Source organism: Vogesella indigofera (genome assembly GCF_003633895.1).
GTDB lineage: Bacteria > Pseudomonadota > Gammaproteobacteria > Burkholderiales > Chromobacteriaceae > Vogesella > Vogesella indigofera.
Genome location: NZ_RBID01000015.1, coordinates 169,124 through 224,253, shown reverse-complemented (window position 1 = coordinate 224,253; position 55,130 = coordinate 169,124). Strand labels below are relative to the sequence as shown.

The 55,130-nt window shown below is 62.7% G+C and carries 53 protein-coding genes, 6 tRNA genes and 1 CRISPR repeat array (1 of these 60 cut by a window edge); of the genes, 45 read left to right on the top strand and 14 right to left on the bottom strand.

Annotation, left to right across the window (positions count from 1 at the left end; genetic code table 11):
- Positions 1-192, bottom strand: the 5' end (the start) of a protein-coding gene (locus C8E02_RS11090) for a response regulator (protein ID WP_120810817.1). Its footprint begins 528 nt before the window's first position; the window shows 192 of its 720 coding nt (coding positions 1-192); the start codon lies at positions 190-192; the stop codon falls past the left edge of the window.
- A gap of 38 nt (positions 193-230) precedes the next feature.
- Positions 231-713, bottom strand: a complete 483-nt coding sequence (locus C8E02_RS11085; protein WP_170152144.1) for a hypothetical protein — start codon at positions 711-713, stop codon at positions 231-233.
- 234 nt (positions 714-947) lie between these two features.
- Here C8E02_RS11085 and C8E02_RS11080 point away from each other — a divergent pair, with 234 nt between their 5' ends.
- From C8E02_RS11080 to C8E02_RS11055, 7 genes are all read left to right on the top strand, one after another.
- Complete coding sequence (locus tag C8E02_RS11080; RefSeq protein ID WP_120810815.1) at positions 948-1,517, top strand: isochorismatase family protein; 570 nt, start codon at positions 948-950, stop codon at positions 1,515-1,517.
- Positions 1,510-1,743 carry a DUF1272 domain-containing protein gene (locus C8E02_RS11075; protein ID WP_120810814.1) on the top strand — a complete coding sequence of 78 codons (234 nt, stop codon included), beginning with the start codon at positions 1,510-1,512 and terminating at the stop codon, positions 1,741-1,743. The genes C8E02_RS11080 and C8E02_RS11075 overlap by 8 nt, the downstream gene beginning before the upstream one ends.
- A gap of 120 nt (positions 1,744-1,863) precedes the next feature.
- On the top strand, positions 1,864-2,757 hold the full coding sequence (locus C8E02_RS11070; protein WP_120810813.1) for an EamA family transporter: 894 nt from the start codon (positions 1,864-1,866) through the stop codon (positions 2,755-2,757).
- A gap of 10 nt (positions 2,758-2,767) precedes the next feature.
- The gene (locus tag C8E02_RS11065) at positions 2,768-3,229 is read left to right on the top strand and encodes a GNAT family N-acetyltransferase (protein ID WP_120810812.1); all 462 of its coding nucleotides are present in this window, start codon (positions 2,768-2,770) and stop codon (positions 3,227-3,229) included.
- 18 nt (positions 3,230-3,247) lie between these two features.
- Positions 3,248-3,445: a DUF1737 domain-containing protein gene (locus C8E02_RS11060; RefSeq protein WP_047965661.1), complete on the top strand. Its 198-nt coding sequence runs from the start codon at positions 3,248-3,250 to the stop codon at positions 3,443-3,445.
- A 26-nt stretch (positions 3,446-3,471) separates the two neighbouring features.
- A complete protein-coding gene (locus C8E02_RS17250; protein WP_147424487.1) occupies positions 3,472-4,125 on the top strand; it encodes a hypothetical protein in 654 nt (217 codons plus the stop codon).
- 8 nt (positions 4,126-4,133) lie between these two features.
- Positions 4,134-5,066, top strand: coding sequence for a GlxA family transcriptional regulator (locus C8E02_RS11055; protein ID WP_211329224.1), 933 nt, complete (start codon positions 4,134-4,136; stop codon positions 5,064-5,066).
- 18 nt (positions 5,067-5,084) lie between these two features.
- Here the strand turns inward: C8E02_RS11055 and C8E02_RS11050 are convergent, their stop codons facing one another.
- A complete protein-coding gene (locus C8E02_RS11050) occupies positions 5,085-5,528 on the bottom strand; it encodes a carboxypeptidase regulatory-like domain-containing protein (protein ID WP_120810810.1) in 444 nt (147 codons plus the stop codon).
- Positions 5,529-5,889: 361 nt separating this feature from the next.
- On the opposite strand from C8E02_RS11050, the gene rlmF reads away from it, so the two are divergent.
- Positions 5,890-6,846: a 23S rRNA (adenine(1618)-N(6))-methyltransferase RlmF gene (gene rlmF, locus C8E02_RS11045; protein WP_245961128.1), complete on the top strand. Its 957-nt coding sequence runs from the start codon at positions 5,890-5,892 to the stop codon at positions 6,844-6,846.
- Between the two features lie 82 nt (positions 6,847-6,928).
- Here rlmF and C8E02_RS11040 read toward each other — a convergent pair whose 3' ends face one another.
- Positions 6,929-8,182, bottom strand: a complete 1,254-nt coding sequence (locus tag C8E02_RS11040; RefSeq protein ID WP_120810809.1) for a DEAD/DEAH box helicase — start codon at positions 8,180-8,182, stop codon at positions 6,929-6,931.
- A 205-nt stretch (positions 8,183-8,387) separates the two neighbouring features.
- Between C8E02_RS11040 and C8E02_RS11035 the strand changes: the two genes are divergently transcribed.
- The 4 genes from C8E02_RS11035 to C8E02_RS11020 all read left to right on the top strand — a co-directional run bounded on the left by C8E02_RS11035 (position 8,388) and on the right by C8E02_RS11020 (position 12,899).
- The gene (locus C8E02_RS11035) at positions 8,388-9,311 is read left to right on the top strand and encodes an alpha/beta hydrolase family protein (protein ID WP_120810935.1); all 924 of its coding nucleotides are present in this window, start codon (positions 8,388-8,390) and stop codon (positions 9,309-9,311) included.
- A gap of 143 nt (positions 9,312-9,454) precedes the next feature.
- Complete coding sequence (locus tag C8E02_RS11030; RefSeq protein WP_120810808.1) at positions 9,455-10,084, top strand: 2OG-Fe(II) oxygenase; 630 nt, start codon at positions 9,455-9,457, stop codon at positions 10,082-10,084.
- Positions 10,085-10,338: 254 nt separating this feature from the next.
- Entirely contained in the window at positions 10,339-11,439 is a 1,101-nt protein-coding gene (gene aroC, locus C8E02_RS11025) for a chorismate synthase (RefSeq protein ID WP_120810807.1), read from the top strand.
- 62 nt (positions 11,440-11,501) lie between these two features.
- On the top strand, positions 11,502-12,899 hold the full coding sequence (locus tag C8E02_RS11020; protein WP_047965654.1) for an EAL and HDOD domain-containing protein: 1,398 nt from the start codon (positions 11,502-11,504) through the stop codon (positions 12,897-12,899).
- A gap of 90 nt (positions 12,900-12,989) precedes the next feature.
- Here C8E02_RS11020 and guaB read toward each other — a convergent pair whose 3' ends face one another.
- Positions 12,990-14,453: an IMP dehydrogenase gene (gene guaB, locus C8E02_RS11015; RefSeq protein WP_120810934.1), complete on the bottom strand. Its 1,464-nt coding sequence runs from the start codon at positions 14,451-14,453 to the stop codon at positions 12,990-12,992.
- Between the two features lie 171 nt (positions 14,454-14,624).
- Here guaB and C8E02_RS11010 point away from each other — a divergent pair, with 171 nt between their 5' ends.
- The 9 genes from C8E02_RS11010 to C8E02_RS10970 all read left to right on the top strand — a co-directional run bounded on the left by C8E02_RS11010 (position 14,625) and on the right by C8E02_RS10970 (position 18,841).
- The gene (locus C8E02_RS11010) at positions 14,625-15,047 is read left to right on the top strand and encodes a DUF4124 domain-containing protein (RefSeq protein ID WP_120810806.1); all 423 of its coding nucleotides are present in this window, start codon (positions 14,625-14,627) and stop codon (positions 15,045-15,047) included.
- Positions 15,037-16,845: an excinuclease ABC subunit UvrC gene (uvrC, locus tag C8E02_RS11005; RefSeq protein ID WP_120810805.1), complete on the top strand. Its 1,809-nt coding sequence runs from the start codon at positions 15,037-15,039 to the stop codon at positions 16,843-16,845. The genes C8E02_RS11010 and uvrC overlap by 11 nt, the downstream gene beginning before the upstream one ends.
- Positions 16,846-16,862: 17 nt before the next feature.
- Positions 16,863-17,444 carry a CDP-diacylglycerol--glycerol-3-phosphate 3-phosphatidyltransferase gene (pgsA, locus tag C8E02_RS11000; protein WP_047965652.1) on the top strand — a complete coding sequence of 194 codons (582 nt, stop codon included), beginning with the start codon at positions 16,863-16,865 and terminating at the stop codon, positions 17,442-17,444.
- 78 nt (positions 17,445-17,522) lie between these two features.
- A tRNA-Gly gene (locus C8E02_RS10995) sits at positions 17,523-17,598 on the top strand.
- Positions 17,599-17,634: 36 nt separating this feature from the next.
- Positions 17,635-17,710 (top strand) — tRNA-Gly (locus tag C8E02_RS10990).
- Between the two features lie 35 nt (positions 17,711-17,745).
- Positions 17,746-17,821: transfer RNA gene (locus C8E02_RS10985), tRNA-Gly, on the top strand.
- A 29-nt stretch (positions 17,822-17,850) separates the two neighbouring features.
- A tRNA-Gly gene (locus C8E02_RS10980) sits at positions 17,851-17,926 on the top strand.
- Positions 17,927-17,965: 39 nt separating this feature from the next.
- Positions 17,966-18,039: transfer RNA gene (locus C8E02_RS10975), tRNA-Cys, on the top strand.
- 157 nt (positions 18,040-18,196) lie between these two features.
- Entirely contained in the window at positions 18,197-18,841 is a 645-nt protein-coding gene (locus C8E02_RS10970; protein WP_120810804.1) for a HugZ family pyridoxamine 5'-phosphate oxidase, read from the top strand.
- Positions 18,842-19,348: 507 nt separating this feature from the next.
- Here the strand turns inward: C8E02_RS10970 and C8E02_RS17245 are convergent.
- Positions 19,349-19,657: a hypothetical protein gene (locus C8E02_RS17245; protein ID WP_147424486.1), complete on the bottom strand. Its 309-nt coding sequence runs from the start codon at positions 19,655-19,657 to the stop codon at positions 19,349-19,351.
- Positions 19,658-19,805: 148 nt separating this feature from the next.
- Between C8E02_RS17245 and bcaP the strand changes: the two genes are divergently transcribed.
- From bcaP to C8E02_RS10945, 4 genes are all read left to right on the top strand, one after another.
- Complete coding sequence (gene bcaP, locus C8E02_RS10960) at positions 19,806-21,194, top strand: branched-chain amino acid transporter BcaP (RefSeq protein WP_281268915.1); 1,389 nt, start codon at positions 19,806-19,808, stop codon at positions 21,192-21,194.
- Between the two features lie 192 nt (positions 21,195-21,386).
- Positions 21,387-22,670, top strand: coding sequence for an acetyl-CoA C-acetyltransferase (locus C8E02_RS10955; protein WP_120810801.1), 1,284 nt, complete (start codon positions 21,387-21,389; stop codon positions 22,668-22,670).
- A 71-nt stretch (positions 22,671-22,741) separates the two neighbouring features.
- Positions 22,742-22,826 (top strand) — tRNA-Leu (locus C8E02_RS10950).
- 554 nt (positions 22,827-23,380) lie between these two features.
- Positions 23,381-24,511, top strand: a complete 1,131-nt coding sequence (locus tag C8E02_RS10945; protein WP_245961127.1) for a tyrosine-type recombinase/integrase — start codon at positions 23,381-23,383, stop codon at positions 24,509-24,511.
- A 1,034-nt stretch (positions 24,512-25,545) separates the two neighbouring features.
- Here the strand turns inward: C8E02_RS10945 and C8E02_RS10935 are convergent.
- Complete coding sequence (locus tag C8E02_RS10935; RefSeq protein ID WP_120810799.1) at positions 25,546-26,265, bottom strand: hypothetical protein; 720 nt, start codon at positions 26,263-26,265, stop codon at positions 25,546-25,548.
- Positions 26,266-26,779: 514 nt separating this feature from the next.
- On the opposite strand from C8E02_RS10935, the gene C8E02_RS17450 reads away from it, so the two are divergent.
- The 12 genes from C8E02_RS17450 (at position 26,780) to cas2e (ending at position 40,845) form a co-directional block, all read left to right on the top strand.
- Positions 26,780-27,220 carry a hypothetical protein gene (locus C8E02_RS17450; protein WP_170152143.1) on the top strand — a complete coding sequence of 147 codons (441 nt, stop codon included), beginning with the start codon at positions 26,780-26,782 and terminating at the stop codon, positions 27,218-27,220.
- A 752-nt stretch (positions 27,221-27,972) separates the two neighbouring features.
- Positions 27,973-28,344: a hypothetical protein gene (locus C8E02_RS10930; protein ID WP_120810798.1), complete on the top strand. Its 372-nt coding sequence runs from the start codon at positions 27,973-27,975 to the stop codon at positions 28,342-28,344.
- Between the two features lie 417 nt (positions 28,345-28,761).
- Positions 28,762-30,207: a DUF262 domain-containing protein gene (locus C8E02_RS10925; RefSeq protein WP_120810797.1), complete on the top strand. Its 1,446-nt coding sequence runs from the start codon at positions 28,762-28,764 to the stop codon at positions 30,205-30,207.
- Entirely contained in the window at positions 30,200-32,245 is a 2,046-nt protein-coding gene (locus C8E02_RS10920) for a DUF262 domain-containing protein (protein WP_120810796.1), read from the top strand. The genes C8E02_RS10925 and C8E02_RS10920 overlap by 8 nt, the downstream gene beginning before the upstream one ends.
- A gap of 471 nt (positions 32,246-32,716) precedes the next feature.
- Positions 32,717-35,278 carry a CRISPR-associated helicase Cas3' gene (cas3, locus tag C8E02_RS10915; RefSeq protein WP_211329222.1) on the top strand — a complete coding sequence of 854 codons (2,562 nt, stop codon included), beginning with the start codon at positions 32,717-32,719 and terminating at the stop codon, positions 35,276-35,278.
- A gap of 2 nt (positions 35,279-35,280) precedes the next feature.
- The gene (gene casA, locus C8E02_RS10910) at positions 35,281-36,780 is read left to right on the top strand and encodes a type I-E CRISPR-associated protein Cse1/CasA (RefSeq protein WP_120810794.1); all 1,500 of its coding nucleotides are present in this window, start codon (positions 35,281-35,283) and stop codon (positions 36,778-36,780) included.
- Positions 36,777-37,304 (top strand): type I-E CRISPR-associated protein Cse2/CasB, encoded by a 528-nt coding sequence (casB, locus tag C8E02_RS10905; protein ID WP_047965633.1) that lies wholly within the window; start codon positions 36,777-36,779, stop codon positions 37,302-37,304. Before casA ends, casB begins: the two co-directional genes overlap by 4 nt.
- Positions 37,301-37,939, top strand: coding sequence for a type I-E CRISPR-associated protein Cas6/Cse3/CasE (gene cas6e / locus C8E02_RS10900; protein ID WP_120810793.1), 639 nt, complete (start codon positions 37,301-37,303; stop codon positions 37,937-37,939). The genes casB and cas6e overlap by 4 nt, the downstream gene beginning before the upstream one ends.
- 23 nt (positions 37,940-37,962) lie before the next feature.
- On the top strand, positions 37,963-38,982 hold the full coding sequence (cas7e, locus tag C8E02_RS10895; RefSeq protein WP_120810792.1) for a type I-E CRISPR-associated protein Cas7/Cse4/CasC: 1,020 nt from the start codon (positions 37,963-37,965) through the stop codon (positions 38,980-38,982).
- Positions 38,983-38,989: 7 nt separating this feature from the next.
- A complete protein-coding gene (cas5e, locus tag C8E02_RS10890; RefSeq protein ID WP_120810791.1) occupies positions 38,990-39,709 on the top strand; it encodes a type I-E CRISPR-associated protein Cas5/CasD in 720 nt (239 codons plus the stop codon).
- Positions 39,702-40,580, top strand: a complete 879-nt coding sequence (cas1e, locus tag C8E02_RS10885; protein WP_047965629.1) for a type I-E CRISPR-associated endonuclease Cas1e — start codon at positions 39,702-39,704, stop codon at positions 40,578-40,580. The genes cas5e and cas1e overlap by 8 nt, the downstream gene beginning before the upstream one ends.
- Positions 40,558-40,845: a type I-E CRISPR-associated endoribonuclease Cas2e gene (cas2e, locus tag C8E02_RS10880; RefSeq protein WP_082133614.1), complete on the top strand. Its 288-nt coding sequence runs from the start codon at positions 40,558-40,560 to the stop codon at positions 40,843-40,845. The genes cas1e and cas2e overlap by 23 nt, the downstream gene beginning before the upstream one ends.
- A gap of 47 nt (positions 40,846-40,892) precedes the next feature.
- Positions 40,893-42,567: direct repeats of the CRISPR family, unit length 28 nt; unit sequence GTCTTCCCCACGCCCGTGGGGGTGTTTC.
- Between the two features lie 193 nt (positions 42,568-42,760).
- Here the strand turns inward: cas2e and C8E02_RS10875 are convergent.
- The gene (locus tag C8E02_RS10875; protein WP_120810790.1) at positions 42,761-43,660 is read right to left on the bottom strand and encodes a DMT family transporter; all 900 of its coding nucleotides are present in this window, start codon (positions 43,658-43,660) and stop codon (positions 42,761-42,763) included.
- Positions 43,661-43,756: 96 nt separating this feature from the next.
- Here C8E02_RS10875 and C8E02_RS10870 point away from each other — a divergent pair, with 96 nt between their 5' ends.
- Together C8E02_RS10870 and C8E02_RS10865 are read left to right on the top strand one after the other, a co-directional pair.
- Positions 43,757-44,545 carry an AraC family transcriptional regulator gene (locus tag C8E02_RS10870; RefSeq protein ID WP_120810789.1) on the top strand — a complete coding sequence of 263 codons (789 nt, stop codon included), beginning with the start codon at positions 43,757-43,759 and terminating at the stop codon, positions 44,543-44,545.
- 144 nt (positions 44,546-44,689) lie between these two features.
- Entirely contained in the window at positions 44,690-45,688 is a 999-nt protein-coding gene (locus tag C8E02_RS10865) for a hypothetical protein (protein WP_120810788.1), read from the top strand.
- Positions 45,689-45,759: 71 nt separating this feature from the next.
- Here C8E02_RS10865 and dut read toward each other — a convergent pair whose 3' ends face one another.
- Together dut and coaBC are read right to left on the bottom strand one after the other, a co-directional pair.
- On the bottom strand, positions 45,760-46,212 hold the full coding sequence (gene dut, locus C8E02_RS10860; RefSeq protein WP_047965624.1) for a dUTP diphosphatase: 453 nt from the start codon (positions 46,210-46,212) through the stop codon (positions 45,760-45,762).
- 72 nt (positions 46,213-46,284) lie between these two features.
- Positions 46,285-47,457: a bifunctional phosphopantothenoylcysteine decarboxylase/phosphopantothenate--cysteine ligase CoaBC gene (coaBC, locus tag C8E02_RS10855; RefSeq protein WP_120810787.1), complete on the bottom strand. Its 1,173-nt coding sequence runs from the start codon at positions 47,455-47,457 to the stop codon at positions 46,285-46,287.
- 152 nt (positions 47,458-47,609) lie between these two features.
- Between coaBC and radC the strand changes: the two genes are divergently transcribed.
- From radC to C8E02_RS10835, 4 genes are all read left to right on the top strand, one after another.
- Positions 47,610-48,284 carry a RadC family protein gene (gene radC, locus C8E02_RS10850; protein ID WP_047965622.1) on the top strand — a complete coding sequence of 225 codons (675 nt, stop codon included), beginning with the start codon at positions 47,610-47,612 and terminating at the stop codon, positions 48,282-48,284.
- A 102-nt stretch (positions 48,285-48,386) separates the two neighbouring features.
- Positions 48,387-48,638, top strand: coding sequence for a hypothetical protein (locus C8E02_RS10845; RefSeq protein WP_047965788.1), 252 nt, complete (start codon positions 48,387-48,389; stop codon positions 48,636-48,638).
- Between the two features lie 170 nt (positions 48,639-48,808).
- Positions 48,809-49,714, top strand: coding sequence for a ribokinase (rbsK, locus tag C8E02_RS10840; protein WP_120810786.1), 906 nt, complete (start codon positions 48,809-48,811; stop codon positions 49,712-49,714).
- Positions 49,715-49,803: 89 nt separating this feature from the next.
- A complete protein-coding gene (locus tag C8E02_RS10835) occupies positions 49,804-50,178 on the top strand; it encodes an oxidoreductase (protein WP_047965620.1) in 375 nt (124 codons plus the stop codon).
- Between the two features lie 67 nt (positions 50,179-50,245).
- Here C8E02_RS10835 and C8E02_RS10830 read toward each other — a convergent pair whose 3' ends face one another.
- Both C8E02_RS10830 and C8E02_RS10825 read right to left on the bottom strand, forming a co-directional pair.
- On the bottom strand, positions 50,246-50,602 hold the full coding sequence (locus C8E02_RS10830) for a 5-carboxymethyl-2-hydroxymuconate Delta-isomerase (RefSeq protein WP_120810785.1): 357 nt from the start codon (positions 50,600-50,602) through the stop codon (positions 50,246-50,248).
- Positions 50,603-50,638: 36 nt separating this feature from the next.
- Positions 50,639-51,415 carry a class II glutamine amidotransferase gene (locus C8E02_RS10825; protein ID WP_120810784.1) on the bottom strand — a complete coding sequence of 259 codons (777 nt, stop codon included), beginning with the start codon at positions 51,413-51,415 and terminating at the stop codon, positions 50,639-50,641.
- Positions 51,416-51,567: 152 nt separating this feature from the next.
- On the opposite strand from C8E02_RS10825, the gene C8E02_RS10820 reads away from it, so the two are divergent.
- Together C8E02_RS10820 and hslO are read left to right on the top strand one after the other, a co-directional pair.
- Positions 51,568-52,152, top strand: coding sequence for an Ntn hydrolase family protein (locus tag C8E02_RS10820; protein WP_120810933.1), 585 nt, complete (start codon positions 51,568-51,570; stop codon positions 52,150-52,152).
- Complete coding sequence (hslO, locus tag C8E02_RS10815; RefSeq protein WP_047965617.1) at positions 52,149-53,021, top strand: Hsp33 family molecular chaperone HslO; 873 nt, start codon at positions 52,149-52,151, stop codon at positions 53,019-53,021. Before C8E02_RS10820 ends, hslO begins: the two co-directional genes overlap by 4 nt.
- 76 nt (positions 53,022-53,097) lie before the next feature.
- Here hslO and C8E02_RS10810 read toward each other — a convergent pair whose 3' ends face one another.
- Complete coding sequence (locus C8E02_RS10810) at positions 53,098-53,952, bottom strand: HDOD domain-containing protein (protein WP_047965616.1); 855 nt, start codon at positions 53,950-53,952, stop codon at positions 53,098-53,100.
- A gap of 60 nt (positions 53,953-54,012) precedes the next feature.
- Positions 54,013-55,098, bottom strand: a complete 1,086-nt coding sequence (locus C8E02_RS10805) for an aminotransferase class I/II-fold pyridoxal phosphate-dependent enzyme (RefSeq protein ID WP_120810783.1) — start codon at positions 55,096-55,098, stop codon at positions 54,013-54,015.
- Between the last annotated feature and the right edge of the window lie 32 nt (positions 55,099-55,130).

The window sequence follows — 55,130 nt, the reverse complement described above, 5'->3', positions numbered from 1 at the left end:
GCCGTCCTCGCCGGGCAGCATCAGGTCCAGGATCACCAGATCGAAGCGCTGTTCGGCCAGCGCCGCGCGCATCGCCACGCCGTCGCCGACGCAGGTGCAGTGCATGGCGTAGGCCTGCAGGTACTGGCCGAGCAGGCTGCGGATCTCCGGATCATCGTCAACAATCAACAGGCGGGTGGCGGGGCTGGTCATGCGGGCTTCCGTTTCGGTTCGGTGGTGAGCAGCCGTGATTATGGCTGATCCTGCGGCGCCGCCGGCGCGGCAAGTTCGCTGTTCATGTGCGCCAGCAGGCATTGCCGCACCAGACTGGCCTGTTGCGGGTCGAGACTGTCGAGGAAGGCGAGCCACGCCGCGGGCAGGTTGGCCGCGCTGTCGCTGGCCGCCACGCTGGCGCGCAGCGCCGCCGACAGGCTGCTGCTGCCGTTTTCCAGCTGCCGGCGCAGGGTCAGCTGCGCCTGTTGCCGCGCCTGGCGGCGGGTGGCCTGCTCGCTGAGTTCGGCGATGTCGGCCTTCAGCCACAGCGCCTGCTGTCTGGCGTCCAGTTGCAGATAGGGCAGCAGCGGCTCCAGCTGGCCGCCGAGGCCCGGTCGCGGGTGATGGGCGCCGCTCTGGTGGGGCGGCGGAGCGGCCGGCGGCAGCTGCGCCAGCGCGCCGTGCAGCACGGTCAGGCAGAGCAGGGTGGCGAGCAGGCGCGGCAGGGCAGGGCGTTGCATCATGGCTTCCTTGGCAAGTGACGGGGACAGGTGACGGGGGCATCCCCACAGCCTGCAGTGTCCGCCGCCGCCGTGTCGGTGCGTTGTCGGCTTTGTATCGGGGCTGACACAGTCGCGCCGCCGTAACAAGCTGATGGCGCAATCGGTCCGCAGCCGGTCGGCTTTACGCCTCGCGGCCAACGTTGGCCGCAGCCACAATGGCGTTGTTCCCCTGCCACTACCAAGGAAGCTGCCATGTCCCGTTCCGCCCTGCTTGTGATTGATGTCCAGGATTCCTTCCTGCAACGCCCGTACTGGGATGCCGCTGCCTTGCCCGCGTTTCGCGACAAGCTGCTGGCGCTGATCGCCGGCGCCCGTGCGCGCGGTCTGCCGGTGGTGCATGTGCTGCACGAGGAGGGTGACGGCCCGTTCGGTGCCGCCTCCGGCCTGGTGCGGCCGATGGCGTGGCTGCCGGACGGCGCCGATGTCACCTTTACCAAGCACGTGCACAACGCGTTTACCGATACCGGCCTGCAGGCGTGGCTGGCGGCGCGCGGCATCGACCGCTTGATCGTCAGCGGCATCCGCAGCGAGCAGTGCTGCGAAACCACCACCCGCGTCGGCAGCGATCTCGGCTTTGCCGTCGATTACGTGTCGGAGGCGACGCTGACCTTTGCCATGACCCATCCCGTCAGCGGCCGCGTCTACAGCCCGGAGGACATCATCGCCCGCACCGAGCTGGTGCTGGCCGGCCGCTTTGCCGAGATCCACAGCGTCGACAGCGTGCTGGCACGGCTGGACGCGGAGGAGGTGTGCCATGCTTGAACTGCGCCCCGGTTGCGAGGCCTGCGATACCGACTTGCCCGGCGACAGCGAGCGGGCGCTGATCTGCAGTTTCGAGTGCACCTTCTGCCACGACTGCGCGGCAAAGCTGCACCAGCTGTGTCCCAATTGCGGCGGCGAGCTGCGGCCGCGGCCGCGGCGGGTGGGCGCGAAACTGGCGGCCAACCCGGCCAGCAGCCAGCGCGTGGTCAAGCCGCGCCAGCTGTAGCCGTGCAATCGTGAACACACTGTTGCTGTTGCCACTGGCATCGGTGGCGTAAGGTAACAGACCGGGTTCACCCGCCCGGCCGCCGCGGTGGCCGGGCACAACTTCGCAGGAGCAAAGGCCATGAACTGGCAAGACCGACTGATCGCCCTCGCCATCGTCGCGGTGTGGGGCTTCAATTTCGTGGTGATCAAGTGGGGCGTGGCCGGCGTGCCGCCGTTCCTGCTCGGCGCGCTGCGCTTTGCCGCGGCGGCGGGCATCGGCCTGTTGTTCGTGCGCCGCCCCAACATCCCGTGGCGCTGGCTGGCGTTGTATGGCCTGACCATGGGGCTGGGGCAGTTTGCCTGCCTGTTTTCGGCGATGAAACTGGGCATGCCGGCCGGCCTCGCTTCCATCGTGCTGCAGTCGTCCGCCTTCTTCACCCTGCTGATCGGCATGGCCTGGCTGCGTGAGCGCTTCAGCGGCTGGCAGCTGGGCGGGCTGGTGGTCGGCGGCTGCGGCCTGTACCTGATCGGCGGCCTCGGCGCCGCCGGCCTGCCGCTGGCCGGCTTTGTGCTGACCCTGTGCGCCGCCGCCTGCTGGGCGTTTTCCAATGTGGTGGTGCGCCGCATCGTCGGCGCCGGTTACCAGCCGGACATGCTGGGGCTGGTGGTGTGGGGTAGCCTGGCACCGATCGTGCCGTTCTTCGCGCTGTCGGCCATGTTCGAGTCGGCCAGTATCGACTGGGCGCAGGTGCTCAGCGGCAAGAGCCTGTTCGCCATCGGCTATCTGGCGCTGATCGCCACCCTGTTCGGCTACGGCCAGTGGAGCAAGCTGCTGTCGCGCCATGCGGCCAACGTGGTGGCGCCGTATTCGCTGTTGGTGCCGCTGGTGGGGGTGTTGTCCTCGGCGCTGGTGCTGGGCGAGCGCCTCAGCTTCTGGCAGCTGGCCGGCGGCGTGGTGCTGGTGTCCGGACTGGCCATCAATATGTTCGGTCCGCGGCTGCTGGCCTTGCTGCGCAAACCGCAGCCGGCGTAAGGTTGGCCGCATGGCAAACGACCTCACCCTGCGTCCGCCCGGTGCGGACGATTTTGCCGCCTGGCTACCGCTATGGGACGGCTATAACGCCTTTTACGGCCGCCACGGCGCCAGCGCGCTGCCGCCCGCCATCAGCCGGCTCACCTGGCAGCGCTTTCTCGATCCGGCCGAGCCGGTCCATGCGCTACTGGCCTGGCAGGGCGGGCAACTGCTGGGTCTGGCGCACTATCTCTTTCACCGCAATACGCTGATGCCGCACCACGCCTGCTACCTGCAAGACCTATTTACCGTGCCCGAGGCACGGGGCAGGGGCGTGGCCCGCCAGCTGATTGCCGCCGTGGCCGACGCGGCGCGCCAGGCCGGCAGCCCCAGCCTGTACTGGCATACGCACCACGGCAACCATGCCGCGCGCCAGTTGTATGACCGCGTGGCGCGCGATACCGGCTTTGTGGTGTATCGCCAGACTTTTTAACTCCCGAAGGACGCGATTATGAAACTGTACCGACTGCTGACCGGCCCCGACGACGCCGCCTTCTGCCACCGCGTCAGCGAGGCGCTCAACCGCGGCTGGCACCTGCACGGCAACCCGGCGCTGACCTTCAACGGCGAACGGGTGATCGCGGCGCAGGCGATCGTAAAAGAGGTCGATGGCGAGTATGCGCCGGAGATCCGGCTGGGGGAGTTGTAAGCTGAAATATTGCTAGGGATTATTTTGTGATAAAGAAAAAGAGCGATTTCTGTGTTTTGTGTGGAAAATTACCGCCGTATGGTAAGAAAGGTGATCATATTCCTCCAATCAGCATTTATTCGGTGGCCGAGCGAACCTCTGCGCGATATAGATTTAATGCAGTTCCTGCATGTGAATCCTGTAATGCAGAGGGGAAAGTAAGTGATGAAGTTTTGAAATTATTTATTGGACTTTCGACTGGAGAGTATAGAGATTTCCAAGATGAATTAATTGAGTCATTTGGGAAGACTTTGCAAAAAAATTCAAGAATTTCAAATGAATTTTTTGAAAGTATTTCCGAGTGGTTTCCTGATGGTGGAGCTGTTTCTGGTCGGAAATTTGGTGCTGTATTTGATCGTAATCTTTGTGAAAAATCATTGGGGCGAATATGTCGTGGAATGTATTGGTTTATGACGGAAAATATTTATCCCAATGATGGTTTGATAGAAATTTTCTTTCCGTGCGATCAATTCTACCAGTCAGTTTCTAATAATGTTGCAGATATTAATGTTAAGCGATCTGAAGAGGTTAATGGCGGCACTTTTAGATGTAATGTTTTTGATTTTTCTGGTTTTGAAATAATGGAAATGGTGTTTTTTGGAAAGTTAACTATTTTTGCAAATTTAAATTCTGATAAATAGGGGTTTTGGTGAAGAACGTCTATTTCCTGCTTACCCCGCGCTATCTGGCGCTGGATTTCGTCGGCCCGGCCGAGGCGCTGCGCATGGCGATCGACGAGGGTGCGCCGTTTCGCCTGCACGTTGCCGGACCAGAGCCGGAGTGCGTCAGCTCGCTGGGGCTCACGTCGCTGATCGCGCCGCTGCCGCAGGCACTGGCCGATGGCAGCCTGGTGATCCTGTGCGGCACGGTGGACGAGGATGCCGACTACGCCACGCCGGCGGCGCAGCGGCTGATCGACTGGCTGCAGCAGCACATCACGCCGCAGGTGAGCCTGGCGACGGTGTGCTCCGGTGCGCTGTTGGCCGGCATGGCCGGGCTGCTCGACGGCCGCGCCTGCACCACCCACCACAGCCTTACCGCCAAGCTGGCGGCGCTGGCGCCGAAGGCGCGGGTGCTGGACAACCGCGTGTTTGTCGAGGACGGCCACATCGCCACCTCGGCCGGCATCACCACCGGCATGGATCTGGCGCTGGCGCTGATCGAGCGCCACGCCGGTGCCGACATCGCCGCCCGCGTGGCGCGACGCATGGTGCTGTACAGCCGCCGCGCCGGCGACGATCCGCAGCTGTCGCCGTGGCTGGCGTTCCGCAATCACCTGCACCCGGCGGTGCACCGCGCGCAGGACCTGATCGCGCGCGATCCGGCGCTGCGCTGGCCGGTGGAGGCGTTGGCCGAGCGCGTCCATCTCAGCCCGCGCCATCTGACGCGGCTGTTCCGCGAGCAGGCCGGCGTCGGCATCGTCGAATACCAGCAGCGGCTGCGGGTGGCGGTGGTGCGCCAGCTGTTGCAGCAGGGCGTGGCGGTGGAACGCGCCGCCGAAGGCGCCGGTTTTGCCTCGGCGCGCGACATGCGGCGGGTGTGGCACAAGTTCGAGAGCGTCAATCCCGGTCAGCTGGCCTGAGTGCGGGGCTGGCTGGCGCTAGCGCCAGTTGAAGTTCAGGCTGCGCGTGCCGTGGTTGCCCAGCTGCACGTTGCGCTGCTGGCGCATGCCCATATAGCTGGCGTCCACCCGATAGCTGCCGGCCGGCAGGTCGGCATACAGCAGTGGCCCGACCTGTTGCAGCGACAGCACCGGCTGTCCCTTGCTGGTGCGGATGTCGACATCGACGCCGACCACATACTGGCCGGCTCCTTCGGAGAAGGTCAGGTGCAGGCTGTAGCCGGCACTCTGTTTGATGGCCTGCGATTCGTCCTGGCCGACGCCGCCACTGAGATAGGCGATGCCGTTTTGCTGCTGTATTTGCAGATTCGCGGCCTGCAGCGTGGCAGGCATGGTGTCTTCTGCGTGCAGCGCCAGCGGGGCCAGCCCGAGCAGCAAGCCCAGCATCAGCGCTGAATACTGTTGTGAGTGGATGGTGTTCATGATCAAGACTCCTTGCGGGCAGGGCGCCCGCTCTTGTCGCCGCCGCGCGGCGCTGGCGTTGCCAGCCGCTTACCTGCTTGTGCAGGCAGCTAGCGGTAGCGATGGGGTGTGCGGCCAGCGCCAACTCGGAGAGGGGCGCGTTCAGGCTCGCAATTGAGTACAAGAGTGCGACACGCGGGGTGTCATGTCGGTGCGGTGGCGCACATGTATTGTGGCGTCTGGCCGCATCCGCCCCTTGGGCGGCCAAGGTTGGCCGCAATGGTCGTCAACCTGCCGAGGTTGACGCTGGTGTGGTGCCGGCAATCCTGCAGCCGGCACGATAACCCCGTACAATCCGGCCATTGTTTTTGCGGTATACCTCATGATAGCCACACCCAAACCAACCGGCAAAGCCGGTCTGCACCCGCGCAATGCGCATCGCCAACGCTATGATTTCGCGGCGCTGATCGCCAGCCTGCCGGAGCTGGCCGCTTTTGTGCGTCCCAACGACTATGGCGACGACAGTGTCGACTTTGCCGATCCGGCCGCGGTCAAGGCGCTGAACCGCGCGCTGCTGGCGCACTATTACGGCATCGGCTTCTGGGATCTGCCGCCGGGCTACCTGTGCCCGCCGATCCCGGGCCGTGCCGACTACATCCATCATCTTGCCGACCTGCTCGCCGCCTGCAATGGCGGCACCGTGCCGCCGCGCGTCAACGTACTCGACGTCGGCGTCGGCGCCAACTGCGTGTACCCGATCATCGGCCGCAGCGTGTACGGCTGGCGCTTTGTCGGCAGCGACATCGATCCGGTGTCGCTGAAAGCGGCGAAGGCGATTGCCGATTTCAACCCGGTGCTGTCCGGCGCGCTGACGCTGCGCTTGCAGCCGGAGGCGAACAAGGTGTTTGCCGGCGTCATCCAGCGCAAGGACCGTTTCGACGTCACTCTGTGCAACCCGCCGTTCCATGCCTCGGCGGAAGAAGCCGAGGCGGTGTCGCGGCGCAAGGTCACCAACCTCACCGGCGAGGTGCCGGACAAGCCGGTGCTGAACTTCGGCGGCCAGCATGCCGAGCTGTGGTGCGACGGCGGCGAAGTCACCTTCCTGCGCACCATGGCGCAGGAGAGCCGCGAGTTTGCCGAACAGTGCTGCTGGTTCACCTCGCTGGTGTCGCGCGAGGCGCATCTGCACGAGCTGTACCGCCAGCTGCGCAAGCTGGGCGCCAAACAGGTCAAGACCGTCAACATGGCACAGGGGCAGAAGATCAGCCGTTTCGTGGCGTGGACCTTCCTCGACAACGCGGCGATGGCCGAGTGGCGCGAGGAGCGCTGGCAGGGCTGAAGCCTGGCCGCGGTCAGCGCTACATGAAAAACCCCGCCGGCGCTGCCGGGCGGGGTTTTTTGTTGCCGGTGCGCAGCCCAGCTCAGTCCGGCTTGGCGGCCTGTTGCGCGGCGGCTTCTGCGGCGGCGGCGCGCAGCTTGTCCTTCTTGCTCGGGCGCTTGCCCTTGATGCCGCCGTTGTCGTCGGCTGCGGCCAACCTTGGCGAGGGTTCGTCAACCGGCACGAAGCCGGCCAGCTGCTCGCGCGGCAGTTTCAGCTGCAGCCGCTTCTCGATCAGGCGGAAGTGGGCGCGGCTGTCGGCGTCGATCAGGCTGATGGCGAGGCCGCTTTCGCCGGCGCGGCCGGTACGGCCGATGCGGTGGGTGTAGTCCTGCGGCGAGCGCGGCAGGTCGTAGTTGATCACCACCGGCAGAGCCGGGATGTCGATGCCGCGCGCGGCGAGGTCGGTGGCGACGATCACCTGCAGCGTGCCGTCCTTCAGGTTCTCCAGCACCCGTTCGCGGCGGCCTTGCGCCAGCTCGCCGAACAGCGCGGCGGCGCGGATGCCCTCGCGCTGCAGCGTCTGCGCCAGTTCGCTGGCGCCCTGCTTGCTGGCGACGAAGACCAGCATGCGCGCGCCCTCCTGCTCGGCGATCAGCCGGCACAGCAGCGCGGTACGCTGACGGCTATCGACCTCGATCGCGCGCTGGCGGATGTCCGGCGCCTGTTCCGCGATGTGGATGCGCTGCGCGTCGGTGAGCAGCTTTGTCGCCAGCTGCTGCACGTTGGCCGCAAAGGTGGCGGAGAACAGCAGCGTCTGGCGCTGTAGCGGCAGCGTGGCCAGCACCTGTTCCAGCTCGTCGGCAAAGCCCTGTTCCAGCAGGCGGTCGGCCTCGTCCAGCACCAGGGTGCGCACCTGATTCAGGCGCAGCGCGTTGTTGGCCAGCAGCTCCAGCAGCCGGCCGGGGGTGGCGACGATGATGTCGGCGCCGCCGCGCAGCGCCATCAGCTGCGGATTGAGCGACACGCCACCGTAGACGGTGACGATCTTCGGCGGCGGCAGGTGGCGGGCCAGCTGCTGCAGCACGCTGCCGACCTGTTGCGCCAGCTCGCGCGTCGGCAGCAGCACCAGCAGCGTCGGTTGCTTGCCGTCATGGCGACCGTGCTGCCAGCGCTGCAACAGCGGCAGGCAGTAGGCGGCGGTCTTGCCGGAGCCGGTGCGGGCGGTGGCCAGCAGGTCGCGGCCGTGCAGGATCGCCGGGATCGCCTCGCGCTGGATGGCGGTGGCGGTGTGGAAGCCCTGTTCGTCCAGCGCGTGCAGCAGCGCCGGGTCAAGGCCGAGGGTGGAAAAGGGCATGGGCGGGCGCGGGGCGTGAATTCGTGAAGGCGGCAGTCTACGGCTTTTGGGCGCGCGGCACTATGGCGATGCACGCCGGGGCCGCTGCGTGGCGGGGGGGAGACGGGGGGCGGGCAGCCGATTGACGCCAGCGTCATTCCCTTGGATGATTCAATCGCTTGTTTTAATGATGGCGCAGACCATCATCCGCGACACACGAGGAATCATGACAAACCGCGAACACGATCTGTGGGTGCCGGTCACCGCCACCGACACGCTGTACCTGAAGCGCATCCGCCATCCGGAAAAGGACGGCGCGCCGGTGCTGCTGCTGCACGGGGTGATGGCCAACGGCCGCATCTTCTATTCCGACAATGGCAAGGGGCTGGCGCACTATCTGGCGCGCCACGGCTACGACGTGTTCGTCGCCGACCTGCGCGGTCGCGGCCGCAGCACGCCGCGCATCGGCCGCGGCGCGCGTCACGGCCAGACCGAAACCATCACCGAAGACCTGCCGGCGCTGCAGGCGGCGATCCGCCGGCTGAAGGGCGAGGTGGCGGTGCACTGGATGGCGCACTCCTGGGGTGGCGTGCACATGAGCAGCTGCCTGCTGCGCCAGCCGCAGCTGATCGCGCAGGTGGCCAGCCTGGTCTACTTCGGCAGCAAGCGCAGCGTGCAGGTGCGCAATCTCAACAAGCTCCTGGAAGTCGACCTGCTGTGGAACATCGTCGGCCGCCTGCTGTGCCGCAGCGTCGGCTACCTGCCGGCGCGCCGCCTCGGCCTCGGCGCCGACGACGAAACCGACAAGAGCCACCGCCAGAGCAAGCTCTGGGCACAGAATCGGCCGTGGCTGGACAGCGACGACCGCTTCGACTACCGCCAGGCGGCGCAGACGCTGCAACTGCCGCCGGCGCTGTACTTCGCCGCGCAGAACGATCCCTGTCGCGGCCACCCGGCCGACGTGAAGCGCTTTCGCGACGAAAGCGGTGCGCACCTGTCGCGGCTGCGGCTGCTGGCGCGCCACAGCGGCCATCGCCACGACTACAACCACGTCAGCCTGCTGACCCACCCCGACGCGGTGCGCGACCATTTCCCGCTGGTGCTGGAATGGCTGGCCGGCCGCTACGGCATGGTGCAGGAAAACTACTGAGCACGGCTTGCGGCCAACGTTGGCCGCAAGCCGGCGTTGATGCCAGGCGGGAAACTGCGACGGGCTTGACCTGGCGCATTCGCCGCCGGCGGCCGGCTGTGGTAGAAAGCGGGCTGTGTTTATCCTTGCGACCGTTTCCGGCCATGTCCCAGCTGCAATTCGACCTCGACCACGTCATCGACACCCTCGCCAGCGAGGGCTGGGTGGTGATCCCGCACGCGCTGTCCGCTGCCATTACCGCCAACCTGCGCACCGCCTGCCTTGAGGTGTGGCAGCAGGGCCTGTTCCACGAGGCCGCCACCGGCCGCGCCGACGGCCAGGCACGCCGCGCCGAGATCCGTTCCGATTCGGTGCTGTGGCTGGACCAGGTGGCGGCGCTGCCGGCGGTGCAGGCCTACAACGCGGCGATGGACGACATCATGCAGGCGGTCAATCGTGGCCTGTACCTCGGCCTCGTCGAGCTGGAGTCGCACTTCGCGGTGTATCCGGAAGGCGCGTTCTACAAGAAGCATCTCGACCGCTTCCAGGATGACGACGCGCGCACGCTGACCACGGTGTTCTATCTGAACGAAGCCTGGCCGCAGGACGCCGGCGGCCAGATCCGCCTGTATCTGGATGCCGACTGCCGCGAGTTCATCGACGTCGAGCCGGAAGCCTGCACGCTGGTACTGTTCCTGTCCGACCGCTTCTGGCACGAGGTGCTGCCGGCACGGCAGCAGCGGCTGTCGGTCACCGGCTGGTACCGCCGCCGCGGCGGCAACATGCCGTGGTGAGCGGCCGCTTCGCCACAAGCACAGCGCCCTGCGGGGCGCTTTTTTTGCGGCCAACGTTGGCCGCCATGTTGTCGACCGGCACGTCCGGGCCGCCGGCACGATAATGACGCCGTTTTAACGGGTGGCGCGCGCCCGGCGACGCGGCCCGGCGGCGGTGCGGTTTGGTGAATTGTGACGCTGTGCAAGCGCCGGCAGCGTTGCCGGTCCGTGCTAGAATCAGCAGCGATCACCAAAAAATAGGCAAGGATAAAGCGATGTCTGGCAATAGCATGGGCCTGCTGTTTACTGTTACTTCATTCGGCGAAAGCCACGGGCCGGGAATCGGCTGCATTGTTGACGGCTGCCCTCCGGGCATGACCCTGTCCGAAGCCGACATCCAGGCCGAGCTGGACCGCCGCAAGCCCGGCACCAGCCGCCACGTTACCCAGCGCCGCGAGCCGGACACCGTCGAGATCCTGTCCGGCGTGTACGAGGGCAAGACCACCGGCACGCCGATCGCGCTGCTGATCCGCAACACCGACCAGCGCAGCAAGGACTACGGCAATATCGCCGACACCTTCCGCCCCGGCCACGCCGACTACACCTACTGGCACAAGTACGGCATCCGCGACCCGCGCGGTGGCGGCCGTTCCTCGGCGCGCGAGACCGCGGTGCGCGTCGCCGCCGGCGCTATCGCCAAGAAATGGCTGCATGAACAATACGGCATCGTGATCCGCGGCCACATGACGCAGATCGGCGACATCGAGATCCCGTTCCAGAGCTGGGACGAGGTCGGCAACAACCCGTTCTTCGCCGCCGACGCCAGCAAGGTCGACGCGCTGGAAGCGTACATGGACAGCATCCGCAAGAGCCTGGATTCGGTCGGCGCGCGCCTGCGCGTGGTGGCCGACAATGTGCCGGTGGGCTGGGGCGAGCCGGTGTACGACCGCCTCGACGCCGACATCGCCTACGCGATGATGAACATCAACGCGGTGAAGGGCGTCGAGATCGGTGCCGGCTTCGGCTGCGTCACCCAGCGCGGTAGCGAGCACGGTGACGAGCTGACGCCGCAGGGTTTTGCCAGCAATCACGCCGGCGGCATCCTCGGCGGCATTTCCACCGGCCAGCAGATCGAAGTGTCGATGGCGATCAAGCCGACGTCGTCGATCGCGCAGCCGCGCCGCTCTATCAACAAGGCCGGCGAGGCGATCATGGTCGAGACCCACGGCCGCCATGATCCTTGTGTCGGCATCCGTGCCACGCCGATCGCCGAGGCGATGCTGGCACTGGTGCTGATCGACCACGCGCTGCGCCACCGCGCGCAGTGCGGCGATGTGCGGGTCGATACCCCGCGCATTCCCGGCCGCATCGGCTAAGCGCTCTTCCATCCAAGAGGCAGCGTCAGGCTGCCCGTCGTTCGCACACAATAGGGTTTGCCATGTTCAAAAGTCTGTTTGGCAGCTTGACCGGCAAGGGACAAGCACAGGAAGCCAAGGAAAGCCGCGAGGTGAAAACCGCCGCCGCCAGCACGCCGGCCGCGGAGAGTGGCGACAATATCGTGTTGCCGCACACGCTGGGCTTTGTCACCCATCAGCCGCTGCACGACCTGCAGCAGCGGGTGGTGGCCTACGAGTTCATGGTGCGCGATACCGTCAAGCGCCGCGAGTCGTCGGCCGGGCAGTGGCTGCAGTTCGACCGGCTGATGATCAGCACCCTGATCAACATGGACGTGTTCCGGCTGCTGAATTCGCGCCGTGCGCTGGTGCACGTGTCGACGCTGTCGCTGCAGGACGCGTCGCTGGAGGCTTTCCCCAGCGACCGCGTCTATTTCGTGCTCAACCCGGCGATCGACGATCCGGTCAGCAACAGCACCATCGCGCTGATCGACCAGCATCGCGCGCAGGGCCGCCGCTTTGCGCTGGAGCCGTCGCTGTTCGACCGCCGCGTGCTGCCGGAGGCGCTGCAGGACGAGCTGTTCTCCCGCATCGACCTGCTGATCCTCGACTTCAGCGGCGCCGCCGACGAGGTGCTGGCACCGTTCATGGACCAGATGCTGGCGCGTTATCCCGCCGCGCGCTGGTATGCGCGCAATATCAGCTCCAGCGAGGATTTCGATGTCTGTGTCAAGACACCGGGCGCCGCCAAGCGCTTCGTGCTGTTCCAGGGCGCGTTCCTGACCGCGGTACGCTCGCAGTCCGCCGGCAAGGCCGACGCCAGCCAGATGCGGGTGCTGGAAATCATGCGCCTGCTGCGCGCCGGGGCGGAAACGCAGGAGATCGACGCCCAGTTCAAGCTGGATTCGGTGCTGCTGTTCAAGCTGCTGCGCTTCATCAACTCGCCGGCCAACGGCCTGTCGCGCAAGGTGATGTCGATCGAGGAGTCGCTGCTGCTGCTGGGACGCGAATCGCTGTTCAAGTGGCTGACGCTGCTGCTGTTCACCTCGCGCAAGGACGATGGCCGCTCGGTGGCGCTGCTGGAGCGCTCGCTGTTCCGCGCCCGCTTCATGGAGACGCTGGGCAAGCTGGGCGGCAACAACCGCCTGGAGTGCGAGCACCTGTTCCTGTCCGGCATGTTCTCGCTGCTGGACGCGCTGATGCATGTGGAGATGGCCAGCGCGCTGTCGCCGCTGGACCTGCCGCCGACGGTGGCCGATGCACTGCTCAACCAGCGCGGCATGTTCGCGCCGTATCTGGCGCTGGCCATTTCTGCGGAGCAGGACAACGCCGACCGCATCGTGGCGCTGGCCGAGCTGCTGAAGCTGGAGCCAGCCGACGTCAACAAGGCGCACATCGACGCCATGGTGTGGGCGCAGGAAATCCTGGTGCAGTCGGAATAAGCCGGCTGCCGCTGCCGTCAGGTGCCGGCAGTCAACAAAAAAACCCCCTGTTTCGCAACAGGGGGTTTTTTGCGGCCAACGTTGGGGGGCTTAACCGCCGACGTTGTAGTTCGGTGCTTCCTTGGTGATCTGTACGTCGTGCACGTGCGACTCGCGCATGCCGGCGGAAGTGATCTCCACAAAGCCGGCCTTGTCGTGCATTTCGTCGATGGTCTTGCAACCCAGGTAGCCCATCGAGGAGCGCAGGCCGCCTACCAGCTGGTGGATCACCTGGGCGATCGGGCCCTTGTAGGCGACACGGCCTTCGATGCCTTCCGGCACGAACTTGTCGGCGTTGCTGTTGCCGTCCTGGAAGTAGCGGTCGGCGGAACCCTGGCTCATTGCGCCCAGGCTGCCCATGCCACGGTAGGACTTGTAGGAACGGCCCTGGTACAGCTCGACTTCGCCCGGGGCTTCTTCGGTGCCGGCGAACATGCCGCCCAGCATCACGGCGTTGCCGCCGGCGGCCAGCGCCTTGGAGATGTCACCGGAGAAGCGGATGCCGCCGTCGGCGATCATCGGCACGCCGGTGCCTTTCAGCGCTTCGGACACGTTGTGGATGGCGGTCAGCTGCGGTACGCCGACACCGGCCACGATACGGGTAGTGCAGATCGAGCCTGGGCCGATGCCCACTTTCACGCCGTCGGCGCCGGCAGCCACCAGGGCGCGGGCAGCGTCGGCGGTGGCGATGTTGCCACCGATCACGTCCACCTGCGGGAAGGTGTCCTTCACCCACTTCACGCGGTCCAGTACGCCCTGGCTGTGACCGTGGGCGGTATCGACCACGATCACGTCGACGCCGGCAGCTACCAGTGCTGCCACGCGGTCGGCGGTGTCGCCACCGGTGCCGACTGCCGCGCCGACGCGCAGGCGACCCTGGCTGTCCTTGTTGGCGTTCGGGTGTTCGCTGGTCTTGACGATGTCCTTGACGGTAATCAGACCCTTCAGCTCGAAGGCGTCGTTGATCACCAGTACCCGCTCCAGGCGATGCTTGTGCATCAGCTCGCGCGCTTCATCGATGCTGCCACCTTCCTTCACCGTCACCAGACGCTCGCGCGGGGTCATGATGGAGGCCACCGGCTGGTCGAGACGGGTCTCGAAACGCAGGTCACGGTTGGTGACGATACCCACTACCTTGCCATCCTGAACCACGGGCAGACCGGAGATCTTGTGCTGACGGGTCAGCAACACCAGGTCGCGTACCAGCATGTCCGGGGCGATGGTGATCGGGTCCTTGACCACGCCGCTTTCGTAACGCTTCACCTTGGACACTTCCAGCGCTTGCTGCTCGGCGGTCATATTCTTGTGAATGATGCCGATGCCGCCTTCCTGGGCCATCGCAATCGCCAGACGCGATTCGGTGACGGTATCCATTGCAGCGGAGACCAGGGGCAGATTCAGGCTGATGTTACGGGTGAGGCGAGTGGACAGGGCAACGTCACGTGGCAGAACGGCGGAGTGGGCCGGCACGAGGAGAACGTCGTCGAAAGTGTAGGCCTTCTCGATGATGCGCATCTTGCTTTCCTTTAGCGGCAAAAACGCATTATACCGATCCCGCGCACGCAGTGCAAAAGGCAGTGGTGAATGAGGTGCGCGCCGCTGGCGGGCATGGTCGCAACAAAGCTGTCTGCCATGGCGGGCGCACGCTAGAATGGCGGTTCATGGTAAGGCGGGAGGCGAGAGGTGATGAAGGCTGTTTACGGGGTGTTTCTGGGGGCACTGCTGCTGGTAACGGCGGCGCAGGCACAGGTCTATCGCTGGGTGGACGGCAATGGCCGCACCGTGTTTTCCGACCAGCCGCCACCGCAGGGCCGCAAGTCGGAAACGGTGAAGCTGCGCCCGCTGCCGGCCGCGGCGGCCAGCCCAGCCTCGGCACCGGCCAGCGACGGCGGCCTGCCGCAGCAGGTGAAGCAGCTCAACGACCGCATCGACGAGCACAACCGCAAGATCAAGCAGGAAAACTGCAGCACTGCGCGTACCCATCTGGCCAAACTGGAAAGCCTGAACCAGCCCAAGGCGACCACCAAGGCCGCGCCGCAGTCGGAGGCGACGCTGGGCGCCGCCATCGCCGCCGCGCGCGATCACGTCAGGACCTGGTGTGGCAACTAAACCACCGGCCTTCGACGCCAAGGCCTTCCTGGCCAATTTGCCGAGCCTGCCGGGGGTGTACCGCATGCTCGATGCCGCCGGCAACGTGCTGTACGTCGGCAAGGCCATCGACCTGAAGAAGCGCGTCAGCTCCTACTTCCAGAAGAGCGACCACAGCCCGCGCATCCAGCTGATGGTGCGCCAGATTGCCGCCATCGACACCACCGTGGTGCGCAGCGAGGCCGAAGCGCTGATCCTGGAAAACAACCTGATCAAGGCGCTGACCCCCAAGTACAACATCCTGTTCCGCGACGACAAGTCCTATCCCTACCTGATGGTGTCCGGGCACGCCTTCCCGCAGCTGGCTTATTTCCGCGGTGAGCCGAAAAAGCCGCACCAGTACTTCGGCCCCTATCCCAACGGCTACGCGGTGCGCGAAAGCATCCAGGTGCTGCAGAAGGTGTTCCGCCTGCGCACCTGCGAGGACAGTGTGTTCGCCAACCGCTCGCGCCCCTGTCTGCTGTTCCAGATCAAGCGCTGCTCGGCGCCGTGCACCGGCGAGATCAGCAGCGAAGCCTACCGTGCCGACGTGCAGAGCGCGGTCACCTTCCTGCAGGGCAAGCACAACGAGCTGATCGACCTGCTTACCGCGCGCATGTTGGCCGCATCGGATGCGATGCATTTCGAGCAGGCGGCCGAATTGCGCGACCAGATCCAGGCGCTGGCGCGGGTGCAGGAGAAGCAGTTCATTTCCAGCAATACCAGCCAGCTCGATGCCGACGTAATCGCCATCGCCAGCGAAGGCGGCGTAGTCTGCGTCAACCTGGTGATGATCCGTGGTGGCCGTCACCTCGGCGACAAGAGCCTGTTCCCGCTCAACGCCGCCGACAGCCTTGCGGCCAACCTTGAGGCCTTCCTCGCCCAGCATTACCTCGGCGCACCGCTGCCGGCGGCCATCATCCACAACGAAACGGTGGCGCCGGAGCTGCAGCAGCTGCTGGTCGAGCAAGCGCAGAAGCGGCTGGTCTTCATCAGCAACCCGATCGGCGAACGCCGCGTGTGGCTGGAGATGGCACAGAAGAACGCGCAGCTGGCGATCAGCCAGCGCCTGGCCAGTGCCGCCAGCCAGAACGCCCGCCTCGCAGCGTTGGCGCAGCTGATGGAAGTGGAGGAGGTGGCGCGGCTGGAGTGCTTCGACATCAGCCACACCATGGGCGAGGCCACCGTGGCGTCGTGCGTGGTGTACGACCGTGGCGGCATGCAGCCGTCGGAATACCGGCGCTTCAATATCGAGACCGCTGCCGCCGGTGACGACTACGGCGCCATGCGCGAGGCGCTGACCCGGCGCTACAGCAAACTGGCGGCCGGCGAGGGCAGGCTGCCCGACGTGCTGCTGATCGACGGCGGCAAGGGCCAGGTCGGCGTGGCGCTGGAAGTGCTGGCCGAGGTCGGCGTCGACGTGCCGATTGTCGGTGTCGCCAAGGGTGAAAGCCGCAAACCGGGGCTGGAAACGTTGATCGTTCCCCATCTGCAAAAGACGCTACAATTGCCGCGCGATCACGCCGCGCTGCACCTGATCCAGACCGTGCGCGACGAGGCGCACCGTTTCGCCATCACCGGCCACCGCGCGCGCCGCGCCAAGGCGCGCACCAGTTCGACGCTGGAGGACATCGCCGGCGTCGGCCCGACACGGCGCCAGCGGCTGCTGACCCGTTTCGGCGGCCTGCGCGGCGTGGTGGCGGCAAGCATCGACGATCTGGCGCAAGTAGACGGCATCAGCCGCGCGCTGGCAGAAAAAATTTACCAAGCCCTGCACTGAATAAAGACACCCGGATAATGCCCTTCAACCTGCCGATTTTCCTGACCTGGCTGCGCGTCGCCCTGATCCCCGTCTGCGTGGCCGTGTTCTTTCTCCCCGACAGCGTGCTGCTGTCCCACCATCGCAATAGCCTCGGCGCCTTCATCTTTGCACTGGCTGCGGCCACCGACTGGCTGGACGGCTACCTGGCGCGTCGCCTGGGGCAGACCTCGGCCTTTGGCGCCTTTCTGGACCCGGTGGCCGACAAGCTGATCGTGGCGGCGGCGCTGATCCTGCTGGTGGAGCTGGGGCGCACCGAGGGCTGGATGGCGATGATCATCATCGGGCGCGAGATCGCGATTTCGGCCTTGCGCGAGTGGATGGCGGCGCAGGGCAGCCGCGGTAGTGTGGCGGTGGCCTATATCGGCAAGCTGAAAACGGCGGCGCAGATGATCGCCATTCTGTTGTTGTTGTACGCCGGCCCGGTATTGCCGGCCATCGACACCCTGATCCTCGGAAATATTTTCATGGTGGTCGCCATTATTTTGACTTTGTGGTCAATGGTTTACTACCTGAAGATGGCCGCCACGCAGTTTTCCGGCAAAAAAATCGAGCTGTGAGAGGTTGACAATAATTTTTTGGTCATTATAATTCGCAGCTCTCGACAACGCAGTAACACAGCGACGACGAGAAGTGATGCGGGAATAGCTCAGTTGGTAGAGCGCAACCTTGCCAAGGTTGAGGTCGCGAGTTCGAGCCTCGTTTCCCGCTCCACACCGGTTTTACAGATGTACAGCAGTACCATGCGACGCGGGAATAGCTCAGTTGGTAGAGCGCAACCTTGCCAAGGTTGAGGTCGCGAGTTCGAGCCTCGTTTCCCGCTCCACCCGGTTTTACAGATGTACAGCAGTATCATGCGACGCGGGAATAGCTCAGTTGGTAGAGCGCAACCTTGCCAAGGTTGAGGTCGCGAGTTCGAGCCTCGTTTCCCGCTCCATACAATTTACGGCATCAGGCAGTACCCCTGCGGGAATAGCTCAGTTGGTAGAGCGCAACCTTGCCAAGGTTGAGGTCGCGAGTTCGAGCCTCGTTTCCCGCTCCAGATTCAGATGATTCGCCACAGCGAGCATCACATGCTTACGGCGCGATAGCAAAGCGGTTATGCCCCGGATTGCAAATCCGGTCAGTCCAGTTCGACTCTGGATCGCGCCTCCAGACAAACCCCCAGCAAACCCAGTTTGCTGGGGGTTTTGTTTTGTTCGTCTTGTCTGTTGCGATACCCGTCCCGCAGAACTGCCTGCCGGCGCCGATTGCCGTGCCCGGCGATGTTGCCTAAGCTGGGAACATCTCCCTGTTGCGGCCAACCTTTGCCATGAACATTCCCGTTACCGATTGTCTGTCCCTGCTGCACCGCTGCAGCTCGCTGGCGCTGGCGACGCAGTCGCAGGCGCTGCCGGGCTACCCGTTTGTCACCGTGTTGCCGTTTGCGCTGGATGCAGCGCACCGGCCGTGGCTGCTGATGAGCGAGCTGGCCGAACACTGCCGCAATGTGCGCGCCGATGGCCGCGTCAGCGTGCTGTTGCAACAGGGCGGTGCCGACGTGCTGCAAGGCGAGCGCATGACGCTGGTGGGCGATCTGCTGGCGATGTCGCCGGACGCGGACACCTTGGCGCGGCTGCTGCGCTATTGCCCGGCGTTCGCCGATTACCTGGCGCTGGGCGATTTCCATTTTTTCTGCCTGCAGCCCAAGCGCCTGCGCTTTATCGGCGGCTTCGGCCGCATGGGCTGGGTCGATGCCAGCGACTGGGCCGCGTTGCCGCAACTGGCCGCGGCGCAGGAACAGGCACTGCTGGCGGCATTGCCGCCGGCGGACGCCACGCTGCAGCTGCTGGGGCTGGATGTCTGCGGGCTGGATGTGCTGCGCGACGGCGTGCGGCAGCGACTGGACTTCGCCGCGCCGGCAAACGAGGCGACACTGCTGACGACGGCACAGGCGCGGCTGGCCTCGGCTGCTTAGGCTGGCCCCGCCTGCAGGCTGTGCTGGCGGGCAAGGCCCTGCGCAAAGGCCACCGCGGTGGCGTCTTGCTGCCGCCGTTCGACTACAGCGTAATGCCGGCGCCTGCTCCGGCCTCGTTTGTTGTCTCGGGCAGGAGATAGCGCACAGGCAGCTGTGCCAGCAGACAAGCCCCCTGTGTTCAACGGTGAGCGGCCAGCTGCATGGCCGCGACAGCTTGCAAAGCGAGCGGCGCTGACGCCACTCTGACCGGATCTCCCTTCCTATCCTGCCTGCCCAGTCTGGCAACGGTCGCGCACCGAGCGCCGGCCGCATCTCCACACCCCATCACGGCGCAGATCGGGCTGCGGCCAACCTTCGGTTGGCCCTGCGCGCCAGACTGTGCGCCGTACCAGCCCGCGTACCCGTCCAAGGGCAAGATCCAGCTCCAGCACCGCAGCTGGCAAGGTTGTTTACCGGCCTTGTCGCGCTCATGCGGCAGCGTGTCGCCGGCCGTGGCGGGATGGCAATTCAGTCCGAAATGCTGCCGTTTGGCCGAGGGTGGAACAGTTTTTGTGGTGAGCTGTGCCAAAAATCGAATGTTTTTGATCGATTGTATGCAAATTTATGTTTGTCGTCACAGCTATGCCAAAAGCGTGCATGGCTGAATTTGTGGCTGCCATTGACCGCCTTGGGCAACATTATTTGCCGAAATGAATAATCGGAGACGTTTTCTGCAGTGGCGCCGCTGGTGTCGGGCAAGCGGCGTAAAGACAGGCGCCGATCGGCGTATTTGCCGGCTCCGGTGCTTGCGGTAACATCCCGCCCCTTGTTTGTCACGGTACTGTGCTCGCCCCCGGCAGCGGGCGACAGCAGCGCTGGCAAACCCTGGACAAATCAGACGATCTGCCGCCAGCCGGATTGCCGCCTTGAATAACGACAGGCAGCCGCTGCGGCCAACATTAGGGACAAGGAATACATGGGCTTGATGCGCAAGAAAAGCGTTCAGGGCATGCTGGCGTTCGCGCAGACCTCTCAAGGATTGCGCAAGGAACTGACGGCGTTTGACCTGACCATGCTGGGGATTGGTGCCATTATCGGCACCGGGATTTTCGTGCTGACCGGCACCGGTGCCACCGTGGCCGGGCCGGGGCTGGTGCTGTCGTTCGTGATCGGCGCGCTGGCCTGCGGTTTTGCCGCGCTGTGCTACGCGGAATTTGCGGCGATGCTGCCGATTTCCGGTTCGACCTATACCTACGCCTACGCCACGCTGGGTGAGCTGGTGGCGTGGATCATCGGCTGGGACCTGATGCTGGAGTACCTGCTGGCGTCGTCGGCGGTGTCGGTGGGCTGGTCCGGCTATTTCCAGAGCCTGCTGGCCGGCTTCGGCATCACCCTGCCAGAGGCGCTGACGGCGGCCGCCGGCGCGGTGCCGGGCAAGGACACGCTGTTCAACCTGCCGGCGTTCTGCATCGCGATGATCATCACCGGCTTGCTGGCGTTCGGGATCAAGGAATCCAAGCGCATCAACAATATCGTGGTGATGATCAAGGTCGCCGTGGTGGTGCTGTTCATCGTCATCGGCATGTGGCACGTGAAGCCGGTGAACTGGTCGCCGGCGCTGCCATACGGCTTTGACGGCGTGTTCCACGGTGCGGCCATCGTGTTCTTCAGCTTCCTCGGCTTCGATGCGGTGACCTGCGCGGCGGAAGAGGTGAAGGACCCGGCACGCGACATTCCGCGCGGGGTGATCTGGTCGCTGGCGATCTGCTCGCTGCTGTACGTGATCGTGTCCGCGATCATGACCGGCATCGTGCCGTACGCGCAGTTTGCCGGCATCGACCATCCGGTGTCGCTGGCGCTGCAGGTGGCGAAGCTGGACTGGTTTGCCGGTTTTGTCGATCTGGGCGCCATCCTCGGCATGATGACGGTGATCCTGGTGATGACCTACGGCCAGACCCGTATCCTGCTGGCGATGTCGCGCGACGGCCTGCTGCCTAAGGTGTTCTCCGACATCAATCCGAAATACGGTACCCCGTACAAGGCGACGTGGATGGTCGGCACGGTGATCGCGCTGATCGCCGGTTTCGTGCCGCTGCACACGCTGGCGGAGCTGGTCAACATCGGCACCCTGGCCGCGTTCTCGCTGATCGCGCTGGCGGTGATCGTGCTGCGCAAGCGCGAGCCGGACCTGCCGCGCAAGTTCTACTGCCCGGCGGTGCCGTATGTGCCGGCGCTGGCGATCCTGTTCTGCGTGTTCCTGATGACGCAGCTGTCGGCGCTGACCTGGGTGTTCTTTGTCGGCTGGCTGCTGATCGGCCTCGGCGTGTACTTCGGCTATTCGCGACGCAATTCGCTGCTGCACAAGCCACGCTGATCCGCTGTCAGCGGTGCTAAATGGATGCGGCCAACCTTGGGTTCAAGGTTGGCCGCATTGCTTTGTGCTGGGTGGCCGTGCCGGCGGCACACATTGCCGCGGTGTTTGAAACGGGTGTTTAATAGTTGACCGCCGCGCCCGGTGCGCGGCCACACCATAACAACACACCATCACCGCACACGAGGATTCCCCATGCTTCACGGCCAGCCCCGCAAGGTCGCCATCGTCGGCGCCAACCGCATTCCCTTTGCCCGCTCCGGCACCGCCTACGCCCAGCTCTCCAACCACACCATGCTCACCGATACCCTGCGCGGGCTGGTGGACAAATACGGCCTGCACGGCAAGGTGCTGGGCGAAGTGGTCGGCGGCGCGGTGATGAAGCACGCCCGCGACTGGAACCTGGTGCGCGAGTGCGTGCTGTCGTCCGGCCTGCACCCGGCCACTCCGGCTTACGACGTGCAGCAGGCCTGCGGCACCGGGCTGGAAGCGGCCATCCTGGTCGCCAACAAGATTGCGCTCGGCCAGATCGACGTCGGCATTGCCTGCGGCAGCGACACCACCTCGGACGCGCCGGTGGCGGTGCACCGCGGCCTGCAGCGCGCGCTGATGGACCTCAACGCCGCCAAGGGCAGCGGCGCCAAGCTCCGGCACCTGCTGCGCGTACTGAAGCCGGCGCACCTGCTGCCGGAGTTGCCGGCCAACGCCGAGCCGCGCACCGGCAAATCCATGGGTCAGCACGCCGAGATCACCGCCCAGCGCTACGGCATCAGCCGCCAGGCGCAGGACGAGCTGGCGCTGGCCAGCCACCAAAGGTTGGCCGCCGCCTACCAGCGCGGTTTTTTCGACGATCTGGTGATGCCGTACCACGGCCTGCAGCGCGACAACAACCTGCGCCCGGACAGTACGCTGCAGAAAATGGCGACACTGGCGCCAGCCTTCGAGCGCAGCAATGGCAGCATCACCGCCGCCAACGCCTCGCCGCTCACCGATGGCGCCTCGGCCGTGCTGCTGGCCAGCGAGGCGTGGGCGGCGGCCAACAATCTGCCGGTACTGGCCTGGCTCGACGCCGGCGAAGTCGCGGCGGTGGACTTTGTCGACGAGCGCGAAGGGCTGCTGATGGCGCCGGCGTATGCCATTCCGCGCCTGCTGCAAAAGCATGGCCTCAGCCTGCAGGACTTTGATTTCTACGAAATCCACGAAGCCTTCGCCGCGGTGGTGCTGTGCACGCTGGCCGCATGGGAATCGGACGACTTCTGCCGCGACCGCCTCGGCCTGCCGGCGGCGCTGGGCAGCATCGACCGCAGCAAGCTCAACGTCAACGGCAGCTCCATCGCCGCCGGCCACCCGTTTGCCGCCACCGGCGGCCGCGTGGTGGCGACGCTGGCCAAGCTGCTGGCGGAAAAGGGCAGCGGCCGCGGCCTGATCTCGATCTGCGCCGCCGGCGGCCAGGGCGTCACCGCCATCCTGTCACGCTGAGCAAGGCGGCCAGGCTTGGCCGCAGATTGCCGCCGGCAGCGCTTATGCGCTAGAATCAGCGCCCTGTCTGTGCCCCTGTGGTGAAATTGGTAGACACAAGGGACTTAAAATCCCTCGGCGCAAGCTGTACCGGTTCGATTCCGGTCGGGGGCACCACGCTGACTTCCAAGGAAGTCCAAGACAGAACAGAAACCCGCTAGCTACAAGGCTTTGCGGGTTTTTTGTTGTCCGGTAGCGTGCGGCAACGTCCAGTAACATCCGGCTTTTTTGTGTACCTTTTTGTGTACCTTTTTTGCGGCGCCGGAAAAAGGTACACACCTGCCTGTCATCAATGTGTGTGTGTCCTGCCATGCCGGGCGGCACCTTGTCGGAGATGGGCGTGTGTTGTTCTGCTTTTGCCGACCCCTCTAAAAATGCGTAGTGACGGTAGTGACATAGTGACAGCATTGTTTTTAAAGGATTTTTTGAAAGTTTGTCGTAGTGACATTTCGGGGTGTCACTATGATGACACGATAAATTGCGCCAATCGGGGGCCTCAAAGCCCTGCAAGCCGGCCTTGAGTCCGGCAAAGCCGGGCGCGGCGGGTGCCCATGCACCAGCCTGACGGGCGAAAAGAGTACACCGCAAAAGGTACACAAGCATGGCGTTGATTGATCTGGCCATAAAGCAGGTCAAGCCCCAAGACAAACCGTATCAGCTGACCGATGGTGATGCCCTGTACCTGGGGCGGTAAACGCTGGCTGTACCGCTATCGCCATCTTGGCAAGCCGTGCAAGCTGGCTTTGGGTACGTATCCGGCTGTCTCGCTGGCCGAGGCGCGTGAGAAGACCGCAGAGGCACGCAAGCAGCTGGCGGAAGGGGTGAACCCGGGCGATGCCAAGAAAGCGGCCAAGATCGCCGCCAAAGAGGCCAGCGCCAATGCCTTCGCCTTGTTGGCGCATGAATGGTATGAAAAGCAGCTGCCGCGCTGGACGCCGGACCACGCTCGCCGCGTGTTGGAGTCACTGCAGAATGACGCCTTCCCCGATCTGGGCAACATCGCCATCACCGATCTGTCAGCCCCTCAAATCCTCGCCACCGTCCGCAAGGTGGAAAAGCGCGGCGCCATCGAGACAGTAAGGCGCGTGTTGCAGCGTATCAGCGCCGTGCTGCGCTACGGCGTGCAGACGGGGCGATTGGCCATCAACCCGGCCCTTGCCCTGTCCGGCGTGCTGACCGCCGCCAAAGTGGAGCACCGTCCCGCGATGCCGCGTGGCGAGCTGCCCGAGTTTTACCGTCGGCTGGCTGCGGCCAAGCTTTACGAACCAACCCGCATCGCCATGCACCTGCTGGTGCTGACTTTTGTGCGACCTGGTGAATTGCGCGCGGCCCGCTGGGAGGAATTCGACATCGAGTGGGCGGAATGGCGTATCCCGGCCGAGCGCATGAAAATGCGCGTGCGGCACATCGTGCCCCTGTCACAGCAAGCCCTTGCCCTGCTGGCCAGCCTGCGGCCCCTGAGCGGGCGCGGTGCGCTACTGTTCCCGGCCATGACCGACCACGACCGGCCGATGAGTGAAAACACCCTGAGCTATGCCATGGGGCGCATGGGCTACAAGGGCGTGGCCACCCCGCACGGCTTCCGTGCGCTGGCATCCACTACGCTGAATGAAGAGGGTTTCGATCCGGACATCATCGAACGCCAGCTGGCCCACGCCGAACGCAACAAGGTGCGGGCGGCGTATCACCGCGCCGAATATCTGGACGAACGGCGCAAGCTGATGCAGTGGTGGGCGAACTTCTTGGACGCACAACAGGGTGTGAACGTGCGGCCGGTGGACTTCAAGCGGAGTAGGGGATAGGGCAGAGTTCTGTTGGCCGCTTGTCGGCCTTAGCGGCCACTGGGATGTACCCTGTGCAACGTCAGCAATCAGTCAGCTAGCGGCACGTGGCGACAACCCCAGTCTGAATGACTGCTTTCCTCAGCAGTTTAGGCTCGATCTCGACCCGAAGCCGTCACTCGAAATTCTGAGAAGCGGACGTCCAAGCAATAGCAGAGTGCAGCTGTGCTAGTCGATGAGCGGCTGCCACACGCCGCTTGGGGCGTTTGCGTCGCAGGTTCATTGTTCCATTTCCGACAATGCGCCAGGCAACAAAACAACCATCAATAACATAACAATGTTATCCACAATTCACTTGGCATTTTTCAACAGTCTAGAAATTGCATTCCACACCTGAGGGGACAAATACTCGGACATGGCAAAGGGTGAAGACACAACAATGGCACCCGTTGCACTCCACATATTTTGTGCTTTCTGCACTATACGGATCTCGCCCTCGCGTTGCATTTCCTTGCTCATCATACAAGCCGCTGAGCTCCCCCCCCCAATCATGTCATGCGTTCCGGCAAAGGATTCGATTAACTTGTCTTGCCAACTACCCATGTGAAGCGACCTTTTCCTCCAGCATTCTTCCCTTAACACCCCTCAGTTATGAGGCTAACCTTACTTTCCGCCGCAGATGGCATCTCCTCTAAATGCAGGCTCATCGCACCGTTCATAACGGTAGCCCTTGTCAATCAGGCAGCGATACATTTCTGTCCTGAGCCTTTTGTACGCTTTATTGTCATCTTCGCCAGGAAACATTTTCTTAGATTGCAGTGTGAAATTACCATCACCATATCCACCACATGATACCCAGTCATTTAATCGTATATTTGAAGAAACTGCTGGTTTATGCCACAGCTCGACGAATGGTTTAGGATGCAGGAGTTTATCGTAAGCTTCTTTATCACAATAAAAAATAGGGGTTTGAGGTCCACATATGTGACCGTTGCCAATAGTACAGGCAGACAGAGATACTAATAAAAACAATATAAAAAGCCGCCTCAAGCTAATCACCTCGCCGATTTAAGTAGAATAGAAATGGCACTCCACACTTGCGGGGGCAAATACTCTGCCATGGCGAAGGGTGAAGACACAACAATGGCACCCGTTGCACTCCATGTGTCTTGCGCATTCTGCACTACCGAATCCCGTTCTCGCTTTGCATTTCCTTGCTCATCGTATAAAGCACTGAGCTTCCCCCCAATCATGTCATGCGTTCCGGCAAAGGATTCGATCAACTTGTCTTGCCAGCTGCCTGCTTCATAAGGGGTACCAAATAGCGTACCCTTCACCCCTTGAATTCCTCCTGTTGCCCCTGCCAGCTTTTTACCTTCCTCTGTCTGCAGGAATTTATCAAGGCTGTCTACCCCTGCAGCCTTCTGGTTAAATTGCACACGACCTTGTTCATCCAAAACAAGTTTTCCATCTTTAGTTAAACAACGACTATTATCCACCCCACACAACCCATCCAGATCCCAACGGGTTCCTCCAAGCTTTTTACCATCCCCACGCACCCCAACGCTGTCTGCAGACAGATTGTCATAGCTTGTCTTGCCATCCGTCACTCCGGCAAATTTTGCCGAATCCTCCAGCATCAACTGGCGCATCTGATCCGCCGCAACTGACAACCCCTCCTTGGTGATAGCCGTTCCACCTTGCCCTGTTACGGCACCAATCAGAATATTGATGGCGGCCCTGTGCAGCTGGAAGTGATGACCGGCGCACGCCATATGCCGCACCGGGAGCAGGAGACGTGGGTCGTCGAGCGGATTGGCCGCTTCCTTTCCTTACCAGAGGGCGACTGAAAAACTGGTCTGAAGCATTCCGTACTTTGCGTATCTGGTCTGTCGGCTCCAGCCGATGTCCCGCAGACTCTCCCGCACGATTGACGGGAGGTCGGCCAAAGCAGACGTTGATGCTCCTGTGCTAAAATGGCTGCCACCTGCTAGGAACTGACCGTTGGGCTGTTCCTGCGACGGATGCTCTCGGCAGACAGGGAGTAGTCCAATACCTCCAGTTGTTTTAGTTAAACGTGATGCTGAAGCTTCTACGAATTTGAGTGTGGAGGGTGACTAGCAATTCATTAGCCAGATGATTAACGATATTATTTCATATCTCAATTTATTCCAGACGACTGTGACAGATTGAATCAGTTGATTTTTCAGTATGCCAAAACTGCGATGGGGCCTGTATGGCAGAAGTTACTTGTGAGCCGCGTTTCCATCATTTATCCAAGAGCCATCAATGAAAAATGTTGTTAATCAAAAGGTAAGCTCACTGAAGGGGTATTTGGCAAAAGCCACTCAGGGCTCAGTTTTCATAATGCTTTGGCCAATTGCTTGGTATGTATCCAGGGCTGTTGATCCAAAAAGACTCCATCATCTATTAATGGGGTTGTATATCCCTATTTTTGGATATTTTTTAAATAATTACAACTTTGAAATTGGAAATTATTTGTGCGTAAAGTCAGGTTGGTTGTTTTGCAATAACAATCCGCCTACTCGACCAGAGCTAGTAGTGTGGCGTAACATGTATGGAGTGCCCGTTTTTATAGGTTTTTCATTGATTTTAATTAATAAATGCATGCGATATATAATAAAGGCAAATCGGAGATTAAAATTTATTAGCCAACCCAAACTGCAGAGTATGGTGGGTTCTTGGAGGTGCCGCTTCTGGTGGTTGTGATGGCACTTGTTGTAAAGATAAAGTGTACCTCCTTGTGCGATAATAATGCTCGGTCGATTTCAGGGAATATTGTGCCGATCTGATTATTTTGAGGTGCTTGATAATTCATTCAATGCCATGGGCCGAACTGGATGATGGTTTTTTGTATTTTGCAATAACAAAGCCATTTCGATGGGGGTGATATGGGACTTTGGTGGTTTATTTCAAATAAGATAGGATGGTTTAAATTTTTTCTGGATATTATTAGGCTATGGCTGATTGTGTTTGTAATTTTGATCGTTGCTTATTTTTTGTTGTTTGTGCTTAGTTATTTCACTGGGCGAATAGGTGTCATGGGGTGGAGGGGAGTTGTTGGTGCATCAATCTGCGGGTGAGTTGTTGATGTAATATATTTGCTGTGTTGTTGGCGGTTTTATGAATCATCGAAAAGCAGTAAATAATTAAGAGATACTCATTCCTGACTTTGATTGGTAGACGTGTTTTTGGGGTTTTTCGGTTTGCCTACATTTTTGCTGGGTAAAACTCTGGCTATTACATGCCTCACGCTTCGTAGTTGTGCCCATGACAGGCTCCTTTTCAGTGGGAAGGAGTCTGATTATTTGCGGTGCAGCACTATGGCGAGGAGGAAGTTACGGTCCAGCTCAAGCAACCTGTCATGCCTATGCGCTAGCATGACAGCTGACGGCCAGAAGCAGCCATTTGGTGCATGTCGTGATTAGCAGGCATTCACAGTATGTAGAGATAATAATTCAATGAAGTACAAGCACATTAATGCCATGCTTCACAACTTTGGCCACTTCTTCATAAGCTCCATGAATTACGTCGATGACGAATACATCATTGACGTGTTGACCGAGCTGGCCTTTCAAGTTCCTGGGCATGAACTCGAAATTAATTTCTCTACGGGTCACATTTCACCGTCTGGTGAATATCCGGTAAGGCTCTACAAGTCTATTGGTTACTGGAAAGAATGGTTACCCAAGCACATGGAGCATCACAGAATCAATCCCTCTGCATTGTCAGAGGTGCATCTCAGATTTCGCCTGGTAAGAGATGGTCGCGAAGTTATCGTTGCCACTTCTGATGACAGGGGCAAGAACCACAAGGTGTTTGTACATGGCTAACGCCTAGATCATTTTGAATTCAGTTGTTAGTGGTCTGCTTTCCTTGTAGGCAAACGTCTGCTCAGGGTCGAGAGCGGCCCCAAGCGGAAGAGAAAAGCAGTCATTCAGACAGGGAGTACCGCCACGGGCAGCTAGCAGACTGATTGCTGACGTTTCGCATGGCACATCCCAGTGGCCGCTAAAGCCGAGCAGCTGACAACTCGGTAGCGCAGCCGACAGCAGTTTAGGCCACCCCGCTCATACAGCTGCAGTAGTGCGCAAGCTGACTGCGTAGTCTCCCAAGTGCGCAGTAATTACATTGAGAGTTTAGCTTTTATGTCATCACCCCATCACCCCTCAAATGAGGCTCTACGTTCAGAAGTGGATCGACTACACCCGGAAGTCCCTCCGCGGCCTACCGCTACCCAAGGAGGCGTGATGGAAAGCATCAACAATCAGGTGCTGTCAGTGAGCCAATTGCTGGCCATCAAGCAGCTGGCCATCCCCGACTATCAGCGCCCCTACCGCTGGGGTGCCAAAAATATCTCGGATCTCTTTACCGATCTGGCAACCCATCAGGACAAGAGCGCCTACCGGTTGGGTTCTGTGGTGTTCCACCAGCATGCTGATATAGACGAAACGCTCGATATCGTCGATGGTCAGCAACGCACCCTGACCTTGATGTTGACCGTCAAGGCGCTGATTGAGGTACTGGATGAAGAGCGCCGCAGTGGCAAGGAGCGGGCAACTCGATTCCAACGCCAGGACCTGCGGCAACAGCTGGAGGCATTAAAGGCACCCATCCACGACTTTATGGCACGCGAGCACTTCCCCAGTCGGGACTCGGAGCTGAACCTCAGGCGCAACTATTTGGAGCTGCGCAGGCTGGTGGCCCGACCGGAGTTTGACGAGCAGCAGATTGACTTTCTGCTCAACCGCTGTCAGGTGGTTTGCTTTGTGCTGCAGGATATATCGGAGGCGTTCCAGTTCTTCGATTCACAAAACGCCCGGGGGCGCGATCTGGCACCCCACGATTTGCTCAAGGCATTTCACCTGCGCGAGTTTGCTGAGCATGAAGCCAGCCTCAAGGCCGAGGCAGTTGCCCATTGGGAGCGCCTGCCAAGCGACGAGCTGGCCAACCTGTTCGCCCTCTATCTCTATCGGGTGCGTCAGTGGGCCGAGGGCAAGTCGGCTCGCTACTTTGGCAAGGGGGAGGTGGATCTCTTCAAGGGAGTCAATCTCGACCGGGTAGGGCACTTTCCTTATGTGGAGTCGCTTCGCATCACCCACCACTTCGTCGATGAGTACAACAGCCAATATCAGCGCAAGATAGACGGCCAGCGTATGGTATTCCCGTTTCATCTCGACCAGATGATCATCAATGGCAGGCGCTTTTTCGAGATGGCCGAGTACTACCAGAAGCGGGTGGCTGCCATCGTGGCCAAGGAGTCTGGCCCTGTACAGGGGCAATCGGTCACGCTGCTGGGTGAAGCGCTGACCCCGATGGCATGCAAGGTACTTTCTACCTTGAGCAGTTATGAACGGCGTCATCGCACCGGCGATCGCTATGTACGGGCCATGTTCGACTGCGCCCTGATCTTCTATATCGACAAGTTCGGCAGCCAAGGGCTGTCACTGGCCATCGAGAAGTGCTTTATCTGGGCCTATCGCTGCCGCATTCGCCAGCAGGTGGTGCAATTGGCCACCATGGATAACTACGTGCTGGAACACAATCTGATCCGCGCCATTCGTGATGCACGTCTGCCGGGTGATCTGCACGGTTTCCCTTTGCCGAGCATGAGCAGACAAGAGAACAAGAACAATCGCAACGGCTCCGAAGATGAGCTGGTCGGGCTGTTTCGGGAGATGAAATATTATGAATGACGCAGGCGTTCGCCCCTTTTCCATTCGTGCGCTACTGGAAGATAGCGCACGTTATCTGGTGCCCATGTACCAGCGCAACTATGCCTGGGGCGAGGGAGAGATCACCCAGTTGCTGCAGGATGTGCTCGACTATCAGCACAAATCGGTCAGTGATAAGGGGCCGCAAACCTACTATATTGGCACGCTGGTGGTGTTTGCCCGAGGTGATGGCAGCTTTGAGGTGATCGACGGCCAGCAGCGTTTTACCACCCTTTCGCTGCTGGCCAATTGGCTCAAGCATCAGGGGAAAATGGCGGTAGACATGAGCTGGTATCGCGCTATTAACCTCTCCTTCGAAAGCCGTCCGGTCTCGAGTCACACCTTCGAGCGCTTATGGCAGGGCGTTGCTCCCCACGATTTGCGTAGTAGTGCCTTCAACGAAGGGTTGGTGAACGGTTTTGAACTGATCGGCAAAGCATTGGCTGAGCTTGGCCTGGTTGGTGCCAGATTGACAGCCTTTTGTGACTACCTCTTCAAACATGTGCAGATCTCTCGCATCGAGGTGCCCAAGGATACCGATCTCAATCACTTCTTCGAGGCGATGAACAATCGCGGCGAGCAGCTGGAAAAGCACGAGGTGGTCAAGGCGCGGCTGATGGAAACGCTGAACCGGATCCCCGAGGAGGAGACTCGTCGCCAGAGCATCCATGTGCTGACCCGGGTATGGGATGCCTGTGCCAATATGGAGCGCTATATCCAGTACGGCTTTACACCGGATGAGCGTCACCGCCTGTTCGGCCAGAAAGACTGGGGACAGTTTGTGCCCCGGGATTTTGCCCACCTGCTCGATCTGCTGGCACCCTCTTGTAGCGCCAACTCGGCTGATAACACCGGTGATGGTGTGACTGCCAGCAGCCAGGGACGCACGCTGTTGGCCATTTTGCAGGATGACAGGCTCGATGTAGAGAAGAAGGTGGAGGAGGAGAGTGCGGGCTCGGAGCGCTTTAACAGCGTCATCAACTTCTCCAACTTTCTGCTCCATGTGCTGCGACTCGTCAGCCGTGACCCCGCTAGCACGGAAGGGGTGCCGCTTGATGACAAACAGCTGGTCGATCAGTTTGAGCTGCGGGTGATAAGGCAGCCGGATCCGGTAGCGGTAGTCCAGCGCTTTATCTATGGCCTGTTAAAGAGCAAGTACCTGTTTGATCAGTTCATCATCAAGCGCGAGTTTGCCGATGGCAAAGATGGCTGGAGTCTGAAACGGCTGCACTGGTATTCAAAAGAGAGCGTCAGCTACATCAATACCTTTGATGAGAACGAGGACGGGTTTGATGGAGTGAATCGGCGGATCCTGATGTTGCTGTCTGCGTTTCATGTATCGACCCCAACCTTGGTTTACAAGCACTGGCTTAACGGCGCTCTGCGCTATCTGTTCGACAACTGTCACCCTGAGCAACCGGTGGGGGCGGGGGCTTATCTTACCTATCTGGAGAGTCAGGCTCGCTGCTTTGTCTTCCAGCGCTTTTTGGCACCGGGTGAAGGGGCTACCTATTACCAGATGCTCTACTGTAATCACTCCCTGCTGCCCGGTATCGAAGTCGATGAAAGCTGGTATGAGGTGATTAAATCCAAACTGCGTTTTGGCCATATCGAGAACAACTTTGTCTTTAACTTCCTCGACTATCTGCTGTGGGTGAAAGACCGGTATAGCGATAAAGTGGCTGGCCCCTTTGAGTTCACCTTCCGCAGCTCTGTGGAGCACTTCTCACCCCAGCATCCCATGGATGGTTACGATCCGATCGACACCAACGCGCTCCATTCCTTTGGCAATCTTTGCCTGATCAGTCATAGCAAGAACTCGCGCCTGAGCAACTTTCAGCCCCAACAGAAGCGGGAACACTTCGAAGCGAGTCTTGCCAATAACCAGATCGATAGCCTCAAACTACTCTCGATGATTCGGTTGATGAAGAAGGAAGGCTGCTGGCGAGAACCCGAGATTGCAGCGCATCAGGTCGAAATGCTGGAGGTGCTGGCAGCTGAGGCAGCAAAGATGGAGTGATCCCTGGTTTCCTAGATACTGAATCGCTACGAGTCTTGTGGCCAGCCCTGGCCTAGAAAAATGACAATGGCCGGTCTGTACCCAGAACCGGCAATTTTTCATGGAGACGATACTGGCCGCGTTGGCCGATGATCTGCCGCTGTCGATGGCGGCCAGAGCGCAGGTCTTTGTCCGGTCTGGTGAATTGCGCGTCGCCCGCGGGGATGATTCGACATCGAGCGGGCGGAATAGCAGATCCCAGCCGAGCGCATGAAAATGTGCGCGATGCACATCGTACCGCTATCACAGCAAGCCCTTGCTCTGCTGGCCACCCATCTTGAAGCCTTCGCAGGCCGTGGTTACTTTCATAGCGAGGGCTGATTCACCTCTATCAATTCAATTTGCATCATTCTTGTATATGATGGTGGTCTTGATGAGAGTGAGCTTATGCTAAGACGGCCAGCAAAAACGGCAGCCATGCCAGAAGTCGCAGTGAAATTCGCCCTTTGCCCGGCAAAAACCTGGCAAAACTCGCAAGACCAGACTTTGCCGGGACGCGATGTGTTCAGTCATTGCCGCATCGTCGGTGAAGTCGCCCGTGAAATATTGCAACGTTGGCCGCAAGCGCTGCACCAGGCGCTATTTCCGGCTAATGCCCACTTGGTAGCCGCCAGCCACGATATCGGCAAGGTTAGCCCGACTTTCTATCTCAAAATCCGCAAGCACTGCGCCGCTGGCAGCCTGCCGCCGCTGGATAACCCCGAGCACGACCCCGAAAAGGAAAAGCAATGGGGCGGCCATGCCGGGGTCAGCCAGCTGGCTGCGCTGGCCATGGGCGTGCCGACGCTGTTGGCTGAAGTGCTGGGGCAGCATCATGGTTTTCGTCCGCCCGTTGGCATTTATCAGGCCAATGGTGAGGTCTTCGGTGGCCCAGCCTGGCAGGCCGAGCGTGTGGCACTGGTAGATGCCTTGAAAGAGGCACTGCAAGCGGACTGGCCGGCGCAAGTCACCCCGTCGCAGGCGCGCATGCTGGCAGGTCTCACCAGCGTGGCGGACTGGATTGGTTCCGGCCCGCATTTTGAAAACCCTGCCGATGACTGGCGGCCACGCATTACTCAAGCACTGGACGAAGCGGGTTTTGTGCCGCCGCGCATCCGTCCTGGCTTGAGTTTCCCAGATATGTTCGGCTTTTCGCCGCGCGGCATTCAGCAAAGTCTGGTGGAAAGCATCACCGGTCCCGGTGTCTATATTCTCGAAGCGCCGATGGGGCAGGGCAAGACCGAAGCCGCGCTGTACGCGGCTTATCGCATGCTGGCCGCAGGGCAGGCCACCGGCATTTATTTCGCGCTGCCGACCCAGCTCACCTCCAACAAACTCTACGAGCGTTTTGAACCCTTCCTGCAAGCCATATTGCAGCCTGACTGCATCCACCGGCAGGGCTTGCTTTTGCATGGCATGGCTTGGCTGATGCGAACGCAAATGGGCGAGGAAGGCCGCCCCGGTGGCGAGTGGTTCCAGCAGGCCAAGCGCGGGCTGTTGGCACCCTTTGCCGTCGGTACGGTTGATCAGGCGCTCATGGCGGTGATGAACGTGCGCCATGGCTTTGTGCGCGCCTTTGGTCTGGCCGGCAAAGTGGTGATTCTGGACGAAGTCCACAGCTACGACCTCTACACTGGCACCATCCTGCAACAGCTGGTCAGCCAGCTGCGTGACTGGGGTTGCACGGTCATCATCCTGAGTGCAACGCTTACGCAAGCACGGCGCGAACAACTGCTGCAGGTCAACGTGGCGCGGCAGGATTATCCGCTGATCAGCGCCTTGCCGCTCGATGCGTCAGCCGTCAACGAAATCCCCGCGCCTCCACCTCCCGCACGGCAATACGCGATCCAGCGGATGAACGACAACCGCGCGGCGCTCGACGAAGCCCTGCTCCGCGCCGAAGCCGGCCAGCAAGTGTTGTGGGTGGAAAACACCGTGGCCGAGGCACAAGCCATATACCAGACGTTGGCCGCCCGTGCGGCGGGTATGGGCGTGGCATGCGGCCTCTTGCATTCACGCTTCATCCACAGTCAGCGCCAGCATAACGAAGACCGCTGGGTTGGCCTGTTCGGCAAGCAAGGTTGGCCGCAACGCGCAGCACAAGGCCGCATTCTGGTGGGCACCCAGGTACTGGAACAGTCGCTCGATATCGATGCCGATTTCCTCGTCAGCCGCTTTGCTCCGACAGACTTGCTGCTGCAACGTCTGGGCCGCCTGTGGCGGCACCCCGATACCCCGCGTGTGGGCAACGCTAGCGCCGAGGTCTGGCTGCTGGCACCGGATGTGGCCAGCGCCATTGCCGACCCCTACACCGCATTTGGCCCGAGTGCCGCCGTCTACAGCCCTTATGTGCTGTGCCGCAGCCTGCAAAGCTGGCAAGCCATAACCAGCCTGACCTTGCCTGACGACATCCGCCGCTTGCTGGAACACAGCTATGCCGAGCAGGCAGAAGAGGGCGACATGGCGCGCTGGCAATACGAATTGCTCAACGGAGAAACCCGCCAGCCCTACCGCCGCAAGGGGACGCAAGCGCTGCAACGTCTTGCGCTGGCCACGCTGGCAACAGTCGGCAGCACAGAATCTGACGTCAACCCGTCCACCCGCTACAGCGAGCAGGACACGCAAGACGTGCTGCTGTTGCGCGGCATCCGGCTGCGGGATGACGGCAGCAGCGAGCTGACCCTGCTCGATGGTCGTGTCTGCCACCTGCCAGTGTCGCGCCATTGCTTGTCGCCACGCGAGTGGCGCGAGCTGAGCATCACCCTGCAAGCCGAGCTGCTCAAGCTGCGCCCGGCCGGTGCACCGCCGGCCAGTTTGCGTAAAAGGTTGGCCGCATTCGGCCTGGGCAATGTGTTTTACCTTGGTTCGCCCGAAGTCGAACACGCACCACTGCGAGTGGCGCTGGTCGATGGGCAAGACCGCGTCATGACACTGGATTGTCAGCCCGTGTCGGACAAACACGAATATCGCTACCGCGACGATCTGGGTTACCAGCGCGTCACCCGCAAGGACTAAGCATGGAAAACCGTTTCAACCTGATCGACGAGCCGTGGATACCGATTGCCGACGTTGGCCGCGTGAGCCTGGCGCAGCTGTTCGGCAATCCGCAATACCGTGCCTTGGGTGGCAACCCGGTACAGAAAATCGCGCTGATGAAGCTGCTATTGGCCATCGCCCAAGACGCCACCACGCCGGACGACGAGGCCGGCTGGCAAGCCTTGAGCGAGTCAGATCTTGCTGGCAGCTGCCTTGCTTATCTCGAGCAATGGCATCACCGCTTTTATCTGTATGGCGAAGAGCCTTTTCTGCAGATGCCGGCGATAGCGCGTGCCGAAATCAAAAGCTACGGCACGGTGATGGCAGAAATCTCCACCGGTAACACCACTGTATTAAGCCAGGGTCAGCAGGAAAGAGTGCTTGATGACGCTGACAAGGCTTTGCTCTTGCTTGTACAGATGGGCTTTGCGCTTGGCGGTACAAAAACAGACAGAAGTGTGAGGATCAGACGAAGCAACAAGGCCGAAGTGGAGGTGTTCAAAGGAAAAGGTAAACCATCAAAGCCTGGCCCTTCTGTCGGGTTCATGGGGTTCCTGCACAACTTTGTTCTTGGTGAAACACTTCACCAAACTTTACGACTTAACTTGCTGACGCAGGCAAACATCAGCGCAAGTGCACTGTATCCAGGAGGGCTTGGGACTCCGCCTTGGGATTCGGTACCTCAAGGTGAAGAATGCGACATTGCTAGGCACTACAAGACAACGCTGCAAGGTCGTTTACTGCCGCTGTCACGCTTTTGTTTCCTGACCAGCGAAGGCCTGCACTATGGGGAGGGCTTGCTACATCCCGATTATGCGGATGGCGGCATAGACCCGAGCATTGCCATTAAACATGGAGGGAGCAAACCCAAAGTTCTTTGGGTTAATCCGGGCAGGCGACCTTGGCGCGAACTAACCGGACTTCTGGCCTTTTTGGCGGGAAAAGAGGCGTTTGAATGCTTGCAGCTCCGCGTAGCAGAGTCCCGCTTGAGAGACCATGACGGGATGTTTGCTATCTGGTCTGGTGGCTTGAGCGTTAGCGACAAAATGGGCGAGCAGGGTATTAAGGCTGAAGATGATTACGTTGAGTCTATTGTCTGGTTAGAGGCAAAAGTTTTGGCGGGTGACTTCTGGTACACCAACCTCAGTACCGAAATGACCTCACTCGATGCACTGGCCCGGCAGCTCTACGCCTGCGTCCTCGGCTATTACAAGGCGCAACTTGTGGATGGCAAACCATTGGCCGAGCAAGCTACCGCCTTGTTCTGGCAACTGTGCGAGCGCCACGCGCAAAGCCTGTTTGACCTCTGCGACAGCGGCGAAGAAAACCGTATCGCCCGCCACGAGCTGCGCAAAACCTTTGCGGCCAACCTTCATGCGGCCTTCGACCGGCTGTGCCCAAATCAGACCGCCCGGCAGCTGGATGCCTGGGCGCAAAACCGCCCCAATCTCAGCAAATACCTGCAACAGGAGGCCCCATGACCGAAGTAAAACCCGACAAGGCAGCCAGCTTTGTTGGCCATGTCCTGTCACGCTGTCAGGACGACAAGGGCTTTGCTGCCCGTCTGCGTCGCGCCGACAACCCCGCTACCGAATACCAGAGCTGGGACGTGCTTGCCAGTTTCGGCATTGGGCTGGAATACGACCACCCGCGTCTGGCTTACCAGACCGTGGCCGCCAGCATCGCGCGTGCCAAAGACACGGCCAATGGCAGCCTGACGCTGGGCCGCGCGATAGCCGCCTGCTACGAGGATGGCAATAACAGTGATCAGGCCAAGGCCCGCCTGCGCCGCCTGCTGGCTTGCGATGACGTGGCCGAGCTGTGCCGCATCCTGCGCGGCCAACTGTCGCTGATCGACAGCAAGGCCGGACAGGCACTGGATTATCAGCGCCTGCTCAAGCAATTGCTGGCTTTCCACTTTGATGCGCAGCGCGTCAAGGCACAGTGGGCGCAAGAGTTTTACGGTAAGGCTGACGACAAACCAGACAGTGAGGATGCAGCATGAGCAACACCCTCTTTGCCAGTGTGCTGCATCTGTCGCGGCAAGACTGCCAGGCATTGCGGCTGACCGACCCGTACTCGCTGCATCGCGTGGTCTACAGTCTGTTTCCCGATCAGCGCAGCGAAGCCGACAAACAGGCCAGCGAAGCCAGCGGCATCCAGTTTGCCGATCTCGGCGGCGATGGGCGCGGCCGCAAGGTGATGCTGCTGTCCGACCGCCCGCCTGCGGCCAACGTTGACGGCCAGTACGGCGAGGTGAACAGCCGGGCGCTGCCGGCCGGTTTTCTGGATCACCGGCTTTACCGCTTCCGCATCGTCATCAACCCCACTCGTCGCGACAACGCCAGCAAAAAACTGCTGCCGGTCAAAGGGCGCGAGGCGATAGCCGACTGGTTCATGGCGCGCGCTGAGGCGAGCTGGGGGTTTGTGGTCGACCCTGCCGCGCTGCAGGTCGAGCGCGTCGAAGTCTTGCGCTTCAGGGAAAAAGCCCAGCGCGATGTCACGCTGGCGCAAGCCCACATTACCGGCGTACTGCGCGTGGCTGACGCCGACACCTTCCGCCAGAGCGTTGCGCGCGGTATCGGCCGTGGCCGCGCCTTTGGCTGCGGGCTGCTGCAAATTGTCCCGATGACCGAATGAGTCTTAAAAATCAAGGAACTGCCATGCAAAACAAACTGCGTATCGAATATCACATCCTGCAATCCTTCCCCGTGACCTGCCTGAACCGTGACGACGTGGGCGCCCCCAAATCTGCTGTGGTCGGCGGCACCACCCGCGCACGTGTCAGCTCGCAATGCTGGAAGCGCCAGGTACGGCTGTCGATGCAGGATTTCGGCATCAAGCTGGGGGTGCGCACCAAAAAAGTCAGCGAATTGCTGACGGCTGCCATGCAGCGTGCCGGTGCCGAAGAGGCTGCGGCCAACCTTTGCGCCGAAAAAATTGCCGCAGTACTCAGTGATGACACTCTGCTGTTCATCAGCGCGACTGAAGCCGATGCCTTTGCCGCCTACGCCAAAGAGCTGGGCTTTGACGCGGCAGCCATCAAGGAAAAAGAACTGGGCAAGGTCGGCAAAAAGGCACTGAACCCGGGCATTGACGCGCTGGACATTGCGCTGTTTGGCCGCATGGTCGCCAAGGCACCGGACATGAACGTCGAAGCCGCCGCCAGCTTCGCCCACGCTATCTCCACCCATAAAGTCACCAACGAGGTCGAGTTCTTCACCGCGCTGGACGATCTGCAAGACGAACCCGGCTCCGCCCATATGGGCAGCCTGGAATTCAACGCCGCCACCTACTACCGCTACATCAGCCTCGATCTTGGCCAACTGGCACAGACGCTGGGGCCGGATGCCGACCTGAAAGCCGCCATCGTGGCCTTCACCAAGGCGCTGTTCGTTGCCGTGCCGTCCGCTCGCCAGACCACGCAATCCGGTGCTTCGCCGTGGGAATTCGCCAAGGTGCTGGTGCGTCGCGGCCAACGTCTGCAAGTGCCGTTCGAGACCGCCGTCAAGGCACAAGGCGGCTATCTGCAACCAAGCATTAGTGAGTTGAAAACCTACCTGGGCAAGAAAGAAAAACTGGCTGGCAGCCTGTTTGGCAAAGTGGGCGACTACGAGTGGGGCGAAGACGAGAATTTCAGCATCGACGCGCTGATTGCCCGCCTGCAATCCCATGTCGAGTGAGGCAGCCATGAACCACCCTTATCTGCTGCTGTGGCTGGAGGGGCCGCTGCAAGCCTGGGGGCACGACTCGCGTTTTGGCCGCCGCGACACGCTGGACTTCCCCACCAAATCCGGCGTATTGGGCTTGCTGTGCTGCGCGCTGGGCGCTGGTGGCGAACAGCGCGAATGGCTGGCGCGCCTGGCCGACCTCGACTTGCAACTGCTGGCCTATACGCCGGCCGACAAGCTGGGCAAAGCCACGCCGCGCCTGCCGCTACTGCGCGACTTTCACATGGTGGGCAGTGGCTACGACGATGCCGACCCCTGGCAAAGCCTGCTGACTCCCAAAACCAGCGAAGGTAAAAAGGCGGTCGGGGGCGGTACCAAGATGACCTACCGCTACTACCTGCAAGACATGGCCTTTGCCGTGGCGCTGCAAGTGCCGGCAGACGAAGCCGACCGCTTGGCCGCCGCCCTGCAAAACCCGGTATGGGACATATACCTGGGGCGCAAGACGTGCGTGCCGACCGAGCTGGTCTATCAGGGCGTTTTCGCCACGGCAGGCGATGCGCTGGCGGCTGCGGCCAACCTTGCTGCGCAAAAGGGCAGGGCGCCCAGCTTTGCCGTGCGCCAGGGCGAGCACGATGGTGAGGTGATCACGCTTAATGACGTGCCGCTGCAATTTGGGCAGCACAAGCGTTATCGCGACCACCGCGTAACCGTGCTACCGGTAGATGCTGATGGCTGACGGCCAGCGCCTCTTGGTGAAAGTCACCCGTGAATCCCTGCCGCAGATTCGGGACAAATACCCATTTCTGTACCTGGAGCGCGGGCGGCTGGAGGTGGACGACAGCAGCGTGAAATGGTTGGATGCCGATGGGCAGGTCATTCCCCTGCCCATCGCCACTATCAATACACTCTTGCTCGGCCCCGGCACCAGCATTACCCATGAGGCTGTCAAAACCATAGTGGCGGCCAACTGCGCGGTCAGCTGGGTGGGCGAGGACAGCCTGCTGTTTTACGCCGCAGGCTTTTTGCCCACCGCCGACACCCGCAACCTCAAGCAGCAGATAAGGTTGGCCGCAGACGACGACAAGGTGTTGGAGGTGGCACGGCAGATGTACGCCCGCCGCTTTCCCGATGCCGAACTGGCTGGCAAAAGCCTCGCCGCCATGATGGGGATGGAAGGTCAGCGTGTGCGCATCCTTTACCAGCAGAAAGCCGAGCATTATCAGGTGGGCTGGAAAGGGCGACAGTATGTGCCGGGCAAGATGGAGCTATCCGACATCACCAATCAGGTACTCACCAGTTGCAATGCCGCCTTGTACGGCATCCTGTGTTCGGTGATTCACAGTCTGGGCTACTCGCCGCACATCGGGTTTATCCACTCGGGAAGCCCGCTGCCCTTTGTGTACGATATGGCCGACCTGTACAAGGAACACCTGTGTATTGACCTGGCCTTTTCGCTCACCAAAGAACTGGCGGGACGTTACAACAAACAGGTGGTCTCCGGCCGGTTTCGCGAACGGGCCCTGCAGATGGACCTGCTGACGCAGGCCGTGGACGATGTGCAAACCTTGATGGGAGGAGGTAAGCGTGGTCGTCGTGCTCGCCAATGAACTGCCGCCAGCAGTACGCGGGCGCATGAAACTGTGGTTTGTCGAACCGCGCGCCAACGTGTTTGTTTCTGGCATCAAGGATTCTGTTGCGCAAACCGTCGTGGACTATTTGCTGAGTCATTGTCCGGCAGAGTCGGGCGTGATGATTTTCATGAGCCAGCCACAGGCACCGGGTTACCGGCTGTACACCATCGGCCCACCGCGCAAACCGCAAATCGAAATCAGCGGCCTGCAACTCATCGTCGAAACCCTGAATTCGAAATAAACGCATCATCTGGTATCGTTCGCCGCGATCCGCTACCGGATCTTGGTGTCTTCCCCACGCCCGTGGGGGTGTTTCCCCGACCAAGCTGCAGACATTCTGGAACAACGTGTCTTCCCCACGCCCGTGGGGGTGTTTCCGTCAGCACAGCCGACCAGGCCGGCCGGCAGAAGTCTTCCCCACGCCCGTGGGGGTGTTTCCGGACCTGGTGGCGCAAATCCGCGAGGAAGCCAGTCTTCCCCACGCCCGTGGGGGTGTTTCTCCTTCGGCCAAGGCTCTGTATTCGTCGCAGCTGTCTTCCCCACGCCCGTGGGGGTGTTTCCTGCAGGTCGTTTTCGTGCTGGTCGATGTGCTCGTCTTCCCCACGCCCGTGGGGGTGTTTCCAGCTTGAGGCAAGACTTGCCAAGGTGCGCGAGGTCTTCCCCACGCCCGTGGGGGTGTTTCCTCTTCTCCTTCCTCTTCTCCTCTTCTTCCTCTGTCTTCCCCACGCCCGTGGGGGTGTTTCACAACATCAAGCTGCAAGGCCCGGGCAAGTACAGTCTTCCCCACGCCCGTGGGGGTGTTTCCTTCAAGGTCAGCCGCGCCGGCTTTATGGTGAAGTCTTCCCCACGCCCGTGGGGGTGTTTCCTCCTCCAGGTGGTGCTGCACCACCCGGTAGAGGTCTTCCCCACGCCCGTGGGGGTGTTTCTGCCCCGATCGGGGCACTGAGAGGAGGTTTAGAGTCTTCCCCACGCCCGTGGGGGTGTTTCCTTCGTGTCTGCCGGCTGGGTGATGTCGCCGCGGTCTTCCCCACGCCCGTGGGGGTGTTTCTACCGACGGTCCATAGCTGCAGGCCGTTTTTGAGTCTTCCCCACGCCCGTGGGGGTGTTTCCGGCACAGCCTCATTGCCAGCGAGGCGGAAGTAGTCTTCCCCACGCCCGTGGGGGTGTTTCCCGGCATCGAGCGCAGGCTGGTGGCGGAGTTGGGTCTTCCCCACGCCCGTGGGGGTGTTTCCCAGCCTTCATCCGTCTCGCTGTCGATGTTGACGTCTTCCCCACGCCCGTGGGGGTGTTTCTCCCCCGATCACCCCTGATCGGATTTGCTTCAAGTCTTCCCCACGCCCGTGGGGGTGTTTCCGCGCAGACGGCGTACACCGACAAGGACATCCGGTCTTCCCCACGCCCGTGGGGGTGTTTCTGACGCATCCCACGTCCGACCCTCGCGGATAGCGTCTTCCCCACGCCCGTGGGGGTGTTTCGCCGTCGGAGCGACATGTCTCCCCGGCAACCGGGTCTTCCCCACGCCCGTGGGGGTGTTTCTATCGAAGATGCGCTCAACACGCGCGATGCGAAGTCTTCCCCACGCCCGTGGGGGTGTTTCCTCAATCGGTGCCGCCTCGTTGCGGCTGGCGTAGTCTTCCCCACGCCCGTGGGGGTGTTTCCGCCTTGCACCACATGGCGCAGGCTTCGATGTAGTCTTCCCCACGCCCGTGGGGGTGTTTCTCTGACCCGGCTGACCCGGCGCACCGCCGTACAGTCTTCCCCACGCCCGTGGGGGTGTTTCCCACAACTATCATCCGAGTGCCGGTCAGATCAGGTCTTCCCCACGCCTGTGGGGGTGTTTCCTTGTACCTGGACGAGTATTTCTGGATCCCGCGGTCTTCCCCACGCCCGTGGGGGTATTTCTTCGTTGTGACGGCCGCGCACGGTGATCTCGACGTCTTCCCCACGCTCGTGGGGGTGTTTCCCATCCAGAAGGGTCAGTTCAAGGGATAAAGTGTGTACCTTTCTGTTTTTTTACGATGCAATAATCATTATCTGGCAAGGCTTTCAGGCCATAGTTCGGTAGAAGTCAGTACCATATTGACTTCCAGGGAAGTCCAAGACAGAGCAGAAACCCGCTAGCCACAAGGCTTTGCGGGTTTTTTGTCGTCCAGGCTTTACGCGGATTGCGTCGCCGGCCGCCAGCGCCGCCACAGCGGGGCGAGGGCGCCCTGGGTCAGGCTGACGCCGAGCAGGATCAGGCCGCCGCCCAGCCAGTGATAGGCGTGGATGGTTTCGCCAAGCAGCAGGCTGGCGATCAGCGCGGTAAACAGCGGCAGCAGGTTCATGAAGATGGCGGTGCGTTCGCTGCCCAGCTGCTGCAGGCCGCGCATCCAGAAGTAGGCGGCGAGGATGGAGGAGGCGATGCCGGCGAACAGCACCAGCGGGATGCCGGCGGCGGGAATGGCCAGGCTGTCTGCGCTGGCGGCCAGCGGTGTCAGCATCGCCACCGCCAGCAGCACTTGGCTGTACAGGTTCAGCCACTGCCCGAACGGCGGCGCCCAGCGCTTGTAGAGGATGCCGTACAGCGCGTATGACGCCGAGCCGATCAGCATCAGCGCGTCGCCACGGTTGATGCCGCCAGCCAGCAGGCTGGCCGGATCGCCATGGCCGAGCAGGTACAGCACGCCGGCCAGCGACAGCGCCACGCCCAGCATGGCCGCCGGCGCGATGCGCTGGCGGAACACCACGCCGTTCAGCAGCAGCCCCAGCAGCGGGATCAGCGCGCAGATCACGCCCATATTGGTGGCGCTGGTGCTGTGTGCGGCGTAGTAGGCCAGACACTGGTACATCACCATGCCCAATAGCGACAGCACGGCAAGCTGCGGCAGGTGCGGGCGCAGCTCGGCGCGGCGGCGCCACAGCGGGCGTGCCAGCAGCGGCGTGAGCACCACGGCGGCGACCAGCCAGCGGTAGAAGGAAATGGCGGCCGGGTCGAACACGCCAGCGGCAGCCTTGGAAACAACGGTGTTGGCGGCCCAGATCAGCACCGCCAGCAGGGGAAACAGTACGGCCATGACAACGCTCCTGCGGCAAGATGGCGCCAGTGTAAGCCTGTCTGTTTTGTTGCTTATAATGCAAAACAGACAAACTCATGCGCCAAATCCGACAACATGCTGCCGCCTTACTCCGCCATCGACCTGCAGCTGCCACCACCGGCACCGCTGTACTTCCGCTACGAGCAGTTCATGGCCAATACCGATTTCGAGCCGCACCGCCATCCGTGGGGCCAGATCAACCGCATCAGCCTCGGCCTGCTGGAACTGGTGCTCGACGACAAGCGGCTGATCGCGCCGGCCGACTACCTGGTGTGGGTGCCGGCGGAGAGGGTGCACGCCGCGCACGTGCGGCAGGCGATGGACTATCTGTCGGTGTACGTCAGCCCGGAGTTGGCCGCGCGTCTGCCGGACCGCGCCTGCCTGATCGCGCAGACGCCGCTGGTGCGCGCCCTGCTGGAGGATTTCCGCCAGCGCGAGGTGGCGGCGATGGGCGATGCGTGGGACGTGCGCCAGGCCGAGCTGCTGGTCGAGCATCTGGTGCGCGCCGGCAGCGTCGACAGCTACCTGCCGGACAGCAGCGACCGCCAGCTGCAGCCGATACTGGCCGCCATCCGCGCGCTACCCGGCGACAACACCACGCTGGGCCACTGGGCGCAACGGGTGCACAGCACCGAGCGCACGCTGGCGCGGCGCTTCCAGCAGCAGCTGGGGATGAGCTTCGTGCAGTGGCGCAACCGCGTGCGGCTGCTGCAGGCGCTGGCGTGGCTGAAGGAGGGCTGGCCGGTGCAGGACATCGCGGCGCAGCTGGGCTATGGCACGCCGTCGGCGTTCATCGCCATGTTCGGCAAGCAGGTCGGTTTTTCGCCGGAACGCTACCGGCGGCAGATGCGCGGCGAGGGCTGAGGCGGCGAGGGTTGGCCGCCGCATGGGCCGGCGGCTTTGCCGGCGACCAGCATGATGGCATGATGCGCCCAGTGGCCGGATCGCTACGGCACCGCGACTGTGCGGTGGCGATGACGGCAGAATCAGTGACGGGAGAAGGGCAACATGTATACAGAAGAAGATCTCGCTTCGGCGGTGCGCGCCGGCATCTTCAGCGCGGACACGGCGGCGGCGTTTCGCCATCATGTCGCAAGGCAGCAGCCAGTGGCGGATGAGGAGCATTTCCGCCTGCTGAGCGGGTTCAACGACGTGTTCGTGGTCATCGCCAGCGTGTTGCTGCTGCTGGCAGTGGGCTGGATTGCCGGCACGCTGGCGCCATGGTGTGGTGGCGTGGCGGTGGCGGTGACGGCGTGGGGGCTGGCCGAGGTGTTTACCCGCCAGCGGCGGATGGCGCTGCCGTCCATCGTGCTGCTGCTGGCGTTTGTCGGTGGCACTGGCATGGCTGGCATGGCGTTGCTGGCGGGGGCGATCGCGGACTCGGTGCTGGTGACGGTGCTGGCCAGTGCCATGGCGACCGCCGCAGCCTGGCTGCACTGGCGCCGTTTCCAGGTGCCGATTACGGTGGCCGCCGGCACTGCGGCGCTGACCGGCTGTGTCGCGAGTCTGCTGCTGGCCGCATTGCCGCTGCTGCACGACTGGCTGAACCTGGTCGTGTTCGGCGCTGGCCTCGCCAGCTTCGTATTGGCGATGCGCTGGGATAGCAGCGACCGCCAGCGCCAGACGCGGCGCGCCGATGTCGCGTTCTGGCTGCATCTGCTGGCGGCACCGTTGCTGGTGCATCCGGCGTTCCAGCAGTTGGCCGGCCCCGGCGGCCACTCCGGCGTGGCGCAGGCGCTGCTGGTGCTGGCGCTGTATGGCGCGATTGCGCTGGTATCGCTGTGTATCGACCGCCGCGCGCTGATGGTGTCGGCGCTGGCCTATGTGCTGTACGCGTTCAGCGGCCTGCTGGAGCAGTACGGTGTCGTCAGCCTGGGCTTTGCCATTACCGCGCTGCTGATCGGAGCGGCGCTGCTGACGCTGTCGGCGTTCTGGCATGTCTGCCGCGTGGCGGTGCTGCGGCGGATTCCGCCGGCGTGGCAGGCGCACTTGCCGCCGCTGCAGTAAACGGCGCGGCACAAAACACTGCGGCCAACCTTGTCGCCAAGGTTGGCCGCAGTGTTTTTAACAGCAGGGGCTTACTTGCGGCCGGTGCTGCCGAAGCCGCCTTCGCCGCGTTCGGAGGCGTCGAAGCTGTCGACGATGTTGAAGCCGACCTGCACCACCGGCACGATGATCATCTGCGCGATGCGTTCCAGCGGCTTCAGCACGAAGTCGCTGTCGCCGCGGTTCCACACCGACACGAACAGCTGGCCCTGGTAGTCGGAATCGATCAGGCCGGTGAGGTTGCCCAGCACGATGCCGTGCTTGTGGCCGAGGCCGGAGCGGGGCAGGATCATCGCCGCCAGTTTGGGGTCGGCCAGGTGGATGGCCATGCCGGTCGGTACCAGCACCGTCTGGCCGGGCACGATGGTCATCTCGGCGTCGATGGCGGCGCGCAGGTCCAGCCCGGCAGAGCCGCTGGTGGCGTAGGCCGGCAGGTTGTCCTTCAGGCGGGCGTCGAGGATTTGAACGTCGATGGTGGGTTTCATGCGCTAACTCGTTTCATGGGCTAAAAGGAAAGGTTGGCCGCAGGCCTGCGGCCAACCTTGTGTGCTTGGGCTTCAGAGCAGGCGGGCCAGGTGGGCGACGATGGCGCGTGCCACCTCGGCCTTGGCCATCGCCGGCAGCGGGTGCTGGCCGGCGTCGTCGAGCAGGGTGACCTCGTTGTCGTCGCTGCCCATCGCTTGCTGCGCCAAGTTGGCGACCAGCAGCGGCACCTTTTTCTTGCGGCGCTTGCTGTCGGCAAACTGCAGCAGGTTCTGGCTTTCGGCGGCAAAGCCGACGCAGAACGGCGCCGCCGGCAGGCTGGCGACGGTGGCGAGGATGTCGGGGTTTTCTTCCAGCTCGATCAGCGGCAGCGCGTCGCCCTTCTTGATCTTGTGCTCGCTGCGGTTCTTGACGCGGTAGTCGGCGACCGCGGCAACGCTGATGAACACCTGGCTGCGGCCAACCTCGGACAGCACCGCCTGGTACATCTCGCCGGCGCTTTGCACCGGCAGCAGGCGCACGCCCAGCGGCGCGGCCAGCGCGGTGGGGCCGGAGACCAGCGTCACCTCGGCGCCGGCGTCGCGACAGGCGCGGGCCAGTGCGTAGCCCATCTTGCCGGAGCTGATGTTGGTGATGCCGCGCACGGTGTCGATCGCCTCGTAAGTCGGCCCGGCGGTGAGCAGCACCTGCTTGCCGGCCAGCACTTTCTCGTCGAAGAAACCGTTCAGCAGGTCGAAGACTTCTTCCGGCTCCAGCATGCGGCCGGGGCCGGTCTCGCCGCAGGCCTGCACGCCGTGCGCCGGACCCCACACCTGCACGCCGTCGGCCTGCAGCTGGGCGACGTTGCGCAGGTTGGGCGGGTTCTCCCACATCTGGCGGTTCATCGCCGGCACCACCACCAGCGGGCAGGTGCGCGCGCTGGCCATGGTCGAGATCAGGTCGCTGGCGGCGCCGTGTGCCAGCTTGAACAGGCAGTCGGCGGTGGCCGGCACGATCACGAACACGTCGGCGCGGCGCGACATCTCGATGTGCGCCATCGCGTTGTCGGGGCGGCTGTCCCACACATCGCTGTATACCGCATTGCCCGACAGCGCCTGGAAGGTCAGCGGCGTCACGAAGCGGGTGGCGGCTTCGCTCATCACCACTTCGACGTGATGGCCGGCCTTGACCAGCAGGCGGGTCAGCTCGGCGGCCTTGTAGGCGGCGACACCGCCGGTAATGCCCAGCAGGATGCGTTTTTGCGTCATCGGTTCGGCTTTGTGTTGGTTGGCAACAGAGCGCGAATTGTAACGTATTCGCCGCCGCCGGCAGCGCGGCGCGTGGGCGCGGTACTACATAATAGTGATATGTCATTAAAAACCTGCTACATATCATGCTATAGCCCAATAAGGAGTCTGCGATGTCGATTGCCCACTGGCCGGAAGCGGAACGTCCGCGCGAAAAGCTGTTGCAGCGCGGCCCGGCGGTACTGTCCGATGCCGAGTTGTTGGCCATCTTCCTGCGCACCGGCATCCGCGGCTGTTCGGCGGTGGACATGGGGCGGCAGCTGATCCAGCGCTTCGGCAGTCTGGGCAAGCTGCTTTCGGCGGAGCCGGGCGATTTTGCCCGCGGCAGCGGGCTGGGGCCGGCCAAGTACGCGCAGTTCATGGCGGTGAAGGAGCTGGCGCGGCGGGTGCTGGCGGAGGAAATGCAGCTGGGCGATGCACTGTCCAGCCCGCAGGCGGTGCGGCAGTACCTGCGGCTGGCGATCGGGGTGCGCGATGTGGAGGTGTTCGTGGCGCTGTTCCTGACGGCACAAAACCGGGTTTTGGCGGTCGAAGAAATATTCAGGGGCACCCTCACCGAGACGCGGGTCTACCCGCGCGAGATCGTGCGCCGCGCACTGCAGCACAATGCCCATGCGGTGATCGTCGCGCACAACCATCCGTCCGGCGTGGCGGAACCCTCCGCCGCCGACCGGGCACTGACCGCCAGCCTCAAGCAGGCGCTGGCCTTGGTCGATATCAGTTTACTGGATCATTTTGTGGTCACCGGCAGCCACGCCGAATCCCTCGCGGAGCGTGGCTGGATGTAGCAGGCTGCGGCTACCGGCACGCTGCGGCAAAGTTTGTCATGGCTAGCATGTAAACCGGCCCCGCCTTTCGTGACGGAGCGTGGCAGCACCAAGGAGACCATCATGAACATCCTGCGCTTGCTGAATCAGTCCGACTACATCCAGATCAACAACCAGTTGATCAAGCCCGAATTCATGTATGCCTCGGAAGACTACGCCGACGAAGACGACGTGGCGCTGGAGGCCTCGCTCGACGGCAGCGAGTTCACGCTGACCGTGGCCGAGCTGGAAGAGGCGACACCGCTGTCCGACGGCGGTTACTGGCTGGAGAGTGTCGGTTACATCCGTTTCCTGTCGCAGACCAGCCTGCACTGAGCGCGGCCGGGCCGCGCGGCACCGGGCTGCCAGCTGTCCGCCGCCAGGCGGGCACTTGGCAGCCTTTTTCATGGCGGCGATACTGCGCGCTGCGTGCGGGGCGCCGCGGCGATGGCGGCCGAGCGCGCCGCATTGATATTTCCGATAACGACAGCACACGAGGGCAGGGTATGGGCAAGGTGGTGGTGGTAGGCAGCATCAATATGGATCTGGTGGCGCTGGCGCCGCGCTTTCCGCAACCGGGCGAAACCATCACCGGCGAGCGCTTCCTGACCCTGCCCGGCGGCAAGGGCGCCAACCAGGCGGTGGCGGCGCGGCGGCTGGGCGCCGAGGTCAGCATGGTGGGCAAGGTTGGCCGCGACGCCTTCGGCGGCGAGCTGCTGGCCGGGCTGCAGGCGGAGGGCGTCGACACCCGCCACGTCGGCGTGGCCGACGGTGTTGCCAGCGGCGTGGCGGTGATCACCGTCAGCGGCGGCGACAACCACATCGTGGTGATCCCCGGCGCCAACCACCAGCTGTTGCCGGCCGATATCGAGGCTGCCGCGGCCACCATCGCCGCCGCCGATGTGATCCTGACGCAGCTGGAAATCCCGCTGCCGACGGTGCGCGCGCTGCTGGCGCTGGCGGCGCGCCACCGCGTGCCGGTGATACTGAACCCGGCGCCGGCAATTGTCTTGCCGCAGGACATCATCGACGGCGCCAGCCTGCTGACGCCGAACGAACACGAGCTGGCGCTGCTGCTGCAGCGCGAGGGCGAGGACATCGCGACGCTGCTGGCCGCGCTGCCGGGCAAGGTGGTGATGACGCACGGCAAGCAGGGCGCCTGGCACGCGCGCGCCGACGGCAGCCTGCACCACCAGCGCGGCTTCGCGGTGACGGCGGTGGACAGCACCGGCGCCGGCGACACCTTCAACGGCGCGCTGGCGGCCTTCCTGCCGCAGGGGGTGGAGACGGCGATGCGGCTGGCCGCCGCCGCCGGCGCGCTGGCGGTGACCCGGGTTGGCGCCCAGGGCGGCATGCCGACGCTGGCCGAGCTGCAGGCCTTCCTGGCGGTGCAGGATGCGGCGGGGAATTGATCCAGCGCAATTCGCCGGCCGGCGCGGATTGCTAGAGTGTCGCCTTCTGATGCCTGATGCCTGGTGCATAGGCAGTCATGGAGGTCACAATGGAAAAAATCCGCATTGCCATGGTGGGGGCCGGTGAAACCGGTACGCCGCTACTCAAGCAGCTGCTGGCTGCGCCTTTTGTCGAACTGGTCGGCGTCGCGGAGCTGAATCTTGCGTTGCCGGGCATCGCGATCGCGCGCGAGGCAGGGGTGCCGGTCACCGATAACTTCATCGAGCTGGCCGAGCAGGGCGAACGCATCGACATCATCATCGACCTCACCGGCTCGCGCAAAGTCCGCGAGGACCTGCGCCGTTTCATGCAGTTTGCCGGTAACAGTCACACGGTGATCATGCACGAACGCATCGCGCTGCTGATGATGTCGCTGTCGGCCGGTGCGCTGGTGCCGACCCGTCACGAGTCGTTGTCCTACTGAGTTTTGCAGTGCACGCATCAAAAAAGGGAGGCCGCGGCCTCCCTTTTTCTTTGTGCGGTGTCGCCGTTCAGGCGCACGACTTGGCGTAGCTGGCGCGGTGGATGTCGCGCACCTCCACGCAGCGCTGCAGCGCGACGCCGGGCGGGGCCGCGACCTGCGCGTCCAGCACCTGCAGCAGCGCCGTCGACAGTGCCTGCTTCACCGTGTCGCTGCGCCCCGCCAGCAGGTCGAGGCGGACGTGCACGAAGGCGTGGCCGTCGTCGGCCTCGCCCACCAGGTAGTCGTCCAGCCGCAGCGCGCGGCTCTTGATGTCCAGCGCCTCGAACTGGCCGCTGGCGATGAGCGCGGCATTGAGCGCGTGCAGCAGCGGGCGCACGGCAAGGCGGTCGAGATTGGCACTGTATTCGGCAGTCAGGTGCGGCATGGGGGCTTTCCGGCCTTGCGGCCAACGTTGGGGGGATCAGGACTGGTGTTGCAGCAGCGGCGCGCCGTCGCGGAACAGGATCATTTCGCCGGCCTGCATCGCCGTCCACTGCTCGTTGTCGGTCAGCGGGATGGTGGCGATTACCGCGACACGGTCGTCGGGGGTGGTCACGGTGGCAAAGTCGACGGTGACGTCCTCGTCGACCAGGTGCGCCGCCGGGAACGGCGCCTGGCGCACGATGTAGTGCAGTTTGGTGCTGCAGTGGGTGATCAGCCAGTCGCCGTTGGACAGCATGAAGTTGAAGATGCCGTAGCCGTGCAGCTCGGCGGCCAGGCGCGCGATTTCGGCAAACAGCGTGGCGGTATCCGGCGGCGTGCACCACTTGGCGCGCAGCGCTTCCATGATGTAGCAGAACGCGGCCTCGGAATCGGTGCTGCCCACCGCGTTGTAGTAGCAGCCGGGGTGGGCGTGGAAATCCTTCAGGTCGCCGTTGTGGGCAAAGATCCAGTACTGGCCCCAGATCTCGCGCTGGAACGGGTGGCAATTGGCGAGGTTGATCACGCCCTGCGTCGCCTTGCGGATGTGCGCGATCACGTTTTGCGACTTGATCGGGTACTGCCGCACCAGCGCCGACACCGGCGAATCCGCCGACGGCTTGTCGTCGATGAACAGGCGCACGCCCTTGCCCTCGAAAAAGGCGATGCCCCAGCCATCGGCGTGATGGTCGGTCAGCCCGCCGCGGCGGTGGAAGCCCTCGAAGGAAAACAGGATGTCGGTCGGGGTATTGCAGTTCATGCCGAGCAGCTGGCACATGGTGGGTCCGTTTCTGCGGTGTTGCCGGGGTGATGCCTTATTGTTTCACGCAGCGGCGCGCCCGCCAAGCCCGTTGCCGCGCCGGATGCAGGCAGGGCTTGCAATTTCCAGTAAAATCACCACCTTTGCTTTCTTTTCCGGGGGAGATGGCGATGACCACCATCGTGGTAGTACGCAAGAACGGGCAGATCGCCATCGCGGCGGACAGCCAGACCACGTTTGGCGACGACCAGCGCTTGCCGGCGGCCTATGACGTGTTTCACGACAAGATCTTCCGTCTCGGCGACAGCTATCTGGCCATTGCCGGCTCGGCGGCGCACGACCTGGTGCTGCAGGGCGCGCTGAAGGGGATGAAATCGCGCGATCTGTCCAGCCGCAGCGGCCTGTTCGAGACCTTTCGCAAGATCCACCCCAAGCTGAAAGACCACTTTTTCCTGCGCCCGGAAGAAGACGAGGAAGACCCGTACGAATCCAGCCAGATGATGGTGCTGGTCGCCAATAGCCACGGCATCTTCGGCGTCTACCCGATGCGCGAGGTGTACGAATTTTCCCGTTTCTGGGCCATCGGCTCCGGCCGCAAGTTCGCGATGGGCGCGATGCACGCGCTGTACGACAGCGCGCTGGACGCCAGGGCGATCGCCGAGGCGGCGGTGCGTGCCGGCGCCGAGTTCGACGCCAGCAGCGCGTTGCCGATGTCGCTCTACACTGTTTCGATTGATAAGGATTCTGACAAATGAACCAAGCCGATACCCTGCAGCGCTTCCTGTTCGACGGTGTGCCGGTCCGCGGCGCGCTGGTGCGCCTGGACGGTGCCTGGCAGCAGGTGGTGACCCGCCACAACTACCCGGCGGCGGTGCGCCACGTGCTGGGCCAGATGGTCGCCGCCAGCAGCCTGCTGGCTGCCAACCTCAAGTTCGACGGCACGCTGATCATGCAGCTGCACGGCAAGGGCGCGCTGCGCCTGGCGGTGGCGGAATGCACCAGCGAGCGCACCGTGCGCGCCACCGCGCGCTTTGACGCCGCCATCACCGACGCGCCGCTGGCCGAGCTGCTGGGCGAGGGCGGCACCTTCGTGGTGACGCTGGAGCCGAAAGAGGGCGAGCCGTGGCAGGGTATCGTGGCGCTGGAGGGCGACAGCATCGCGCAGATGCTGGAGAACTACATGCAGCGCTCGGAGCAGCTGGACACCCGCCTTATCCTGGCCTGCAACGACGATACCGCCGCCGGCCTGCTGCTGCAGCGCCTGCCGGACGGTCACGGCGACGCCGAAGGTTGGCCGCACGTGGTGGCGCTGGCCGACACCCTGCAGCAGGACGAGCTGCTGACACTGGGGGCCGACGACATCCTGTACCGGCTCTACCACCAGGAAACGGTGCGCGTGTTCGACCCGGCGGCGGTCAGCTTTGCCTGCAACTGCAGCGAGGAGCGCGTCGGCGAGATGCTGAAGCTGCTCGGCGGCCAGGAGGCGGCCGACGTGGTGCTGGAGCAGGGCAGCATCGAGATCGGCTGCGAGTATTGCGGCCAACGTTATGTGTTCGATGAAGACGACGTGAATCGCCTGTTCAACTTCGACGTGATGGCCGCGGTGCGCGAAGCACGCCACTGAAACAGCGTGCACAGCACAAACAAAAACCGGACGCCAGCGTCCGGTTTTTTCATGGCTGCCGCCGAGGAGGCAGCGCTCAGTGGTGCAGCTGGTGGTGCATGCTGTCGACCCAGTCCTCGAACTCGGTGCTGTCCATGCCCAGATAGCTGACGATGTCGTCGGCGCGCTCGCGCCAGGCGCCGTCGCCGTGGTGGTCGGTACTGGTGCGCCACACGTACTGTGCCGCGCGCGCCACCGCCACCATCATCATGTGCTCGTGGTCCAGCAGCGGCTCGCTGCCGACCTGGAACAGCTCCGGCTGGTGCTGCAGCAGGATCGCCTGGCAGAACGGCTCCGGCATGTTCCAGGTGCGTGCCACCAGGTAGCCGACGATGTCGTGGCTGGTGTTGTGGAATTCCTGCTCGATCTTGCTGATCTGGCGGTCGCGCGCCTGGCCGATCAGGCGCAGTGTGCGTTCGTAGCGCGTATCGCGCATCAGCATCACCGCGATGCCGCAGCTGCGGAACAGCGCAAAGCTCTGGCACTCTTCCGTCGGGCGGCCCAGCCGCTCGCACAGCGCGGCGGCGATGGCGGCCTCCTGCATGCTGCGTTCCCAGAGCTGCTCGATCGCCGGCGGCGATTCTGCAGTCAGCGCCAGGCGCAGCAGCAGGCCGCTGACCAGGGTGATGGTGTTGCGGGTGCCGAGCAGGCTGACCGCCTGCTGCACCGAGGTGATGTTGCGCTGGCTGCTGAATAGCGGGCTGTTGGCGGCCTTGAGAATGGCGGCCGACAGTCCGATGTCGGTGGCGATCAGCCCGGCGACATCCAGCAGGCTCATCTCCGGATCGTTGCGCAACGCGGCGAGCTGGTCCAGCAGCGCCGGACGCGGCGGAATTACCAGGTTGCGTACCAGCGCGGCGGTGGTGTCTTGGTCGAAATGGGGAACCTTCATGTTGCGGCCGCTTTTTATGGTGGGGTGGGTACAGGGCAATACGGCACAGTGTACCCGTGTTTAGCCTGGCAGCAGTACGGCAATGGTTGAATCTTGACATGCGTCAGGGTGAGCGGTGACGCGCAGGATGTGCTGCATCGCCGGATGCGGCGGACGGTGCACCGCGATGCCCTGCTGCAACAGCGCCTTTTGCCGCTGCAGCGCGCTGTCGGTATCCGGGTACACGATGCAGACAAAGTTGGTGTGCGACGGCAGCACGCGCAGCCCGCCGCCGGCCAGTGCCGCGTGCAGCTGCTCACGCAGCCGGCAGGTGTCGCGGATGATGGTGTCGGCGCAGTGCGGCGCATCCAGCACCGCCACCGCCGCCGCCTGCGCCACGCTTGAGACGGCAAACTGGGTGCGGATCTGGTCGGCCTTGCTGATCCATTCCTCTGGCGCGATGGCGTAGCCGACACGCAGCCCGGCGAGGCCGTGCGCCTTCGATAGCGTGCGCAGGCGCACGGTGTTGGCCAGCACGCCCTGGCGCTCGGCGGCGGCGCAGAAGTCGACATAGGCCTCGTCCAGCAGCAGCAGGGTGTCGTCGGCCAGCGCGGCGCGCAGGCTGGCGACGGCGTCGCGCGGGTGGAAGGTGCCGGTCGGGTTGTCCGGGTTGGCGAGGTAGACCAGCGCCGCCTGGTGCGCGTTGGCGGCGGCGGCCAGCGCCGGCAGGTCGTTGACCAGCACGCCGTCGTGCTCGGCGTACGGCACCTCGACGATCTCGGCGCCGACGCCCTCGGCAAAGTAGCGGAAGGTGGGGTAGGTGCCGGCGGTGCACACCACCACGTCGCCGGGCGACACCCGCGCGCGCAGGAACAGCGCGATCAGGCTGTCGGCGCCGGCGTCGACCACCACGTTGGCCGCGTCCACGCCGTTCAGCGCCGCGGCGCGCTCGCGGATGGCCGTGGCGTACGGGTCCGGGTACAGCCGCGCCAGCTCGTACAGCGCCTCGCCCCACTGCGTCGCCAGCGGGTGGCCGGCAATCGGCATGCTCTCGTTGGAGCCGATGCGCGACACGATGCGGCGGCCGATGGCGGCCTCCAGCCGTGGCAGGCCCTGGAACGGGTTGACGATGGTGCGCTGTTGCAGATGGCGGGCGTAGCGGGTCATGGCGGGCTCCGGTAAAAACGACAATGGCGTTT

Excerpts from the sequence above, each read along its gene's own strand:
- C8E02_RS11085 (WP_170152144.1), bottom strand. The coding sequence starts at position 713 with ATGCAACGCCCTGCCCTGCCGCGCCTGCTCGCCACCCTGCTCTGCCTG.
- C8E02_RS11080 (WP_120810815.1), top strand. The coding sequence starts at position 948 with ATGTCCCGTTCCGCCCTGCTTGTGATTGATGTCCAGGATTCCTTCCTG.
- C8E02_RS11075 (WP_120810814.1), top strand. The coding sequence starts at position 1,510 with ATGCTTGAACTGCGCCCCGGTTGCGAGGCCTGCGATACCGACTTGCCC.
- C8E02_RS11070 (WP_120810813.1), top strand. The coding sequence starts at position 1,864 with ATGAACTGGCAAGACCGACTGATCGCCCTCGCCATCGTCGCGGTGTGG.
- C8E02_RS11065 (WP_120810812.1), top strand. The coding sequence starts at position 2,768 with ATGGCAAACGACCTCACCCTGCGTCCGCCCGGTGCGGACGATTTTGCC.
- C8E02_RS11060 (WP_047965661.1), top strand. The coding sequence starts at position 3,248 with ATGAAACTGTACCGACTGCTGACCGGCCCCGACGACGCCGCCTTCTGC.
- C8E02_RS11050 (WP_120810810.1), bottom strand. The coding sequence starts at position 5,528 with ATGAACACCATCCACTCACAACAGTATTCAGCGCTGATGCTGGGCTTG.
- rlmF (WP_245961128.1), top strand. The coding sequence starts at position 5,890 with ATGATAGCCACACCCAAACCAACCGGCAAAGCCGGTCTGCACCCGCGC.
- C8E02_RS11040 (WP_120810809.1), bottom strand. The coding sequence starts at position 8,182 with ATGCCCTTTTCCACCCTCGGCCTTGACCCGGCGCTGCTGCACGCGCTG.
- C8E02_RS11035 (WP_120810935.1), top strand. The coding sequence starts at position 8,388 with ATGACAAACCGCGAACACGATCTGTGGGTGCCGGTCACCGCCACCGAC.
- C8E02_RS11030 (WP_120810808.1), top strand. The coding sequence starts at position 9,455 with ATGTCCCAGCTGCAATTCGACCTCGACCACGTCATCGACACCCTCGCC.
- aroC (WP_120810807.1), top strand. The coding sequence starts at position 10,339 with ATGTCTGGCAATAGCATGGGCCTGCTGTTTACTGTTACTTCATTCGGC.
- C8E02_RS11020 (WP_047965654.1), top strand. The coding sequence starts at position 11,502 with ATGTTCAAAAGTCTGTTTGGCAGCTTGACCGGCAAGGGACAAGCACAG.
- guaB (WP_120810934.1), bottom strand. The coding sequence starts at position 14,453 with ATGCGCATCATCGAGAAGGCCTACACTTTCGACGACGTTCTCCTCGTG.
- C8E02_RS11010 (WP_120810806.1), top strand. The coding sequence starts at position 14,625 with ATGAAGGCTGTTTACGGGGTGTTTCTGGGGGCACTGCTGCTGGTAACG.
- pgsA (WP_047965652.1), top strand. The coding sequence starts at position 16,863 with ATGCCCTTCAACCTGCCGATTTTCCTGACCTGGCTGCGCGTCGCCCTG.
- C8E02_RS10970 (WP_120810804.1), top strand. The coding sequence starts at position 18,197 with ATGAACATTCCCGTTACCGATTGTCTGTCCCTGCTGCACCGCTGCAGC.
- bcaP (WP_281268915.1), top strand. The coding sequence starts at position 19,806 with ATGCGCAAGAAAAGCGTTCAGGGCATGCTGGCGTTCGCGCAGACCTCT.
- C8E02_RS10955 (WP_120810801.1), top strand. The coding sequence starts at position 21,387 with ATGCTTCACGGCCAGCCCCGCAAGGTCGCCATCGTCGGCGCCAACCGC.
- C8E02_RS10945 (WP_245961127.1), top strand. The coding sequence starts at position 23,381 with ATGCCCTGTACCTGGGGCGGTAAACGCTGGCTGTACCGCTATCGCCAT.
- C8E02_RS10935 (WP_120810799.1), bottom strand. The coding sequence starts at position 26,265 with ATGGCGTGCGCCGGTCATCACTTCCAGCTGCACAGGGCCGCCATCAAT.
- C8E02_RS17450 (WP_170152143.1), top strand. The coding sequence starts at position 26,780 with ATGAAAAATGTTGTTAATCAAAAGGTAAGCTCACTGAAGGGGTATTTG.
- C8E02_RS10930 (WP_120810798.1), top strand. The coding sequence starts at position 27,973 with ATGAAGTACAAGCACATTAATGCCATGCTTCACAACTTTGGCCACTTC.
- C8E02_RS10925 (WP_120810797.1), top strand. The coding sequence starts at position 28,762 with ATGGAAAGCATCAACAATCAGGTGCTGTCAGTGAGCCAATTGCTGGCC.
- C8E02_RS10920 (WP_120810796.1), top strand. The coding sequence starts at position 30,200 with ATGAATGACGCAGGCGTTCGCCCCTTTTCCATTCGTGCGCTACTGGAA.
- casA (WP_120810794.1), top strand. The coding sequence starts at position 35,281 with ATGGAAAACCGTTTCAACCTGATCGACGAGCCGTGGATACCGATTGCC.
- casB (WP_047965633.1), top strand. The coding sequence starts at position 36,777 with ATGACCGAAGTAAAACCCGACAAGGCAGCCAGCTTTGTTGGCCATGTC.
- cas6e (WP_120810793.1), top strand. The coding sequence starts at position 37,301 with ATGAGCAACACCCTCTTTGCCAGTGTGCTGCATCTGTCGCGGCAAGAC.
- cas7e (WP_120810792.1), top strand. The coding sequence starts at position 37,963 with ATGCAAAACAAACTGCGTATCGAATATCACATCCTGCAATCCTTCCCC.
- cas5e (WP_120810791.1), top strand. The coding sequence starts at position 38,990 with ATGAACCACCCTTATCTGCTGCTGTGGCTGGAGGGGCCGCTGCAAGCC.
- cas1e (WP_047965629.1), top strand. The coding sequence starts at position 39,702 with ATGGCTGACGGCCAGCGCCTCTTGGTGAAAGTCACCCGTGAATCCCTG.
- C8E02_RS10875 (WP_120810790.1), bottom strand. The coding sequence starts at position 43,660 with ATGGCCGTACTGTTTCCCCTGCTGGCGGTGCTGATCTGGGCCGCCAAC.
- C8E02_RS10870 (WP_120810789.1), top strand. The coding sequence starts at position 43,757 with ATGCTGCCGCCTTACTCCGCCATCGACCTGCAGCTGCCACCACCGGCA.
- C8E02_RS10865 (WP_120810788.1), top strand. The coding sequence starts at position 44,690 with ATGTATACAGAAGAAGATCTCGCTTCGGCGGTGCGCGCCGGCATCTTC.
- dut (WP_047965624.1), bottom strand. The coding sequence starts at position 46,212 with ATGAAACCCACCATCGACGTTCAAATCCTCGACGCCCGCCTGAAGGAC.
- coaBC (WP_120810787.1), bottom strand. The coding sequence starts at position 47,457 with ATGACGCAAAAACGCATCCTGCTGGGCATTACCGGCGGTGTCGCCGCC.
- radC (WP_047965622.1), top strand. The coding sequence starts at position 47,610 with ATGTCGATTGCCCACTGGCCGGAAGCGGAACGTCCGCGCGAAAAGCTG.
- C8E02_RS10845 (WP_047965788.1), top strand. The coding sequence starts at position 48,387 with ATGAACATCCTGCGCTTGCTGAATCAGTCCGACTACATCCAGATCAAC.
- rbsK (WP_120810786.1), top strand. The coding sequence starts at position 48,809 with ATGGGCAAGGTGGTGGTGGTAGGCAGCATCAATATGGATCTGGTGGCG.
- C8E02_RS10835 (WP_047965620.1), top strand. The coding sequence starts at position 49,804 with ATGGAAAAAATCCGCATTGCCATGGTGGGGGCCGGTGAAACCGGTACG.
- C8E02_RS10830 (WP_120810785.1), bottom strand. The coding sequence starts at position 50,602 with ATGCCGCACCTGACTGCCGAATACAGTGCCAATCTCGACCGCCTTGCC.
- C8E02_RS10825 (WP_120810784.1), bottom strand. The coding sequence starts at position 51,415 with ATGTGCCAGCTGCTCGGCATGAACTGCAATACCCCGACCGACATCCTG.
- C8E02_RS10820 (WP_120810933.1), top strand. The coding sequence starts at position 51,568 with ATGACCACCATCGTGGTAGTACGCAAGAACGGGCAGATCGCCATCGCG.
- hslO (WP_047965617.1), top strand. The coding sequence starts at position 52,149 with ATGAACCAAGCCGATACCCTGCAGCGCTTCCTGTTCGACGGTGTGCCG.
- C8E02_RS10810 (WP_047965616.1), bottom strand. The coding sequence starts at position 53,952 with ATGAAGGTTCCCCATTTCGACCAAGACACCACCGCCGCGCTGGTACGC.
- C8E02_RS10805 (WP_120810783.1), bottom strand. The coding sequence starts at position 55,098 with ATGACCCGCTACGCCCGCCATCTGCAACAGCGCACCATCGTCAACCCG.